The organism is Paenibacillus sp. 05T425, assembly GCF_056396205.1.
This window is the reverse complement of the sequence record NZ_JBFTLA010000004.1, coordinates 460,608-518,278: the sequence shown is the minus strand read 5'-3', so window position 1 is coordinate 518,278 and position 57,671 is coordinate 460,608. Positions and strand designations below refer to the sequence as shown.

Annotated in this window: 42 protein-coding genes and 3 pseudogenes (2 of these 45 cut by a window edge); 15 read left to right on the top strand and 30 right to left on the bottom strand. The window is 47.6% G+C overall.

From position 1 onward, the window contains the following. From AC1DF0_RS11365 to arfA, 3 genes are all read right to left on the bottom strand, one after another. A protein-coding gene (locus AC1DF0_RS11365; RefSeq protein ID WP_477573977.1) for an ABC transporter ATP-binding protein crosses the window boundary here: on the bottom strand, positions 1 to 1,640 show its 5' portion. The gene continues 91 nt to the left of window position 1, outside the view; only the first 1,640 of its 1,731 coding nucleotides appear in the window; its start codon is at positions 1,638 to 1,640; its stop codon lies off the left edge, out of view. Positions 1,641 to 1,780: 140 nt separating this feature from the next. Next, on the bottom strand, positions 1,781 to 2,701 hold the full coding sequence (locus tag AC1DF0_RS11360; protein ID WP_442050371.1) for an ArsR/SmtB family transcription factor: 921 nt from the start codon (positions 2,699 to 2,701) through the stop codon (positions 1,781 to 1,783). Between the two features lie 174 nt (positions 2,702 to 2,875). Beyond that, positions 2,876 to 4,387 carry an arabinosylfuranosidase ArfA gene (arfA, locus tag AC1DF0_RS11355; protein WP_477573976.1) on the bottom strand — a complete coding sequence of 504 codons (1,512 nt, stop codon included), beginning with the start codon at positions 4,385 to 4,387 and terminating at the stop codon, positions 2,876 to 2,878. Positions 4,388 to 4,713: 326 nt separating this feature from the next. Here arfA and AC1DF0_RS11350 point away from each other — a divergent pair, with 326 nt between their 5' ends. Continuing rightward, positions 4,714 to 5,622: a sensor domain-containing diguanylate cyclase gene (locus tag AC1DF0_RS11350; RefSeq protein ID WP_477573975.1), complete on the top strand. Its 909-nt coding sequence runs from the start codon at positions 4,714 to 4,716 to the stop codon at positions 5,620 to 5,622. Positions 5,623 to 5,699: 77 nt separating this feature from the next. Here AC1DF0_RS11350 and AC1DF0_RS11345 read toward each other — a convergent pair whose 3' ends face one another. After that, complete coding sequence (locus tag AC1DF0_RS11345; RefSeq protein WP_337104131.1) at positions 5,700 to 5,966, bottom strand: metal-sensitive transcriptional regulator; 267 nt, start codon at positions 5,964 to 5,966, stop codon at positions 5,700 to 5,702. A 112-nt stretch (positions 5,967 to 6,078) separates the two neighbouring features. Then, complete coding sequence (locus tag AC1DF0_RS11340) at positions 6,079 to 6,486, bottom strand: cupin domain-containing protein (protein WP_477573987.1); 408 nt, start codon at positions 6,484 to 6,486, stop codon at positions 6,079 to 6,081. A 227-nt stretch (positions 6,487 to 6,713) separates the two neighbouring features. Between AC1DF0_RS11340 and AC1DF0_RS11335 the strand changes: the two genes are divergently transcribed. The 3 genes from AC1DF0_RS11335 to AC1DF0_RS11325 all read left to right on the top strand — a co-directional run bounded on the left by AC1DF0_RS11335 (position 6,714) and on the right by AC1DF0_RS11325 (position 13,914). Beyond that, complete coding sequence (locus tag AC1DF0_RS11335; protein ID WP_477573974.1) at positions 6,714 to 6,941, top strand: SpoVR family protein; 228 nt, start codon at positions 6,714 to 6,716, stop codon at positions 6,939 to 6,941. Positions 6,942 to 7,000: 59 nt separating this feature from the next. Then, positions 7,001 to 8,446 (top strand): SpoVR family protein, encoded by a 1,446-nt coding sequence (locus AC1DF0_RS11330; RefSeq protein WP_477573973.1) that lies wholly within the window; start codon positions 7,001 to 7,003, stop codon positions 8,444 to 8,446. Between the two features lie 335 nt (positions 8,447 to 8,781). After that, positions 8,782 to 13,914, top strand: coding sequence for a DUF7948 domain-containing protein (locus AC1DF0_RS11325; protein WP_477573972.1), 5,133 nt, complete (start codon positions 8,782 to 8,784; stop codon positions 13,912 to 13,914). Positions 13,915 to 14,066: 152 nt separating this feature from the next. Here AC1DF0_RS11325 and AC1DF0_RS11320 read toward each other — a convergent pair whose 3' ends face one another. From AC1DF0_RS11320 to AC1DF0_RS11305, 4 genes and pseudogenes are all read right to left on the bottom strand, one after another. Further along, on the bottom strand, positions 14,067 to 14,483 hold the full coding sequence (locus AC1DF0_RS11320) for a hypothetical protein (RefSeq protein WP_477573971.1): 417 nt from the start codon (positions 14,481 to 14,483) through the stop codon (positions 14,067 to 14,069). 142 nt (positions 14,484 to 14,625) lie between these two features. After that, a complete protein-coding gene (locus AC1DF0_RS11315) occupies positions 14,626 to 14,775 on the bottom strand; it encodes a hypothetical protein (RefSeq protein ID WP_477573970.1) in 150 nt (49 codons plus the stop codon). A 186-nt stretch (positions 14,776 to 14,961) separates the two neighbouring features. After that, positions 14,962 to 15,087 (bottom strand): annotated as a pseudogene (locus AC1DF0_RS11310) (hypothetical protein); the annotation flags it as partial. Positions 15,088 to 15,212: 125 nt separating this feature from the next. Next, complete coding sequence (locus AC1DF0_RS11305) at positions 15,213 to 15,488, bottom strand: DUF7507 domain-containing protein (RefSeq protein ID WP_477573969.1); 276 nt, start codon at positions 15,486 to 15,488, stop codon at positions 15,213 to 15,215. 58 nt (positions 15,489 to 15,546) lie between these two features. Here AC1DF0_RS11305 and AC1DF0_RS11300 point away from each other — a divergent pair, with 58 nt between their 5' ends. Next, complete coding sequence (locus AC1DF0_RS11300) at positions 15,547 to 15,672, top strand: hypothetical protein (protein WP_477573968.1); 126 nt, start codon at positions 15,547 to 15,549, stop codon at positions 15,670 to 15,672. Positions 15,673 to 15,866: 194 nt separating this feature from the next. Here AC1DF0_RS11300 and AC1DF0_RS11295 read toward each other — a convergent pair whose 3' ends face one another. Continuing rightward, positions 15,867 to 16,319 carry a hypothetical protein gene (locus AC1DF0_RS11295; protein ID WP_477573967.1) on the bottom strand — a complete coding sequence of 151 codons (453 nt, stop codon included), beginning with the start codon at positions 16,317 to 16,319 and terminating at the stop codon, positions 15,867 to 15,869. A gap of 452 nt (positions 16,320 to 16,771) precedes the next feature. Between AC1DF0_RS11295 and AC1DF0_RS11290 the strand changes: the two are divergent. After that, positions 16,772 to 17,149: pseudogene (locus AC1DF0_RS11290) on the top strand (transposase); the annotation flags it as partial. A gap of 503 nt (positions 17,150 to 17,652) precedes the next feature. Here the strand turns inward: AC1DF0_RS11290 and AC1DF0_RS11285 are convergent. From AC1DF0_RS11285 to AC1DF0_RS11240, 10 genes are all read right to left on the bottom strand, one after another. Next, positions 17,653 to 18,777, bottom strand: coding sequence for a glycoside hydrolase family 88 protein (locus AC1DF0_RS11285; protein ID WP_477573966.1), 1,125 nt, complete (start codon positions 18,775 to 18,777; stop codon positions 17,653 to 17,655). 15 nt (positions 18,778 to 18,792) lie between these two features. Continuing rightward, on the bottom strand, positions 18,793 to 19,824 hold the full coding sequence (locus tag AC1DF0_RS11280; RefSeq protein WP_477573965.1) for a glycoside hydrolase family protein: 1,032 nt from the start codon (positions 19,822 to 19,824) through the stop codon (positions 18,793 to 18,795). A 218-nt stretch (positions 19,825 to 20,042) separates the two neighbouring features. Continuing rightward, complete coding sequence (locus tag AC1DF0_RS11275; protein ID WP_477573964.1) at positions 20,043 to 22,142, bottom strand: DUF4962 domain-containing protein; 2,100 nt, start codon at positions 22,140 to 22,142, stop codon at positions 20,043 to 20,045. A 1-nt stretch (position 22,143) separates the two neighbouring features. Beyond that, complete coding sequence (locus AC1DF0_RS11270; protein ID WP_477573963.1) at positions 22,144 to 24,345, bottom strand: AraC family transcriptional regulator; 2,202 nt, start codon at positions 24,343 to 24,345, stop codon at positions 22,144 to 22,146. A gap of 110 nt (positions 24,346 to 24,455) precedes the next feature. After that, entirely contained in the window at positions 24,456 to 26,063 is a 1,608-nt protein-coding gene (locus tag AC1DF0_RS11265; protein ID WP_477573962.1) for a type 2 periplasmic-binding domain-containing protein, read from the bottom strand. A 64-nt stretch (positions 26,064 to 26,127) separates the two neighbouring features. Further along, complete coding sequence (locus tag AC1DF0_RS11260; protein WP_477573961.1) at positions 26,128 to 27,006, bottom strand: carbohydrate ABC transporter permease; 879 nt, start codon at positions 27,004 to 27,006, stop codon at positions 26,128 to 26,130. Positions 27,007 to 27,027: 21 nt separating this feature from the next. Beyond that, a complete protein-coding gene (locus AC1DF0_RS11255) occupies positions 27,028 to 27,798 on the bottom strand; it encodes an ABC transporter permease (protein WP_477573960.1) in 771 nt (256 codons plus the stop codon). 444 nt (positions 27,799 to 28,242) lie between these two features. Further along, a complete protein-coding gene (locus AC1DF0_RS11250) occupies positions 28,243 to 29,160 on the bottom strand; it encodes a peptidylprolyl isomerase (protein WP_477573959.1) in 918 nt (305 codons plus the stop codon). Positions 29,161 to 29,183: 23 nt separating this feature from the next. Next, positions 29,184 to 31,238, bottom strand: coding sequence for a CBM96 family carbohydrate-binding protein (locus tag AC1DF0_RS11245; protein WP_477573958.1), 2,055 nt, complete (start codon positions 31,236 to 31,238; stop codon positions 29,184 to 29,186). Between the two features lie 35 nt (positions 31,239 to 31,273). Beyond that, entirely contained in the window at positions 31,274 to 35,011 is a 3,738-nt protein-coding gene (locus AC1DF0_RS11240; protein WP_477573957.1) for a CBM96 family carbohydrate-binding protein, read from the bottom strand. A gap of 509 nt (positions 35,012 to 35,520) precedes the next feature. On the opposite strand from AC1DF0_RS11240, the pseudogene AC1DF0_RS11235 reads away from it, so the two are divergent. After that, positions 35,521 to 36,327: pseudogene (locus tag AC1DF0_RS11235) on the top strand (SpoVR family protein); the annotation flags it as partial. 45 nt (positions 36,328 to 36,372) lie between these two features. On the opposite strand, the gene AC1DF0_RS11230 reads toward AC1DF0_RS11235, so the two are convergent. Both AC1DF0_RS11230 and AC1DF0_RS11225 read right to left on the bottom strand, forming a co-directional pair. Next, positions 36,373 to 37,014 carry a hypothetical protein gene (locus AC1DF0_RS11230; RefSeq protein ID WP_477573956.1) on the bottom strand — a complete coding sequence of 214 codons (642 nt, stop codon included), beginning with the start codon at positions 37,012 to 37,014 and terminating at the stop codon, positions 36,373 to 36,375. A gap of 134 nt (positions 37,015 to 37,148) precedes the next feature. Continuing rightward, the gene (locus AC1DF0_RS11225) at positions 37,149 to 39,422 is read right to left on the bottom strand and encodes a beta-glucosidase (protein ID WP_477573955.1); all 2,274 of its coding nucleotides are present in this window, start codon (positions 39,420 to 39,422) and stop codon (positions 37,149 to 37,151) included. Between the two features lie 122 nt (positions 39,423 to 39,544). Here AC1DF0_RS11225 and AC1DF0_RS11220 point away from each other — a divergent pair, with 122 nt between their 5' ends. Further along, a complete protein-coding gene (locus AC1DF0_RS11220; RefSeq protein WP_477573954.1) occupies positions 39,545 to 40,789 on the top strand; it encodes a helix-turn-helix domain-containing protein in 1,245 nt (414 codons plus the stop codon). A 116-nt stretch (positions 40,790 to 40,905) separates the two neighbouring features. Then, positions 40,906 to 42,054, top strand: a complete 1,149-nt coding sequence (locus AC1DF0_RS11215; RefSeq protein WP_477573986.1) for a chromate transporter — start codon at positions 40,906 to 40,908, stop codon at positions 42,052 to 42,054. Here the strand turns inward: AC1DF0_RS11215 and AC1DF0_RS11210 are convergent. Continuing rightward, the gene (locus AC1DF0_RS11210; protein ID WP_477573953.1) at positions 42,044 to 42,976 is read right to left on the bottom strand and encodes a glycoside hydrolase family 43 protein; all 933 of its coding nucleotides are present in this window, start codon (positions 42,974 to 42,976) and stop codon (positions 42,044 to 42,046) included. The genes AC1DF0_RS11215 and AC1DF0_RS11210 overlap by 11 nt on opposite strands. A 232-nt stretch (positions 42,977 to 43,208) precedes the next feature. Between AC1DF0_RS11210 and AC1DF0_RS11205 the strand changes: the two genes are divergently transcribed. Then, entirely contained in the window at positions 43,209 to 44,684 is a 1,476-nt protein-coding gene (locus tag AC1DF0_RS11205) for an alpha-L-fucosidase (RefSeq protein ID WP_442050363.1), read from the top strand. A 94-nt stretch (positions 44,685 to 44,778) separates the two neighbouring features. Beyond that, positions 44,779 to 45,963, top strand: coding sequence for an MFS transporter (locus AC1DF0_RS11200; protein WP_442050362.1), 1,185 nt, complete (start codon positions 44,779 to 44,781; stop codon positions 45,961 to 45,963). Between the two features lie 88 nt (positions 45,964 to 46,051). Here AC1DF0_RS11200 and AC1DF0_RS11195 read toward each other — a convergent pair whose 3' ends face one another. After that, complete coding sequence (locus AC1DF0_RS11195) at positions 46,052 to 46,378, bottom strand: WGxxGxxG family protein (RefSeq protein WP_442050361.1); 327 nt, start codon at positions 46,376 to 46,378, stop codon at positions 46,052 to 46,054. Positions 46,379 to 46,596: 218 nt separating this feature from the next. On the opposite strand from AC1DF0_RS11195, the gene AC1DF0_RS11190 reads away from it, so the two are divergent. Together AC1DF0_RS11190 and AC1DF0_RS11185 are read left to right on the top strand one after the other, a co-directional pair. After that, a complete protein-coding gene (locus AC1DF0_RS11190) occupies positions 46,597 to 47,823 on the top strand; it encodes an MFS transporter (protein ID WP_442050360.1) in 1,227 nt (408 codons plus the stop codon). 107 nt (positions 47,824 to 47,930) lie between these two features. Further along, positions 47,931 to 48,314: an AMP-dependent synthetase and ligase gene (locus AC1DF0_RS11185; protein WP_477573952.1), complete on the top strand. Its 384-nt coding sequence runs from the start codon at positions 47,931 to 47,933 to the stop codon at positions 48,312 to 48,314. A gap of 133 nt (positions 48,315 to 48,447) precedes the next feature. On the opposite strand, the gene AC1DF0_RS11180 is transcribed toward AC1DF0_RS11185, so the two are convergent. Further along, positions 48,448 to 50,151: a ribonuclease J gene (locus tag AC1DF0_RS11180; protein ID WP_477573951.1), complete on the bottom strand. Its 1,704-nt coding sequence runs from the start codon at positions 50,149 to 50,151 to the stop codon at positions 48,448 to 48,450. A 139-nt stretch (positions 50,152 to 50,290) separates the two neighbouring features. On the opposite strand from AC1DF0_RS11180, the gene AC1DF0_RS11175 reads away from it, so the two are divergent. Then, positions 50,291 to 51,145: a manganese catalase family protein gene (locus AC1DF0_RS11175; protein ID WP_442050357.1), complete on the top strand. Its 855-nt coding sequence runs from the start codon at positions 50,291 to 50,293 to the stop codon at positions 51,143 to 51,145. Positions 51,146 to 51,312: 167 nt separating this feature from the next. Beyond that, entirely contained in the window at positions 51,313 to 51,732 is a 420-nt protein-coding gene (locus tag AC1DF0_RS11170; RefSeq protein ID WP_442050356.1) for a CBO0543 family protein, read from the top strand. A 27-nt stretch (positions 51,733 to 51,759) separates the two neighbouring features. On the opposite strand, the gene AC1DF0_RS11165 is transcribed toward AC1DF0_RS11170, so the two are convergent. The 5 genes from AC1DF0_RS11165 to uca all read right to left on the bottom strand — a co-directional run. Further along, a complete protein-coding gene (locus AC1DF0_RS11165; RefSeq protein WP_477573950.1) occupies positions 51,760 to 52,818 on the bottom strand; it encodes a YfiT family bacillithiol transferase in 1,059 nt (352 codons plus the stop codon). Positions 52,819 to 52,864: 46 nt separating this feature from the next. Then, positions 52,865 to 53,530, bottom strand: coding sequence for an HAD family hydrolase (locus AC1DF0_RS11160; RefSeq protein ID WP_477573949.1), 666 nt, complete (start codon positions 53,528 to 53,530; stop codon positions 52,865 to 52,867). Between the two features lie 34 nt (positions 53,531 to 53,564). Then, positions 53,565 to 53,996, bottom strand: a complete 432-nt coding sequence (locus AC1DF0_RS11155) for a hypothetical protein (RefSeq protein WP_442050353.1) — start codon at positions 53,994 to 53,996, stop codon at positions 53,565 to 53,567. A 155-nt stretch (positions 53,997 to 54,151) separates the two neighbouring features. Then, positions 54,152 to 55,909, bottom strand: coding sequence for an allophanate hydrolase (atzF, locus tag AC1DF0_RS11150; protein ID WP_477573948.1), 1,758 nt, complete (start codon positions 55,907 to 55,909; stop codon positions 54,152 to 54,154). After that, positions 55,906 to 57,671 carry the end of an urea carboxylase gene (uca, locus tag AC1DF0_RS11145; RefSeq protein WP_477573947.1) on the bottom strand. Its footprint extends 1,849 nt past the window's final position, so 1,766 of the gene's 3,615 nt are visible here — the last part of the coding sequence; the start codon falls outside the window, past its right edge — the gene reads right to left on this strand; its stop codon occupies positions 55,906 to 55,908. The genes atzF and uca overlap by 4 nt, the downstream gene beginning before the upstream one ends.

Sequence of the window (57,671 nt, the reverse complement as noted above, 5' to 3'; positions counted from 1 at the left end):
TGAGCGAGAAGCCTACCGTCATCAAGCAGCAATACGGTATCGGCGCCTATCGTTGTGCTTATTTTTTGCGTGATAAGGAACGTTGTGCAATGCATCTGCTTAAGAGCAGCGAGAAGCCTCGCTTCCGTCTGAACATCGAGCGCACTCGTACTATCGTCAAGAAGCAGAATGACCGGCTGCCGCACAAGCGCGCGGGCAATCGTAAGCCGCTGCTTCTGCCCACCGGACAAATTAACGCCCTTCTGGCCGACGATAGTCTCATATTGCAAAGGCAGCTTCATGATGGTGTCGTGAATTTGTGCCAGCTTAGCCGCCTGTTCAATTTCTTCCTGGGTGGCATCTTCCTTACCCCAGCGAATATTGTCGGCAACAGTACCGGTAAACAGCATAATATCTTGCGGCACATATCCGATCTGACCGCGAAGCTGGGTTAGCTTCAGCTGCCGATTATCGATACCATCTAGACGAATAATACCTTCATCCAAATCGTACAGCCTCGGAATGAGCTGCATAAGCGACGTTTTGCCGGAACCGGTCGCACCCATAATCGCTACTGTGTCGCCTGCCTTCGCCTCGAACGTAATCGCTTCCAATACATGCTCGCCCGTATCCGGGTAGCGGAAGGAAACCCCTTCGAACGAAACGTCTCCCGCTCTAAGCCTTGCCTCCTTATCGCTCTCTTCCGTATCGAGCAGATCGATGTCGGTCATCAGCACCTCTTCCACGCGCTGAGCCGATGCCCTGGCGCGCGAGAAGTTCACAATAATCATCGAGAGAATCGACAACGCGCCCGTCGTCCGCATCGCATAGTTGACGATTGCGACAACCTCGCCGACGCTCGCTCCGCTTCGGTCCAGCTCGAAACGTCCGAACCACAGTACAGTCAACACGCATGTATTCATAACGAGCAATATAATCGGCATCGTTGTCTCGGTCAGCCTCATCGCAGCGACTGTCTTCTCCATTAGCCGCTCGCTCGAGGAGGCGAATCTGGTCGCTTCATGCTTCATTCGAACGAACACGCGTATGAGCCGCATGCCGCTTAAATTTTGCTGCATCACGCCGTTCACCCCGTCAAGCTGCTGCTGCACGGAGCGAAACAGCTTCTCGCCCCTTTGCAACACCCATACGAGAAATACGCCTAGAAACGGTATGCCTGCCGCGAGGAACAACGCCAGCTTCGGATGCACGATGAATGCCATCACTACACTGCCGATAACGAGCAGAGGTGCGCGAAGCATGATCCGCAGTCCCATGAACACCGTATTCTGAAGCTGCATCACATCATTCGTTAACCGCGTAATAAGCGAGGACTCCGGAAAACGATTGAAATTCGCAAAAGAAAACGATTGCACTTTCTCGTATAACCGCTCTCTCACGTCAAAGCCGAAGCTTTGGCTGACATGGGACGCATAAAACGAGCTTACAATACCGACGCCGAAAGCAATGACCGAGCATCCAACCAGTACCCCACCCCACTGAAGAACGACTGTCATATTGTCGTTGCCAATGCCTTTATCTATGATTTTGGATATAATGAACGGCTGGATTAACTCGACCATAAGCTCCGTCAACATAAGCAAGAGCGCCACAGCTGTCGCTGCCTTATACTTTTGCAAAAAAGAGAACATTGTACGCATTCCTGCACCTCCCGCTTTCATGCTGCTCTTCCTATTATATCGATTTATGCGCGAATTGGCATTTATAAAAATCACGCAACGAGGAAAACTCCTACCCGTCGATGCGAATAGGAGCTTCTATTATCCGTCACAATGCCGCCTTAGTTGCTGCGGGCGTCCTCATAGAATACACGGAACAAAATATCTTGATTGTAATTGCCGAAGCCTTTGCCGTACAAGGTTAGACCGCCGACATGAGCAGCTTCATCCTTCACTCCTATGCTGAACGTCCAAAAGTTACGGTCAAGGCCAATCTCTCCGATCGACATATCGGACATATGCTGGCCGTCTATTAACGTGCCGTCCTCCTGAATGCGAATCACCTTGAGCAGCCCGTATTGATTCACGCTGTCCAGCCACCAAGATGGCGTATATCGCCCTCTTACGTCACCGTAATCGCCGGGGCTTGTCCAGGTGCCCATGTCTTTGCCGTTCAATTCAAAGTATATGTCGGAAGGATAGTTCTCATTAATGCCAGGCGCTTCCGACCCGATCTCAAGCACAATCTCAAGCGCCAACGGCTTCTGACCCGGCAGCAAATAATTCGGCACTTTGTACTCGACGAAACCTTTGCCGAACCAAAGAATGCCTGCGTTCATGCGCTCCGGCTCGAGGAAGAAGCGCGGATCGTCATATTGACCGATCGTCTTGTCAACCGTAGCGATACCGCATGTCGGATGTACCTCGAACTGCGTATAATGTCCGACGGGCACGCTAATCTCATGCATTTTCTTCACATCGGGGATCGGATGAGGCAGCTCGATCGCAATCGTTCTTTCGGCAAGCGAGCAAATTTTGTGCGTGCCGCCATCCTTTCGGACCATTTTCGTATGGACTAGCCCCGCCTTCTCCAGCTTCTTCACATGCATCGTTACGATGGCGCTGCTTAGTCCGAGCGATTCGGCAAGCTCTTTCACGTTCATCGGTTTACTCGACAACAGATTAATGATAGATAAGCGCACTTGGCTCGCTAACGCTTCATATAATGGAAGCCATTCCGAATCGGTATTTGCATGAATCATTTGTTTGGATCGCCTCCTTCTTCCATTATACAAGCGTAAACGGCTGTCGCTACGCACGAACCGTTAGCTGCGTCTTTGCACAGCTCCCGGTTCTGACAACAGAGGGGCATCCCATAAGCCGCGATTGCAGCTTGGGACACCCCATGCAACTTTTGAAGCCAATCGTGCTTGCGATTACAACTTAATGCGGATCACGTTCCACGAAGCTTTGGCAAGCTGCGCTTCGATCTTGCCGTTGTCCGTAATCGTAGCGTTGCCCGCCGTATGCGGCTTCACGTTGTCCGGATTCGCAGCCGTATTGGATGCTTTCAGGTCATCATTTTCGAGCACGATATGCTCGATAAGCTGGAAAGCGCCGAAGCTTCGCAGATCGATCTCGAAGGAGAGCGACTCGGACAGATGACGGTTAACCGCGAATATGGTTACTTCGTTCTTCTCTTCATTATGCACGGCAACGGATTCCAAGTAAGGAACATCCGTATACTGCTTCGTATCATGCTTCGGCGACTTTACGAGCGGCACAAGTACCGTTCCGCGGCCGAAGATGCTGGCATGCATATATGGATAATAGATCGTTTGCTTCCATGCCGCGCCGCCGTTCTCCGTCATGATCGGAGCAATAACGTTAACTAATTGGGCAAGACACGCCATCTTCACGCGGTCTGCACGCTTCAGCATGCTGATCAGCATACAGCCGACAAGCAGCGCATCCTCGTGGTTGTAGATATCTTCAAGCTGCGGAGGGGCAATCGACCATGAATCGATCTTGCTGTCCTGTTCGTTGGAATGATACCATACATTCCACTCGTCGAACGAAAGATTAATTTTTTTCTTGCTGCGTTTCTTCGATTTGATGTAATCGCAAGTAGCAATTACCGTATCGATATATTCATCCATGCCCAGTGAGAGCGCAAGGAAGTTTTGCGAATCTTTATCCCTGTTGCCATAATATTGGTGAATCGAAATATAGTCAACCGTATCATACGAAAGGTCCAGAACAGTTGCTTCCCATTCAGGGTAAGTCGGCATTCCGTTGTAAGAACTGCCGCAAGCAACGAGCTCAATCGTCGGGTCTACCCAGCGCATGGCTTTGCCGGTCTCATTCGCCAGCCGTCCATATTCATAAGCCGTCTTATGGCCGATCTGCCAAGGGCCGTCCATTTCATTGCCGAGGCACCAAGTCTTCACGTTATGCGGATCCTTGTAGCCGTGCGAGATGCGAAGATCGCTCCAATACGAGCCGGATTTATGATTCGAATATTCGATTAGGTTGCGTGCTTCGTCAATGCCGCGCGTACCGAGGTTGACGGCCATCATTGCATCCGTACCAACCTTCTTGCACCAATCCATAAATTCATTAAAGCCGATCCAGTTCGGTTCAATCGTTCTCCATGCCAGCTCAAGCCTTCTTGGACGTTGATCAAGCGGGCCAACGCCATCTTCCCAGTTGTATCCGGATACAAAGTTGCCGCCAGGATAACGAACGATCGGTACATCAAGGCCTCTCACGAGTTCAATAACGTCCGAACGGAAGCCTTGCTCATCCGCCGTCGGATGATCCGCTTCATAAATGCCGCCATATACGGCGCGTCCCAAATGTTCAATGAATGAACCATAAATACGTTTATCTACTTCCCCGACAATAAAGTCCTTGTCTACGATCATCGTTGCCTTGTTGCTTGCCATCCGTTTACACCTCATTTTAGTTAATGTTAATAAAAGAATTAATTAGATTACGCGATGATAACCCTTTCATAAATTCATTTAACAATAAGATAAGAATTAATTCAAGCATTAATTTTAAAGGTAACTGAATTAATGTTTTCGTTTATCCAATGAGTATTGTACTGTGTTTTTCCAACCTCCTTGATACGCTTACTATTTATACCAAAAAACATAGTGCAAAATCCCCAATTAAATGTGAATTCAGCCTTGAGTATATATGTCTTTTCGACTACTATGGAATAAGAAGGGAATTCCCTTGTTTCAACACTACGGCAGGAGTTGAGAACATGAGCAGTTACGACCGCTCACTAGAAGATGCAGCCGAACATATCTTAGACACATTAAAGCATTTCCTTCAAGTGAACATGATCCTGATCGCAACATCCGATATAGCTTCCAATCGCATCCTGAAAGCGTTCAATCGCAGCGATGATTCGGATCCGATACCGCAATCTTTACTGACACCGCTCTGCAAGCTCATCATTGATCATAGCCATAACGCCCCCCATCTTATGATTAACGACTTGTCTGACGATTCAAGACTGGCTGGACTCCCCGCAGCGGCACAGCTTGCTCAGCGCTCTATGGTTGGCGTTGCCGTCAAGACAAGCAGCAATGACGCGGTTGGTGCGATCTGCTTGCTAGGGAGCGAGCCGATTGAGCTGAATGAGCAGCAGCTCTCCCTCGTGAAGTCTTTGGCCGCTATCCTTGGCTATGTCATTGAGTTAGAGAATGCTAGCGTTACCGACAGTCTGACAGGACTGTATAACCGGCGCTACCTAAGCCATCTCTATCAGAACGGGGCAGACAAGCAGTTCAGCGTAATGTTCATCGACATTGATGACTTCAAGGACGTGAACGATACCTACGGTCATGACGTCGGCGACCTGCTGCTGCTCGAGATTGCTGCCCGGCTAAAGCAGGGTGTGCGCAAGAGCGATGTTCTCGTCCGTTACGGAGGCGACGAATTCCTCATCTGCTTCCAGCATCTTGTGGACAACAATGACATCGAATTCGTAGCCGGCAAAATCAGAGACTCGATCAAGGAGCCGTTCCTTATTCGCGACCATACCATTCAAGTATCCGCGAGCATTGGCATCAGCGCGAACTACGGTCTTGGTTCCAGCTTAAAGGAGCTTATCAGCGACGCTGACCAAGCGATGTACGGCATCAAACAAAACGAGAAGAACCTGTAAGATGGAAGCGACGGCTGCGATGATCGCAGCGGAAGGTCGTTCCTCTTGCAGGTTCTTTATTTTGATTCTAACTTTTTTTAACGGCTCTTCACTAGCAGCTCGATCGCTTCCTTCACTACTTTGTTCGTGTCTCCGCCGGATTGCTGCTCCTCCAGGATGCACTGCTGCAGGTTCTCAGCTACGATCTGCGCGATCGCTTTGTCTGCCGCGTTACGGACTGCCGACAGCTGAGTGATGACATCCTTGCAGTTCTTCTCTTCTTCCATCAGTCTTAGCACGCCTCGAACTTGTCCTTCTAGACGGCGAAGCCGTTTCTTCATCTCATCATTATAGTGATAAGCCACTTGCATCAGCTCCTCTGATCTGTCCTATACCTGTATACGTATAAGATAACGCAAATCGGGAGGCCAATCCAGTATTATGTGAGCGAGTAGGATGAAAAATCGAACCGGATCGCTATTCAGCAGACAATGCATCTGCCTTTGTTTGTTGTACCGTGCCGAATGGATGGTGTGGAGGCGCATAGATAACGTATACTTTAAGCGGCGTGTTCCCTGTATTGGTTACGTTGTGCCATATGCCAGCCGGCACCATAATTGCATAGCCGTCACGAGCCATAACTTGAAAATCCAATATTTCTTTACGATCACCCATTTGGACAAGTCCCTGGCCTTCCTCTATCCGAATGAATTGATCCGTCGTTGGATGAACTTCAAGTCCGATATCATCTCCAACGTTAATGCTCATTAGGGTAACTTGAAAGTACTTCCCTGTCCATAGCGCCGTTCGGTAAGTATCGTTTTGCTCCGCAGCCTGTTCGATATCCACTACTAATGGCCTTTGTCCATAATCCGTTATTCTCATGTATTCATTGTAAGGATTCCAGTTGGTATTATTTATAGGATACACGATCATTCTCCTCATCGTAATTTCATTCCTTTATCCTATGCAGCCGCCTACCAGTACGGTTGTAAAATAGGTAAGAGCCTATCCCTTAATAAAACAGCCCTTAGCTAAGAGATCCGCATATTAAAAATCCCAATGACATACATATGGTATGAATCGTATTTTCGAATGCGGAGGGATGACGGATGAACCAGGATGAGATACGCGCATTGGAGCGTTCCATCGATGAGATAACCGAGATCGCGCAAGGCTTTGGACTCGATTTTTACCCGATGCGTTACGAAATATGTCCGGCGGACATTATTTATACGTTCGGCGCTTACGGCATGCCGACAAGGTTCTCGCATTGGAGCTTCGGCAAGACGAATAATAATAAAAATGAAAACCATACCAGAACCAGCCGTACTGTATAATCTACCCTTTCTATCCATAATATTCTTATGAAACGTATTTTACTTGCGGAGGGATTCCCATGAATCAGGATGAGATACGTGCCTTGGAGCGATCGATCGAAGAAATTACTGAGATTGCGCAAGGTTTTGGATTAGATTTCTACCCCATGCGTTATGAAATTTGTCCAGCCGACATTATTTATACTTTCGGAGCATACGGAATGCCCACTCGCTTTTCTCATTGGAGCTTCGGAAAAAATTTCAATCGAATGAAAATGCAATACGACTTCGGTCTCAGCAAAATCTATGAACTAGTCATTAATTCCAACCCCTGCTACGCCTTTCTACTCGAAGGCAATTCCTTAATCCAGAACAAACTAATCGTCGCCCACGTACTCGCACACTGCGATTTCTTTAAAAACAATGCCCGATTCGGCGTGTCTAACCGAAACATGGTCGAGAGCATGTCTGCTACCGCTGAACGCATTAGCCAATATGAAATGGATCACGGTACGGAGGCGGTTGAGAAGTTCATCGATGCGATTCTCGCTATTCAGGAGCATGTCGATCCGACGCTTATTAAGCCGTATCAGCTGGATAAGAAACGGTACATTGAGATGATTCAGAAGGAGAAGGAGCGCTCCTCCGGATATGAGGCACCTTCCGCCTATGGCGATTTATGGGATCTTGACCCGGAGCTGATCGCAGAGCGCGAAGCAGCTGCGAAAGCGTCCGAGATCAAGCGCTTCCCACCGGAGCCCGAGAAAGACATCGTATGGTTTATTGAAGAATACTCGCCGATTCTGGAGGATTGGCAGCGGGACATCATGTCGATGTTGCGTGACGAGATGCTTTATTTCTGGCCGCAAATCGAAACGAAAATCATGAACGAAGGCTGGGCTTCCTATTGGCATCAGCGCATTATACGCGAGCTCGATCTGACAAGCGACGAGACCATTGAATTTGCCAAGCTCAACTCTTCCGTTGTTGTCCCCTCAAGGAACAGCCTCAATCCATACTATTTGGGGCTTAAAATTTTCGAAGATATCGAGCGCCGCTGGGATAAACCGACGAAAGAGGAAATAATTCGTTTTGGTCGCCAACCAGGCCAAGGCCGGGAAAAAATTTTCGAGGTGCGAGAGTTCGATTCCGATATCTCCTTCCTCCGCAACTATTTAACGAAGGAGCTCGTTGATGATCTAGATTTGTACATTTTCGAGAAAAAGGGACCGGAGTGGAAAATAACTGACAAGTCTTGGGAAAACATACGCGAACAGCTTGTATATTCTAAAGTAAACGGCGGCTTTCCTAGCCTATACGTCAAGGATGGTGACTTCAACCGTGTTGGGGAACTATATCTGAGCCATAACTACGAAGGCACGGAGCTCGACCTCAAATACGTGGAACGCACACTCCCTTATGTCGTGCAGTTATGGGGTAAAAACGTCCATTTGGAGACATTTGTCGAGGATAAGAAGATCGTATTCAGTTGCGATGGGAAGAAGACTAGTCGGAAGTTTCTATAGTATATAAAAGGTGACCAATCACGATTGGTCACCTTTATCACTTCATCTCTCAAAAATCTTTTCTACTTAATGCCGCCCCTAGCGTATAACCTTTCACCTCGCGTTCATTTTCATTCGATCTCATAGATCCTTTATTCATATCGACAACAAACCTCAATAAGTGCCTAAAGACAAGCAGCGCCAGACTTAGGCGAAACTTCCTCATACCGATGTCTGCAATCAGCGTAAGAGAAAGCAAATTTATAAGCTTGGATATGTATTATGCAAACGCCCAGCGCATAAATGAATATATCGACTGTTTACTGGTGAGCCATGAAATTACGGGAGGGGACGTCATGATACCAAACGAGACGAAGCGTCAGACGCCTATCGGGGGCTATTCGAATGTTCCGCTAACTTTCACGGAAAATGTAGGTCAAACGCGCGGGGATATCCGCTATTTATCGCATAAGCCCGGAGTTAATATCGGGTTCTCCACCGCGGAGATTCGGTTTATTCTCACGAAGAATACGCCCGATCGGCGGGAGGGGATAGCGCTCTTCTTGCGATTTCTAGGCGCGAACGCCGCCGTGCAAATCGAGGGGCGTCGCCAAGACGCGGAGAAAGTCAATTATTTTATTGGCAACGATCCGGAGAAATGGCATACCGGTGTGCCAACCTATCGGGAAATTGTCTATCGGGAACTATGGCCGGGAATCGACTTGGTCCTCTATGGGGACAACGGAATATTCAAATACGATGTCGTGGTTCAGCCCGGAGCCAGACTTGACGATATCCGGTTCGTCTACCGCGGTGCAGATGAGTTGTCTTTGAGCGAAGATGGTAATCTTCAAATTCATACCTCGCATGGCATTCTAACGGAGGAGAGGCCCGTCAGCTATCAGGAAATTGACGGTCGCAGGGTTCCGGTGGACAGCCGATTCGTATTGCTGGGGGACCAAGAGGCTTGCGTCTTTGGCTTCGAGGTCGGCGATGGGTATCATCCGGACCATCCGCTCGTCATTGATCCATTTGTATTGTTTTATTCCACCTATATTGGCGGAAGCGACACGGATATCGGCTTTGGCATCGCGGTAGACAATCAGGACAATGCCTATGTGACGGGGCAAACCTTATCCCTTGATTTCCCAATCAGCCCTGGCGCATTCCAACCTGGCAAAGACGGATCTTCCAGTGCGTTTGTCTCGAAAATGAATTCCAGCGGCACCTTTCTCGAGTATTCCACATTTATCGGCGGCAACAGCTTTGATCTAGGACGCGGCATTGCGGTCGATGATTCCGGCCAAGCGTATGTGACGGGACAGACCCTTTCCCCCGATTTCCCTACGACGCCGGGAGCTTTTCAGACAGACATCGGCGGAGCCCAAGATGCGTTCGTAACCAAGCTAAGTCCGGACGGCAGCTTCCTCGTATATTCAACGTTTCTTGGCGGTGAGGGTGTCGATACCGGATTCGGCATTACTGTCGATAACACGGGTAGCGCTTATGTTACGGGAGGTACATCCTCCGTCAACTTCCCCCTCATCAACGCATTTCAAGGGTTTATCGCGAATGAGCATGCTTTTGTTACAAAATTTAATCCTGACGGCAGTGCGCTTGAGTATTCCACGCTCCTGGGAGGCCATGGCATCGATGAGGGGCGCGGCATTGCGGTAGACGGCGCAGGCCAGGCTTACGTGACGGGTCTAACGACCTCCGTGGACTTTCCTACCACGCCGGGAGCGTTCCAAATCAATCTTACGGGCGTCATCGGGGCGTTCGTATCGAAAGTGGAGCCCCTCGGGTTCGCGCTTGGGTATTCGACCTTCCTTACCGGCAACGGCGACGACGAGGGGCATGGCATCGCCGTCGACGAGCTAGGCCAGGCTTACGTGACGGGGAGTACCACTTCTTTTGATTTTCCGGCTACGCCGGGAGCATTTCAGCCCTTCTATGGCGGCGGGTCCTCCGACGCCTTTGTAACAAAATTAAGTACCGACGGCAATTATCAGGTCTATTCCACCTTTCTTGGCGGGGGCGAGTCGGATGCAGGTAACGGCATCGCGGTGCGCACAGGCCTCGCTTATGTGACGGGAAGCACCACATCGTTTAATTTCCCCGTCACTCCTGACGCATTTCAGCCGTTCCTTCATGGCGCCGGGGATGGTTTCATTACGCAACTCAACATCATGGGCAACGAGCTTGTGTTCTCCACATACTTCGGCGGCAGCTCAAGCGACACCGGGAATGCCATTGCCGTTGACAATACAGGCTGCGTTTTCGTGACCGGCCAAACCTTCTCTTTCGATTTCCCGGTCACTGGCGGCTTTCAGCCGTTTTTGCGTGGAGACAGTGATGCCTTCGTCATCAGACTCTGTTTGAGCTTGGGGACGGAGATCAAAAAGTTTACGGACCGCTTCGAGGTGCGTCGCGGCGAGCAGGTAAGATACTTTATCGAAATCCACAACCCAAGCGCCACAACGCTTACGAACGTAGTCGTTGAAGATCAGACGCTCGGAATCATTCAGATTATTCCTGAAATCCCTCCCTTCTCGGTTCACATTTTGGAATTTGATTTCATTGTTCCTATTGACGCGGAATTCGGGCTGCTCAGAAATACGGTCTCAGTCACCTCCGATCAATTCGGCGAGCCGCTTACCGGGGAGACGGAAATTCTTGTAACGGCATCACCTGCATTGGCAGCTACCAAGACGGTAAATCCGTCCGCCGCCGCACCGGGGGATACGGTTATCTTTACGATTACGCTCGTGAATCAAGGCGATGTCGAATTATTCAATGTTCACATCGTCGATCCGCTTATCGGACTTGATGAGTTTATTAACGTTCTTTACATCGGGGAGATTTTCAGCATCGATTGGCCGTTCGTCATTCCCGAGAATGCACAGGCTGGATTGACGATTTCCAACATCGTGACGGTTACCGCAGACAATCTGCCCAATCCAGAGGAGTTTGGCACGGTGGTCGAGGTGCTGCCGGTTCCTAGACTGGATATCGCGAAGACGGCAGATCGGAACGTCGTTTTTCCGGGAGAAACGGTGCATTATACGATCGAAGTCTTCAATACCGGAAATACGGACCTCGCCAACGTTCATGTGACGGACGATCTTACCGGATTCGACGTCATTATTCCTTTTCTTCCGTCCGGAAAAAGCGAGACTTTCGTGATACCGTTCTTCGTCGAGCTGGAAATGCAACCACAGACGTTTACGAATTCTGCGGTTGTCACTAGTGATCAAACGGATCCCGTATTCGGCAGCACGGATGTGACGGTGCTTAACGATCCGCGCCTTGGGATCAGCAAGGTTACGGAGACGGCCACCGCGGTGGTCGGGCAGACGATCCAGTATACGATCACGCTGGAGAATATCGGCAACGTACCGCTGACAGGCATTCGGATCCTCGATCCGCTGCTTGGTATCGATCATTTCGAAGCCGATCTGGCAGTAGGGGAAATACGCCAGCTTGTGTTTGCCTTCACCATCCCGCAGGATACCCCAATCGGATCGGCAATCTTCAATATCGTTAGCGTAACTTCGAATGAGGGCGGAACCCAGGAAGCGGAATCGTCGGTTACGGTAACGGGTTTCGGGCTGACGCTGACGAAGGTGCCGGACCTTCCGGCCGTTGCACCGGGCCAGACGGTCACCTACACGCTGACCGTAACGAACTTGCTGGATGTGGAGCAGACGAATGTCGTGTTGACCGATGCGCTGCTAGGGCTGAACGAGGTGATAGACGTCCTCGCTGCGAATGCAACGGTTATCCGAACGGTGATATTCACCATTCCCGTGGACACACAGATTGGCAGCGTCATCCAAAATACGTTTACGGTCATCTCTGATCAAACATCGGAGCAGGAAACGATCGCCGAGGTTGTCGTGATCCCGCCACCAGGCCCGGCGCTTCTGATCCAAAAGCTTCCTGATCGCAATACGGCTTCGCCTGGCGAGACGATCACTTATACACTAACTATAACGAATTTGTTGAACATTCCGCTGACGAACGTCTTCCTGACCGACACGCTGCTCGGACTGAGCGAGACGATTCCCTTCCTGCAGGCGAACGAAACGATTACCCGAACGGTGACGTTCATCGTCCCCGCAGACGCCCAGCTAGGCAGCAGCATTCGAAATACGTTCACCGTCTCCTCGGATCAATCGCCGGACCTCGAGTCATCTGCCGAGGTACTCGTGCAAGCTCCCCCAGGCCCGTCGCTTCTGATCCAGAAGGTGCCTGATCGCAATACGGTCGCGCCGGGTGAAATAATTACGTATACGCTGACTGTTACGAACTTGCTGGATACTCCGCAGACGAATGTCGTGCTGACCGACGAACTTCTAGGGTTTAACGAGACGATCGCAGAATTGCCTGCGAATGGAACGATTACCCGAACGTTGACGTTCACCGTTCCCACGGGTGCACCGAATGACAGCGTCATTCGGAATACATTCATAGCCGTCTCGGATCAATCGCCGCAAGTGGAGACGATTGCCGAAGTGATCGTCGAGACCGGTCCCGCCGTAGAGACGACTCTCGCAGTTCGCAAAATCCCGGATCGGACTACCGCGGAACCGGGCGAGACGATTCTTTATACCGTCGAAGTTACGAATACGGGCACAATTCCGGCGACCAACGTTGTCGTACGCGATTCGCTCACCGGCGAACAGCTCACGATTTCGGTCATCGCGCCAAGCGCGACCGAAAGGGTGCAGTTCTCGTTTACGGTTCCGGCAGGTACTCCGCAAGGGCAAGTGATCGCTAACCGAGTCACAGTGACTTGGACCGAGCAGCCTCCAGGTACGCCGCCCGTAGAGGACGAGGTGAGGGTAGACGTTGCCATTCCCGCTGAGCTGCCGGAACTGAATGTCGAAGCTACGCCGGATTCACCGAATCCGGGCGAGACCGTAATTAAGACGATCACCGTAAAGAACACTACGGGCATAACACTGACGAACGTAAACGTCTTTGATCAGTTGGTCGGCTTCCGCACGATTATTCCTTCGCTTGTATCCGGGGAGAGTCGAGTGTTCAGGCTGCAGCTCCTGGTACCTCCCGGCACGGTAGGCGGAACGGAGTTCCGGAACATCGTAACGATTTCCCCTGACCAGACGCCACCTCAGCAGCAAGAGGTCACCGTAGAGGTGCAGTCGCACCCGGAATCGTCGTTGACCAAAACGGTCGACCGTCCGGCCGGAAAACCAGGGGATACCGTAATTTTTACCATTCGGGCCTGCAACACGGGGAATGTTCCTCTATTGAACGCGCGGCTGACCGACCCGTTGCTCGGCATACAAGTTCTAATTGTGCGATTCGAAGTCGGAGCCTGCGAGACGCTGAGAGTACCGTTCGTCCTTCCGGATGTCGAGGAAGACACCATCGTCGTTAATTCAGTAATGCTTGTATCGGATAACGGACCGACTCGCGAGGCAAGTGCGTCGGTAACGGTTATCCCGGAGGAAGAGGAGTAATAAAATCGCCCGCTCACCGATGGTGAACGGGCGATTATCTATGAGCTTTTCGGTCCAGTCCATCGCTTGAGGGGACCTCTGTTCCCGTTAATTCTTCCTTTACCTTTCAATTTCCAGCCTGCATTCGCCTCGAGGTGCGCTAACTTTTTAATCTATCTTTCCAATACGTACAACCTTGCGCATTCAGTATTCAAGTGCTCCAGCTCAAGTACAAGATTATCTATGCGCTGCTCTTTTGCTTCGTTTTTCCGCTCCAGCGACAGTACAGTATCCGTTCCGCCGGGCACGCTAACAGGCTCGATATTTTTCCCAAACCCGCCATAGATCTTATATATACTTATAAAGTTAATATCGTAGTTGTTGAGCGGATGATTGGCAATGCTGGCACTGGCGAAAAGGATAGTGGGATGCAAAACTGCTGCGTTGGCCAATGGGACAAATGCAGTTGATGCCGTATTGTTACTAAACGCAGCACCGCTTCCGGTGGTTAGATTGCTATATGTCGTGCTCCCTGTATGGATACCGCCGCCGTTTTGTGCCGTGTTGCCGGTAATCGATCCGTTTTCCATGATCAAGGTGCTTATATTACCTGAGGTGCCCAAGAACGGCATCTGGCAGAGACTCTGCTCGGATCAAGACCATCTCCTGCTGTAGCAGCGTCTGGTTGGAGAAAACGGTGACGGTGTTCTGGAACACCGCCCCACCGTGCGTTCACGCCGGGATCGCGAACGGCAGCGTGAGTACACGCCTTTCCCCTGGAGCAAGTGACGGAACCTGCGTGTCAAAGCCGAGCAGCGAATCTATGACACGAATGTTTGTCAATGTTTGGTTCGAGACATTCGCGATCGTGATCGTTTTCAAGACGGTTCCTCCTGGCGGTACTATTCCCTGATCAACCACCAAAGAAATTTCAGGTGGTACAACTGACATGGCAACAATGACGCGCGCCTCGCTTTGTACCGGCAAAGAGTCTGGGGGCTGCTCCGGCCATGTCACCGTTACACGGTTCGCGAATACAGTCCCTTGCACCGCTGCGACCGGGATCGTGAAATTGAACGTAACTACAGCCGACTCCCCCGGCGCAATGACCGGGATCGTCCCCAGCGTGCCGGTTAGCGAATCCCTTACAATGACGTTCGTGGCCGGATTGCTTCCCGTGTTCGTTACTTCAATTGTATAGCTTACCGTCTCTCCCGGCTCCGCCTCATTGTGGTCCGGCAGCTTAAGGGCAACAAGCTCGTCTCCGCCCCTGGAATAGACCTTACGACAACCTCGTCCTTAGTCTGCTGCAGCGGCGTTTAATCGGAAACGGCGGTGAACGTGTTTATTATGACGCTGCCATTTGCCGCATCCGCCGGTACCGTAAATGATGCCGTCAGAGTAATCGTTCCGTTCGCAGGAAGGCTTGCGTCCGTTTCGCTTATGCTGAGCAGCGGATCGCTCAGCACGACATTGGTCTGACGAATCGCAAGCAGATTTACCACTGTCAGAGTATAGTTGATCGTTTCTCCCGGTGCAGCTAACGCCCGATCAGCCTCCTTCAGCACGGATAGTCCGGTGCCCGCTATCGTCACCGTCGATACCACCTGCTGCGTTCCTGCCTCCACCGAAGTGACAGTGAGCTCGTTAACGATGTCCGACCCGATCGATGCGTCCTACGGCACCGTGAACGGGATAGAGACCTCGAAGCTCTGCCCGACTGCGAGATTCGGGATGGTCTGGTCGAATCCGAGCAGCGGATCACTCAGCAGACTTTAATGAACCGATTATCTGAATAATTTCCAAGAGCCTTCGGCTATCTACTGCGTTATAATGGCCCAGTCATCTAAAATTGCCCAAGTTATTGCGGGGTTATCACCATTGGATTTCATGGTTCCTACATAAACTTTCACTATTTAAAAAATAGTTTTATAAACAACCTAGTAATTAGAATATTGAACTTACTTACTCTATTACATTAAAATAATCTTGCTAAATTTCGTCAGCTGCAGCAGAGCTAAATGATTGATATTTATTTGAAAACCTGATGATTTGAACTCGACTCGGATAGCCATGTTTGTTATAAAATATCTGCTTGCGTTTATTTTTATATGTAGTTTTATCTGTGCTGACTGGATTTGCTTAGGTGTCAAATTAGCGAGTTTATTCTCATCAATTGCAGCCCTAATTTCTTGTAATAAGACTATTGCCTGGAGATATCTGTTTCCTAGAACATAACCACCTACTCTAATAAATGCATTCTTAAGAGTACCGTATTCTTTATGTATTAAATGAATAAATTCATGAGCCAGCATGTAATGGACAACATGTTGGTGGGTTGAATATAGGTTAACCAGTGAATCAGACAGTGTTATCTTTTTACTATTAATTGCTGCACCATTTAGTGATTGATCCTGAACAATCAAAGCTCAACGTCAGGACGATTTGCAACTTTCTTTAAATTCATCAATAAATTATTTAATCCTGGATGATTAGCAGCCGTAACTTTCAATAGATTCAGCTCAACAACATTAGTATTAAGGAATATGCTTATTATACCAAAGCAGTTTTCCCGTCTATCATTCTACAAAACGGACATTTTGTTGAAAGTTTAATAGATTTCTTGGTTCGCCTTCTCTCGCTGCCGAAAGCTGATGATTATCAGACGACGATAACTTCTATACAAAAATGACAAGAACTTCTATACATACATGAATCAATTCTTTCTCCTCGCTCTTCGAACCGGCTTAGCGGCCGAACAAAAATCAAGCTATGTACTGATCCACGTATTTTTTTGTTGTTTGTTTCATTGGGTGAATTCTGCCCAGTGGTTGAGAAACGTCAGCAGCCGGTCAAAATTGACCGGCTGTTGAACTGTATGGGCATCCTGTCAGTCGCCGGCATTCTGGGTGAAGCTGGCGACCTCAGCGGCTATGCACATGGTAATGCATTGCTGCGGCATGCCGGCCTCAATCTAGCTGAAGCGAGCTCAGGCAAATGGAAGGGCCAGATGTCCATCAGCAAACGTGGCCGACCAAGGCTTCGGCATGCCCTGTTCATGGCAACCATAGCCCTCATCATGAACGATGTATCGTTTAAACGACAGCACGAAGTGAATGAGAAGACGAAAAACATGAAGCCGATGCGCTCAGTGATGAAGCTTTGCTGCAAGCTGGCTCGCCTATTGGTTGCCATGGCACAAAGTGGTGAAGCTTACGAACCGGATCGAGCTCATCCTATGAAACAAGCTGCTTAGCCGCTTCTCAGTTAGCACGAAAATTGGCTTATTCGAAAGATCTCAAGACTGCACGGAGTACCGGATTTCGTTAAGTAAAAGAGCACAGACCCGTACCGTTAGGAAAACCAGCCTCCACCAACCGGATAGGCTTAGGAATGAAAGGGCATTGACCCGGGAGTGAAAGCCTCCGGAGGTACGTAGAGCAAGTGCAACAGGACAGTAAAAAAAGGAGCGAAAACTCGCCCCTTCTGTTCCCGCATGCGCTTTGGTTGCCAAGTTTTGACAGTTCATAGCCTCTTCTATCCGGATAGCGATTTATCCATTGGAGAGATTCCTACGAATAAGCGAGCATTTGTGAGAAAACTACATTTTACCGAGGGAGCTTACCATCGACGTTGAATAGCATCATATTAAATTTCGATTTGCGGAAGATGGCTTGGGTATCGCACGGCATTTCAACTCCTACTACTAACCCTATATATTAGGAATATACTGTTGGCTGCCTACGGCTCTTTCTTGCCTCATCGCTTATACCAGTAGCCTGGAATCCCTTTCTCCATTCTCATCAATGCCTCAAGGTAGTAATAATCTCCCCAAATCATATAATCATCCGCTGCGATTCCGCCTCTGACATGATAGGAACCATGCTTCAATAAACCTTCTGCATCGTTCTCCCCGATCGTTGAGTAGTCTTTGATTAACGACTGCATGGATTTATACAACGCTTCGCGAAAAAACGCCCGATCGGGATCCTCCACGCTTAAATGCTCTATTAATTCTTGCAAGCCGGCAGCGACGATAGCCGATGCCGAGCTGTCCCTAGGAGTTTGCTCCGTAACAGGTACGTCGAAGTCCCAGTAGGCAACGGCATCTTCCGGTAGATGGCGCAGAAAATAATAAGCAAGCCTTTTTGCAGTCTCCAGATATGACTTATTCTTAGTATAGCGGTATGACAGTGAGAAGCCGTATATGCCCCATGCTTGTCCGCGCGTCCACGTCGATCCATTCTGGTAACCTTGATGCGTGGAACCGCCGATTGGAGTCCCTGTTTTCGGATCGAAGAAGAAGGTATGATAGGAGCTATCATCTCCCCGAACGAGGTATCTTCTGCTCTTCTCCGCATGGAGCTCGGCAACTCTCCGATATTTCGTGTCTCCCGTTTGTTCGAATGCCCAATAGAGAAGGGGCAAATTCAGCAGACAGTCGATTATGACGCGTCCGCCTTCGATGGGGTCGCCTTCCGCTCCCCAGGCCTGAATGTACTGTCCTTGCTCACGCCAACGCGTCATCAATAGGTTCGCAGCCCTGATCGTAAGCAGCCTTGCTTCTTCCTCTCCTTCGATTATCCATTGGGCTTTCGAAGATAACGAGTATAGAAAACCGATATCATGGTGGTTCAGGGCGACCTGCTCATTCAGTCGCTTGCGGAAACTATCTACCGTCTTGCACGCGGCATCCCGAAATACCGCATCCCCCGTATATTCGTAGCAAAGCCATAATAGCCCGGACCAAAAACCGTCGGTCCATTCGTCGTTCTCATTCAAGGCGTACACACCCTTGTCGCTGACATGGGGGAACCGATCGCCGAAGCGCTCAATATTAGCCCTCGTTTTATTCACCGCGTCATCAATCGCTTGTTTCCACATACGTACGCCTCACTCCTATTTCTCTATTCCAAGAGGAATTACCATGTTCCATGTGTTCTTGCCACCGAATTCCCCATTACCATCAGCTGTAGCTGCAAACAAATGAGTTGCAATCCCATTCTGAAACAACAGGAACGGCCTTTCGAAATTCCCCATATGTTGTGTCGTTCCGTCATCCCATTTAATAATTCGTGAATAGGCTTTGGGGTTGTCCGCAATACTCCAACTCAAGCCATCTTGAGAATAGGCATGAATGCCCCCGTGTTTTTCACCGCCTATATTCCCGTTCATATCTTTTGCAATCATCTCATAGCCGTTATTGGTCTTCCAAATAAATGGATCTTCTAGATGGACTTCCGATGGCGGGAAAATAGGCTCTTCACTCATTACACGGTAAGGGCCTCGATAATGATCAGCCCATGCCGCTCCAAGTGACATATCACTGAAGGTATGACCTATATATGCTCGTGACTTATAGATTAAGAGGACGGAACCATCCTCATGGATACAAGGAGCCGGATTAGAAGTCAGATAACTGTCAAACTTTCCGGGGCGGACATCTACAATTGGTGCGTCCAACCTCTCCCAAGGGCCATCGACTTTATCAGCAACGGCCAATCCAATCCGTTTATTCGATCTGGCTACGATGCAGCGGGGATCGTCTAGACCGTACGCCTCTCCGGGCTGTACATCTGGAAAAGGGTGAGTCGTCCCCATATAGTACAAGAGATATTTCCCATTATGCTTTACAATGTGGGGGTTGTGCGTACTACGGCCATCCCAATACTCAGCCCCTCTTGCAGGCAGGACAATCTCTTCAAATTCGTAGGGTCCTTCCGGAGTGACGGAAACCGCCCGAACCACTTCTGAATGAACTAACCATCCGGGATGCATCGGCAGATACTTGGGCCATCGGGAGGCGAACATATGAAATCGCCCATCCTCGCCTGGGACTACCGAGGCACACCAAACCCAATATCCTGCCATTTCAAACCCACCACCTTTTGGAGCAGGAAGCATTCGTTCATATAAGCTTTTTGCTGTCATCCTATTCACTCCATTTGCCTCAGTCTTGTCGTTTCATTCTGATTAATAGCCCGCGTTTCGAATTTAACCGAAGATTGCATAGCGACTCTAGAGTTTGAGCTTCCTGGTAGTTTGGTATTGCAGGTACCGTTCTCGACTTTCAGTATAAAACCTTTGTAAAAAACATTTGAACATTCAGATAATTAACCTTGTTTCAGGTCTCCTCACGTAGGCATGCCTTATTCACTGGTGAGCGGTACCATTAAGACGGATAAGCGAACAATCTTTTTCCCATGCAGTTGAATAGCCAGCTTCTTTTCCGGGAAGTTATTCTCTATAAATGTAGAGCGTTCTGTCCATTGAGGTTCCTTCCACTGAATATCAGGATTAGGAGATGTCGGAAGCGGCTTAGCATCCATTAACTTGAACTTCGCTTCAGCCTCTGAACATTCGAGGTGAATGAGCAGCCTTTTACTCCCAATGGTTAGAATTGTGGTATGCCCATCCGCCAAGATCTCTGCCTTAGCTTTACTATTAACGTGCATAAACCACCAAATTTCCCCTTCTTCTTTCAATTCAATTAAATCGGTCACATTTACATGCTGGCGATTATTACGCAGTGAGATTTCGCGCTCAACCCGGTAGGTATCTTTCTTGTATGCACTCGTGATATCAAGGATTGCTCTGCATTCTCTTGATGTCGATTGAAACTGTATGATGTTACCTGATGCCATAGGATCCTGATCAGGGTTAGAGTCCATCTCTGTCAAAGCAGGCTGCGGATTTATGACTAGCGTATTATGTCCTTCCGCTCGTTTTTTGTAATAGCTCCATCGGGTTCCACTCGGAGTTTTATTCCAGAAATCAGGCCACCTGCGGTTCCCCTCACCATTGTCCTGTATCCATCGCTCACCTAGCGCATCCAATACAAATGTCCCCATATCCAGCTCGGCATGAGGAGCTTGATTATCACCGGCTTTGACACCAACGAACAAAGCATTCGTATCGTTCCATGCGCTTCGCATCGTAGCTGCTTCGACACCCCGGTAATACTTATCTAATGGTAGATCGTCCGATTTCAGGGACATATGCCGAGGCTGATACCACAACAGCTCCATCGGATTCTTAAATTGGGGCACGGCTTCTGAGATTCTGGAGTTCCTCCATTTTGTTAATTCTGGCAGGTTAAATTTATTCGCTAACCAGTATATTCCTTCATTGTCGCGTATATCCAGTTCCGTAAAGCAATCGGCGAAGTTAAAATATTGGCCTGTTGGACCCAGCATGTAGATTGGGAAATAACCGCTGTCTTTAATTCCTTCATAGCTAGCAAACTCATGATAATCGCTTCCTAGTGCCGTATCGAGAGACGCCAAAGCACGGGAGAGCATAACCCAGGTATACATCCAATAAGCAACGCCTTCGTTCCATCCTCCATCCTTGGCAAAACTGTCAAACGCTCTAGGCATAGAACGAAATGCGCCTTCAAGTACTTCATTCGCAATAGCAGGCTCATATTCTCCGACAGTCAGGGCTCCCATAATGACCCCTCCGTTACTTACCAAGTTCCAGTTATTCGTACGTAATGGCCAGTCATTCTGATCATATGGAGCATGAGGTGTATAACGATAAATCGTACGGGCAGGAATTAATCCTTTCGTGACGATCGCATCACGGATTAAATGACGTTGATCTTCTGTCAAGAAATCGTAGAACCAGTCATAGCCAATAGAGCAGGTCATTAAGTAAGATGAGGTATCCAGAAAGAAATCTGGAGTCCAGCTCTTTAGCTGCACCAACTGGCAAAGCTCCTGGCAGCCGCGCTCCGCATAGACCGAATCGCCATCTATTTTGTACATGAGGGCTAGCATGGTCATCCGTTGAATTAGGGAATCGACCACGCTTATGTCTATTTTCTCGACAAGCAATTGCAAGGTCTGTCCTTTCATGGATTCATACCATTGCTTAGCTTGGGGATCACTATTGATTTTTTGCTTTAATACGATAAAATCCTCGGATGTCGCCATTAATCGCGGATGTGCAGTGCTTAATCTCTTTAACCATTCCGGCTTCTGGACCGCTGGCTTAACCATAATCCTAGTCACAGACTTATGGCCTTCATATTCGGCTTCTAATAAGGCTTCCCCTGGCTGCAAACCTTTCATTTCACCGCTTGATCCATGGATGAATGCGATATGGGGATGGCTGCTCTTAAACGAAATATCCGATGAAATTCGAGCAACATTTTTCAACTGATCAATTACATAGGCTTTTAGCTGAATGCTGTCACCCACCGCCAACTCTTTCACATCGTCTATTTCCAGCATTCGTATCTGCATATCATTCCGTGTCTCCTCTTCTTTCTTGCATTTTTTGATATTGTTTTGGCGTTTGACCATACTTGTCCTTGAACAATCGAATGAAATGATGGGTCGAGTTGTAGCCAAGCTGAGAAGAGATATCTTGAACCGACAACCGATCTTCCATAAGGAGTACCATAGCCCGCTTTAATTTCATGTCCGTTACATACTCGGTGAATGTCGAACCGATCACCGTCTTAAATAATTTGCTGACGTAGTTGGGTGAAATGTTAAGATGCTCGGCAACTAAATCGAGCGAAAGCTGGTTGCTCATATTGTCTTGAATTAATTGATTAATTCTATCTTGCAGAACTGGATCCGTCTTTAATTTTCCACTTTGGGTTTTATCAATGACCAATTGCACGATAGGGCCGATCCACTCAGGGAAAGATTCCATGTTGCGTAATTGATTAAAACTTTCATGTAACTCAAAACCTAATACTTGTTCAGAGGTTTTGCCCGTCGCATGGATTCTTTTGCGGATTAACACAATAATATCGCCCAGAATGGATTTACAATAATTTACGGTGTAATGATTGCCGATTAGATGCTCTACTACCATGGTTATGGTCTGTTGTACTTCCTCTCGATCCCCTTCACGAAGACCATCCTCCATTTTCTGAAGGTAAGAAAGTATAGGCCCCGATTCTTTCCGCTCTGAAATAGACAGCATTCCATAACGGATAACTGCTTCAGATGTAAGGAACTCATAAGGTAAAGCTGCCTTAGCTTCCTTGTACCCTTCTGCAACGCTTGTTTCATGAACAAGGTGAGGATTGCTTACGCTTATCGTATATCCCATGCTTAACTTAGAATCCAGAATCGTTGTCATATGTAAAATTAAGCGATCCATTTCAACAACTTCTTCGAAATTCACAATACCCGATATATGCTCGTCCTCGTCCTGAATGGCATATATACGGCAAAGGGAATTATCGGCTTCTAACTCTTGAACGAGGCTGTACACATGCATCATAACCTGCTCATATGAATTCCCCTTGGTATGGAGATGAATGATAAAACAGAATATCCATGGCTTATTGATTTGAACACCAGTCAAATTAATATTAGGTATCAAGGGGTCGTTGATGGTCGTATTTCCCGTCAAAAGTTTGGTTATATGAGTATGTCGAATAACCGGCTTATTTCTTTCTAAATTCAGCTTTAATTCATCGATTTCCGTCCTGATTGGCTTAAAAGCTTTTCTCGTCATCCAAGCAGCAACGGCCAAGTTGAGTAGAAAGAGCATGCTGCCTATTAATAGCATCCAGTTGCGAATGGCAATAGATTTTCCGAAAAAGGCATCGACCGGAGTAATTGAAACGTATTTCCATTGATTAATCTCGGATATCGAGTAGGTAATTATGCTGGGTTGTCCATCTACGTCTGCCCTTATCATTCCTTCCTTTTCCACAGCGCCAAGAAGTTTCTGACGGATACCAGAATCCAAGTGACTCCATGTCAAGTCGTCCTGCGTCCCCATCATATACTGCCCTTCCTCGGTAACTGCAAATAAAGGACTCCCCCCCATAAAATTATATTCGCTCATCATTTTCCTGATATCATCTATATCCAAGTTGATTGCGATGACACCTAGACGGCTGTTTAGAGGTGCGAAATAAGGTATGCTGCGAACATAGGTAAGTATTTCTTTGGCACTCCCTGATTCAGAGGTTTCATTCGTCAGCCATGCTATCATTTTATTCGTATTATTAAATTCACGAAGCCAATCTTCCCGGAAACCAAGTAAACATCCGGTTGATGGGAGTAAACATACGTTCGTATTTTGGAACAAAACTTGATTTTTACGATAATAAATATCTATGGAGTCTACATATTTTATTCGATTCACAATCTCATAGATTTGCTCCGAGGTATTCAAGATTCTCATAGAATCCTTAGTAATATCATGTTTGAGCGGATATACTAACGGTTCATTACTATCCAGATCTGTAAAATACAAATTTGGAACATCGAAGACATCCTTTAATACCTTCTGGTCCATAAAATTGCGGAATTGGGAAACCGATTGCAAGTTCAGTTTCGTTAATTCCTTATCATAGTTTGAAATAAAATATTGGTATAAAACAAAAGTCGGCAGAATCGTGATGATGACGACAAGCAGGATGTTAAAAGCCATGAGACGAGCGAGCGACTCGTTGTTTCGAATATAGCGCTTCATGTAATTATCACTCCTCAGTTGTCACGGATTATACACCATAGCCCTGCCGGTCATCAATGCTGCATCCATGGGAGGAATCAGATCCCCCCATGGATGCATCTCACTATTCACTATTTGCCGATCATAGTAGCATAAGCTTCATTCCAATCTTTCTCGATCTGATCGCCACCGCTGCTTTTGAACTTTTGGACGAAATCGTCAAAAGAATCTATAGAGCTTTCTCCAGTAATTATTTTCAAATACGTTTCGACTTCCAGCTTGCCTAGCGTATTAGCATACTCTGAGAATGACTCAACGGCAGGCATTGGTATTGCTTCATAGCCAGTCGATTTTGTTTTATCCGCAAACTGGTAGAGGAATGGATCTTTCTTCTTCATCCATTCGTCAGGCGCTTGTCCGACGGTAAAAATAAAGCGACCCTTCACTTCAGCCGGCGTCTTTGTATCCCCATCGAGTGTCACGAATGTCCCATTCTCCATTTTCCAATCCTGGTCCTTAATTCCTTGCGTAAGTGTCAGCCAGTACTCATTATCGGTATAGTTTGCTTCAATCATTTTAAGAATGGTCTCGACTTTACGGGGATCTTTTACCCCCTTTGTCGTAAAGAGAATTGAATTGCCAAATGACTGCCATTGAGGCGTACCCGATGCGCCATTTGGACCCACAGGTGCCTTTCCGAATGTATATGTCCCATTCGGCTGGGATTTCTTGAACTCGATATATTGACCGCCGCCTTGATCTTGCGGGCTGGCCGGATCAAGCTCATTTCGCCAATGCGTGAACATTCCTTTACCCGTCAGCCCGATACGGTTATTGAAAAAGGCTTGTGAATTTGCCCAATAACCCGTTGTATTTTCACTCGTCAGAAACTCCGGATCTATCAGCCCTTCTTTATACCATTTTTGCAATAGAGCAAGCGCATCTTTCATTTCCGGTTGAATACCTGCCACCACAATTTTCCCGTCTTTAAGTACTGGCATAATCGCTTTAATAGGTTCTTTAATTCCAGCTTTGATATCATCCCAGGCAGGACGACCGAAAGCGCCCATTATAGCTGGAATGGCAAAATCGGACATTCCGTACGTATCCTTCTCGCCGTTTCCGTCGGGATCATCATTCGTAAATTTAATTAGCGCTTGCTCGACTTCTTCTATTGTCTCCGGTGTCTTCGTGATGCCAACTTTCTTGAGCCAATCGTCCCGCCAAATAATAGCCGTTGAGTAGCTGGAGTTGATATTCGTCGTAGGAAGCGCATACAACTGGCCATTATATTTGCCGAAGTCCCACGCCTCTTTGTAATTATCATCAATGAACTTGGCATAAGTCGGCGCAAATTTCCGAACCAATGCCTCATCAATAGGAGCGGCTACATTCTGATCAACCAGTTTAGGCAATGTGCCTACCACTGTCATAACATCAGGCATTTCACCGGAGGCCAGCTTCACGTTCAAGCTTTCCTCACGATTTTGGGCATCCAGATACCAGATATTAAATTTGGCGTTAAACTTCTGTTCAACTAGCTTCTGAATAGGATTATTCGCTCCGTCCGCTATTTGTGCATAAGAATTGTGAGCCAAATAATCAATCGTAACAGGTCCTTCGGTTGCCTCAGCGGCCGGACTCCCAGACGGTTGATCGTCCTTAGCATTGTTGGCACACCCAGCGATCATACTTGCTGCCAACACGGATGTTACTAGCACCTTCGTCAGTTTTTTCATTGATAAACATTCCCCCAATAAATGAATTTTCTGTTGCTATGTTAACCCGGCTTATCACCGAGGATTAACCCTTAACCGAGCCAATCAATGATCCTTGAATAAAATATTTTTGAAGAAATGGATACACGCAGAGAATAGGAAGTATAGATACAACGAGCACTGCCATTTTGAGGGTCTCGGTATTAATCACTTGCTTGTTCCCCCCGGTCATTTGCTCGATCAGTGGGTCGCTGCCCGTAATTAGAATATTTCTCAGGACAAGCTGCAGCACTTGCTTACTCGCATCCTGAATATACAGCATGCTGTCGAACCAGGCGTTCCAATGGAATACCGCAGAATACAACCCCACGGTTGCAATTATTGGCATAGACAGCGGCAACACAACTTTGAACAGAATAAACAATTCGTTGGCCCCGTCAATTTTTGCAGCTTCCTCCAAACTTTCGGGCAAGGCGGATAAAAAGCTTCGTGCTACAAGGAGCATATACGTACTGATGACTCCTGGAAGAATTAGCGACCATATCGTGTCCATCATCCCTAAATTTTTGATTAACAAATAGGAAGGAATAAGACCTCCTGAGAAGAACATCGTCAGCATAATAAAGAATGTCCAAAACTTACGATGTGGAAGACTCTTTTTGGCAAGCGGATACGCACCCATAAAAGTCAGCATAATAGTGAGCGCCGTTCCGGAGATTGTTCGAAAGATCGTATTTTTATATGCCACCCATATAGAGTCGTTTTGAAAGACACCAGCATAACCGCTGAAGTCAAACTTCGTTGGAATAAAATGAAAACCGTACTTATTGACCACTTCAGGTGGACTTACAGAAATCGTGACCACTTGCATAAGGGGCAGCAAAAACGCGACGGTAATTAAAGCTAATATCACATAAATAAATAGAACAAAGAGCCGGTCAAACCGCGATAAACGGATTTTCATGCTATCTCTCCTTTCTTCTAATTAAAGAATGCTCTCGTCAGTAAATTTTTTGGCCGCTTGGTTAGCTGTCAGTACTAAGATGAGCGCTACTACGTTTTTGAATAAGCCGACCGCTGCCGCATAACTGAAATTCATTTGGGTCAAGCCTTCTTTGTATGTGTAAGTAGACAGTACTTCGCCAACATCAAGAACCTTTGCATTCAGCAAGTTAAACACTTGCTCAAAGTCATCGTTAATAATGGAACCAGTAGCTAGAATAAGCATAATTACGATAACGGGAGCCATGGATGGAAGGGTAATGAACCAAATTCGCTGAACGCGATTGATGCCGTCCACTTCCGCTGCTTCATACATTTCAGGATTTATTCCGGCTATCGCAGCCAGGAATATAATCGTCGAGAAGCCGACATTTCTCCAAATATCCGATGAGACTAGAATACTTCTGAACCATTGCGGCTCCGTTATGAAAAATATCGGCTCTAGCCCGAAATGGGCCAAAATAATATTGATCGGTCCGCGGCTTGGCGATAGAAACTCGATAATCAATCCTGAAATAACGATCCAGGATAGGAAGTGCGGCATGTAGCTTATCGTTTGAACGACTTTTTTAAACCAGCCATGCATAACTTCATTTAACATAAGTGCTAATATAATTGGAGCGCTAAAACCAATCAGTAGTTTATAGAAATTAAGGATGAGCGTATTGGCAAGCACGCTGAAAAAATAGTCACTTGAGAACAATTCTTTGAAATTCGCTAGCCCGACCCAAGGACTTCCTGATACCCCCTGCAACAATTTGTAATCCTGAAATGCAATCAGCACGCCATACATGGGTGCATAATGAAAGATTACATAGTAAGCAATTACAGGGATGAACATTATAAATAGATACTTATTAGTCCAATATTGTTTCAACCCCGATCTTAGTTTTGAATGCTGTTTGAGCTTTGTTTCACTTTCTGTTGTCATATTCAAGCTCAATGCTGTTCACCTCAATCCATTCGAATTATGATAGCGATTACATGTCTCGATGTAATACTAGGCTCCACAGCTATATACAGCAATATCAAAATACCGCAAAAAATATCATGATTATTGCATTCAGACTTATCTGAACAAAAATATCATGATTCATGCATATAACACGATTAGAAACTTTAAAGGCTGAATATTTTAAAGCAAAAAATACAGTCCTCTCAAATTTGTTGAGGGACTGTACCTTTTGACATCCATTTCCTATTGAATGACAAGGTCTGCTTGTTTAATTAGCTGGGCCAGCTTTTCGTTGTATTTTTGGTCAATCCATAGACTCATCAAATTCTGCTTCACTTCAGAGAACGATTGATAACCTTCATCTCTTCTTTCCAGACACACAATAAGAAATAAGTTTTGATTTTCTTCAATCACCTCGCTGATCTGCCCTGCATGAAGACGATTCGCAGCCGCATAAAGCTTCGGGTTCACCTCTTCATCAACTCTCGCAGAATTTACATTGAAAATTTGCTCGGATAGGATTCCATTTCCGCTAAGCCGACTAACTGATTTCTCCCATCCGTAGTCTGCGTCCAAATCCGCTTTTACTTGCTTCATTTCCTCCAATGAATCATCGTCAATATGATCGAGCATCACCTTTTGGACTTTGATATAATCCGATTTTTTGTAATACTGATCTTTTATTTCCTCATACAAAGAAAGAAGCTGATCTTCCGACGCTTGAAATTCTTCTTTTCCTAACGTTTCTTTTAATTGATGAACCATGTTCGTATGAATGTAATCAAAATATCCACGTTCATCATATTGTACAGGGCCATAGATGACTTCTTTGTCTGCTACCGCTTTCTTTCTTCGCTTGTTTTCTTCCTTCCACTCTTGAACAAAATCATGATAAGCGATTTCCTTAACCATTCCTTTTTGTTTGGCCCATATTTGTTCTAACTTCCTACGAATCAAAGTATCTAATACGTCCTCTTTTAGGTCACTCTGCTTCGTTAGATCGTACTGGCCAGTCTCCCGCACATATTCTCCATACTCGATCGGTTCTCCATTTACTTGAGCAATAACCGTATTCATATGAACGGAGGTTTGTTGAGAACAGCCTGTAGCTGCCATACAAACCCATGATAGAAATAGAAGCAATATGATCTTTAACTTCAAGCACCTCACACCCATTTTTGTATTTATTGAATGACTAATTGCGGCCTATTGACGGTAGCTTCCTTACTATTAAATTGAATATATTTGCCGTCAAGAACATTGCATAGTACGACCAGTGAAACCGTACCGTTCGCCAACTGTGCCTGGACAAAGCTTGTCACATCAAATTCGTAATAAGCTGGCGTACTATTGATTGGAATCGATGATAGATAAGAGGTCGTAATAGCAGGAGCGTTGTTCCAATTAATTCCTGTTTCCGTCCAACTGTTGGTCGTTGTTCCGTAAGTCTTTACGTAAACCGTATTTGCATCAGTTGTATTATTTCCGTATAACCTTAATTTTGCTGAACTTACAGTAGAGATACCTGAAAGATTGAACTTCAAGTAAGATCTACGTTTGTAGCCCGCTGCATCGTCTTTGACAAGCAGATAAGATGCCGATCCATAGTTCGTAACGGAGCTTCCATCATAGATGAAGGCATCTGCAGCGGGTGTCAGAGTCGTACTATTTACAACAATGCCGGCTCCATTATAAGCCCCACGGTTCGGATTCGCCGTGTTGGACACTGAATTTCCCCAATAATCCAAACCACCATTGTTCGCCATTAGCACACCCGATCCCAATGCCGGAGAGCCGGTTCGAAGTTTATAGCCGTCCACGGTAAGGCGACCTGTCCCTCCAGAGCCTGCGTTCACGAGCAATGGATCTGTTGTTAGCTTATGCGCATCGCTAGGCTCGCCGGATGCATGCACGCCATAGAATGTATTGTAATCAAATTCCAACGTCGTAAATAAATGAAGCCCCGTCCAAGCGCCACTTCCTAACAAATAGAAGATATTGTTATAAAAATAGGAACTCACCGGATTCCCGCCATTCCATGCTTGAGCAACGATCGGACTTGTCGTCGAACCTGGAGGCAGGTAAAACGTATTATTATAGATATTCATATTCGTGCTTGGTCCTGCAATCTGAATCAATCTTGTTTTATCATTTTGACTAATATTGTATCTGACAACGCCGTTTGTAGTGGTCGGCCCTTTCGAACCATCCGTAGCAAAGGTAATAAAACCTCCCTCATTGTCATGACTATAATTGTACTGGAATATCGTACCGTCCTGAGCCCAGTCTATGTCATAACCTTGCCCATCCTTGGTCGTTCTGGTCAAATACGCCTCATTAAATTGGAAGATGGTATTGTCTGCATCAAACGCCCAGATCGCTACGTTCGCGACACCGGAACGAACACTGGCATCATGAACAACGTTGTACTGAACTAAGGCTCCATCTGTTACCCTTGGGACGATCCCGTCACCGCCAAGGTCAGATACGTTATTGTTCTGGATAACAATATTCGTTGAAGCATACCAATCACCTAAACAAGTCGTAATATTATGCCGATTGCACCAACTTGAATTGGTCACAATGCCGCTGCGATCCACAGAGGCAATTGTGTTCCCGTCAATTAATACGTCATTCCACTTCGTTTGAACGGTTCCCCCCAAGACTTGAATAGCAATACCGCCCGTTATTTTATTGCCATTGTCGCCTTTTACATGATGAATATACAAATTTTTGAGATACACGTGATTGGCTGTACCGTAGTCCTGAGCAACGACCTGAACCCCCAATCGGTTCCCTGCCGTTGTGCTGTTATTCGTAATTTCCAAGTTGTTGATTTCCCAATACTCCTGATTGAACAGGTATACCGTTCCGGCAAATAAACCGTTAGCATCGCCAGTTACATTACCATTGATGATTGGTTTGGTTGCCCCTCCGTAGATGTCGATCACAATAGGATTCCCGCTTGTTCCTGATCCTTTGGGAGCCAACTGCCCGCTCCAGGTTGAACCTGATTTCATTAATATCCGATCTCCTGGCGAGAAAGTCGTTGCGTTAACTTTGGCTAAGCTTTGCCAAGGCTGAGAAGAACTTAACCCATCGTTAGTATCGCTTCCAGCAACCGAATCTACGTAGTAAGTGGATCCCAATGCGTATGCTTTCTCATTCAAAGCGGGAATAAACGTGGCGACTATGAAGAACAACAATGTGATACTAGACAGAAATGACCTTCTTTTCATTACATCCCAACTCCTCGCACTCATTTTTATTAAAACTAACGGTTCATTGATTTGATGAATGCGATATCGTCAAGGAGCAGCTGTGTAAAGCTTTCCTCAATATGTTTGCCTGACTGCGCACGAAGATGGTTCTCTAATGCTTTGAATTCATTCGATGCATTTTCTGAGTTTTCTTGAATTTGTTCCACCTTCGCTAACAGACTTTGCAGAATGCCTGCATTGGTAATCCACCCTTTGTTATAGCCGATCATCAACACATCATCCAGACGATCCGCATCAATCATAATGTTAAGAGTGAATTCACGAACCGTCTCGCTCCCCGCCTCATCTCCTGCAATAACTTGAATGATATGCTCTCCCAACGTTAGCGCAAGTGGTTCAAGAGTAGTCTGATTGCTTATGACCTCTCCATCCAATATTACAGTGACCTCTACTACGCCGCTCCATTGATCCGTGGTCTGAAAACTGATTGCAACTGTGTCCGACTGATAGACATTTAGTGGTGCTGTTGGTATGATTTCCGGACCAGTCCGGTCGATCTTTATAATGCTGGACTTCACTTCTTCCTGATTTCCCGCCGCGTCAATGCTGTAGTAATGAATTTCATGCTCGCCTTCCTGCTCGATTACAATCGTGTTTCCTTCGATGAATGGAGCACCGTCGATGCTGTAAAATGTTTGTACTGCGCCAGCAATATTATCTTTCGCGTCCAGATATACCGTTTGAACATTCTGCTGCCACCCCGAAGCAGCATTATCCGTTGTAACAGGAGGAAGCCCGTCCACAATATCAACCGTCACGGTAATCGGTTCAGAGTCTGCGATGCCGTCGTTGACTTTAACCGTGAATACATCTGTTCCAATGACTCCAAGATCTGGCGTGTACGTAAAGCTGCCTGTGGATGCATTGATCACTACTGAACCTTTTTCTCCGGCAGTTAGGAGTGTATAAGTCAATGTTTCACCGTCTGCATGAGTAACGTTTAAGTTCCCGACATAAGCCTGATTTTGCTTTGTTGTGAAGGTCACATTCTCGGCAGCCGGCTTCTCATATTGTTCTAGCGTTATATCATCTACATAGGCCAATTTCCCCGTGTTGGATCCTTTATAGGAATAGATCGTCGCTTTCGTGTTTGTTGCCCCAGTCTTAAATATGAGTTTGGCTTCGGAATATTCCAGGCTTCCTACACTTTTACTAACCTGGACGCCTCCGTAATTTTTTACACCTAAGCTCTGGGTATTGCTTACATCTGTACTTTTCATCCAGCCTTTTAATACGTAGTTCGTATTTGGAGTCAATCCTTGAACGACCTGTTCCAGACCAGAGATCGCATTGCTGAATTTCAATGCATTATTGCCTGTTCGAACGTTCTGGTCGCTCATGATTTGAACTCCATTGTAATACGTCCAAGGTGCAGGGCTTAGTGAACTGAATTCAAAGCCGCCGTTTATTAATAAATTCGCTCCGGGTAACGTTTCATCTTCATATTCAATAAAGAGTTGTGGCCGATTATCATTTTCTCTAGAACCAAATTGGATATTGGCAATTCCGCTTGTAGGGCTATAGGCTGCTTCATTCTTAAGCAATAAAGAAACTAGTCCTTCGTTCTTTGAAGCATGAATGAAATCTGTAACATCTACTGTAATCCAATTTTTTAGTGACTCATTCGCAACGGGGAAGGTCCCGAGCAATCCTTCGGCCTGAGGAGCATTGTTCCAAGTAATCGCCGATTCAGACCAGCTATTGCTTGTTTTATATAGGCTTATGGTCCGGTTGGGATTACCATCTGCTACATCAACATAAAGTCGCAGCTTCGCCGATTTAATCTCCTTGGGGGACAATGAGCCAAGATCGAATTTCATATAAGCTTTTCTTGCATAACCTGCAGCGTCATTCTTAATATACAATAATGCTTCCTTGCCAAAATTGCTGTTCGCCGAAGATCCGTCTCTCACAAAGGCATCTTCAGTAGCGAATAATAATCCTTCTGGTGTATCTGTAACGGTAATCTCACATTGTGTAGAGATCGCTTCATCTTGGTTACTAGTAGCCGTAATAACGGCATGACCTGGTGCCAAAGCTTTGACTTGTCCGGATTGAGAGACTTGTATGATACTTGGATCACTTGATTTCCAAGTTACCTCTTTATCGTAAACCGTAGTAGGCAGCACGCTTGCATTTAGCGTATGGGAATCACCTTTGATTAAGGTCAGCTCGGTTTTATTCAATATGACGGATGTAACAGGAATCGGTTCAGGTTTAGGACCAGGATCGTTTGTATATTCATGTGCACCGATATCCGGAAGCCCATCAGTAAGTACATTACCGAAATAATCTTTGCCGCCGTTGTTGCTTATAACCTTTCCAGCATTGATCAATGGAGAATCCGAACTTAACTTATACACATTGGTGTTCTCGATTCCCAATACCTCGACCCATGGGTTCGAAATCTTCGGATTTGCAGTAACCAGACCGGGGTGAGTAGTTGGACCATTCGTATCCAGAATATGCGACGGATACACGCTATTATTAGCAAAACTTCCTTTTGCAGCAAAGTTGGAGAACTTGACGTTTTTCCCGCCATAGATGATGTTGTTATAGAACTTCATCGTTGCATTGGCATTCCAGGCATTAAAAATTTTCGTATTACTAGATTGACCCGTAATAATCGTATTATTATAAATTTCAGGCGCCTCAGCGGCAGTACTAGGACCATAATAGAAAATTTCAGCATCACTGCCGTCATTTACGCTGACATTGTAGCGGAATACGCTGTTCGTAGAACCATTCATAAATAGGGAAAAGCCGCCACGGTTATTATGGCTATAGTTATATTGGAAGAGTGTATTATTGCAATATAGGTCTATATCGTAGGCTTCACCGTCATTATATCCGTACTTACCACCGAACACCTCGTTATACTGAAAGATTGTATTATCTGCGGCAAATACCCAAATACCGGCATAATTGCGGTTTCCGACATTCGTATTGGCGAAATTTTTTACAACGTTATGTTCAACAACGCCACCCGATTTCATCGAAGTGAGTACAATTCCGTCACCCAATACTTCTTCTATATAGTTGTTTCTAAAGACTATGTCTGTGTTAATTTTGTTCAAGCCGTTTGCATTTCGAATTCCTTCGATGGCAACGTTTTTGACGTGATTGTTCTCCACCAGTACATCATGAAAACCGCCGGCACCGATAATAATAATGCCTCCTGTAACCTTGCTCCCATCCTTGTCACTATTTACATCATGTACGTACGTATCTCTAATATAAATATGACTTTTTATACTATTGTTGCTGATGATCAGAATGCCTGCCCGGCTTGATTTGACCGTTTCGCTATAGTTTGTTACCTCTAAGTTATTGATTTCCCAATACTCTTGATCAACTAACATAACTGCTCCCGATTCAGCAGAAGCAATCGTCCCGTTACCATTAATGATTGGCTTATCACCCTCGCCATACCTATCTATAATAATCGGTTGCCCTTCCACACCTGAACCCAATGGCCGCAATTGGCCATTCCATACGCCGCCTGCTTTGAATAATAGGTGGTCCCCAGGCCGAAAGACGGTCGTATTCGGTTTGTCTAACGATTTCCAAGCCTGATCTTCGCTTGTACCACTATTGTCGTCACTTCCTAAGATGGGGTCGACGTAGTACACATTCCCGGATATAGCTTCAGCATGTGCGGTTGCACCAGGAAATACGTTTACTCCAAATGCAAATGACAAACACAAAAAAATTAGCATTACCTTTTTCATTAAAAATACCCCCTTCATAATTAAGATGCAGATAATACGACACCAACTGTTTGAAACTTGACGTTGATAGCGTTTACATCTGATTGCTTTATAATATGACGCTGACTCTCTTACTCTCAATAACATCATTAGGTTAAAAATATCAAAAAGCGTGAAAGGATAGATTTTATCAGCTTAGTTGACACGGTTATCGAATGAGCAGCGCTATCTTCAATCCAATAGCATCCTGATGCTACAAGCCGTATATTTTCAGAATGATCCCCGTACGAAGTGAAGTGCCCCCTTATTATAGACATTGGAATAAGTCCCTGGGTTATCCGATGAAATTTGGTCAAGCCCCTATATTGTAGACAATGAAAAAAGCCCTATGAACTGAACTATTACAAAGCGGCAGACCAAATTCTGGTCTGCCGCTTCAATGATTGAACTATTGTCTCCCGTTAGAATTCCTGTAAAACGAATAATTTGGCGTTTGAACAAAAAGGAGCGCCTCCGCCGAACGCGAAGCGGCGGCGAAAGCCTCCGATGTCAAGCGCTTCCCTCCGGAGCCGGAGAAGGATATCGTCTGGTTCATCGAAGAATACTCGCCGATTCTGGAGGACTGGCAGCGCGACATCATGACAATGCTGCGTGACGAGATGCTGTACTTCTGGCCGCAGATCGAGACTAAAATTATGAACGAAGGCTGGGCTTCCTATTGGCATCAGCGCATTATCCGCGAGCTCGACTTGACGAGCGACGAGACGATCGAATTTGCCAAGCTTAATTCGTCAGTCGTCGTTCCTTCACGTCATAGCCTCAATCCTTATTACTTAGGCTTGAAAATATTCGAGGATATCGAGCGCCGCTGGGATAAGCCGACGAAGGAAGAAATGGCGCGCTTCGGCCGCGTGCCGGGCAAAGGACGGGACAAAATTTTCGAGGTACGAGAGTTCGATTCCGACATCTCATTCTTGCGTAATTACTTGACCAAGGAGCTTGTCGACGACCTCGATCTGTACATTTTCGAGAAAAAAGGACCGGAGTGGAAAATTACCGATAAATCGTGGGAAAATATCCGCGAGCAACTCGTATATTCGAAGGTAAATGGCGGTTTCCCAAGCCTCTACGTCAAGGACGGCGACTTCAACCGCGTCGGCGAGCTGTATCTGAGCCACAACTATGAAGGCACGGAGCTGGACCTTAAGTATGTGGAGCGTACGCTGCCTTATGTCGTGCAGCTGTGGGGCAAAAACGTGCATTTGGAAACGTTCGTGGAGGATAAGAAGATCGTGTTCAGCTGCGATGGGAAGAAGACGAGCCGAAAGTTTCTATAAGTCATAAAAGGTGCCTAATCGCTATTAAGGCGATTAGGCACCTTCCTATTCAATGGTCACGCCTAACTTAATCAGTTGTCCGAGAACATCCTCGATATTCCGCTCCGGGTTAAGTTTCGCTATGTTTGCCGCCGAGGCCCTTCCATCCTCGATAAGTTGCCTCACCGCTGGCAAGTCCACCTCAACCTCAAAATAACTCTTCGCCCACTCGGCATAGCTATCCGCTGTATCGTTCAAGTAGCCAAGCAAAAAATCCGAGCCGTCGTCCAATCCCTCGGGTCGCTCATATTCGCCGCTATACCAGTGCTCGTCGCCTTGAATGCGCCAATAACAAAACGTTACGTCCTCCGTGCTTAGCGCTTCGTCCTGCACGTATGGAAGCAAAGCTTCAGGAACCTGCTCATACATGCCTGGCCATACTCCATATTCATCCTGCGCATGTGGACTATAGGGAGATTCATGATCAAAGCCCTTTACAATGACACCTCCCTGTGCAAATACAACAAACAAATCGTCGCCGGCCCCATTGTCGATTTTCCCAACCTCTACGTCCTCTGCCCAATCAGGCATGTATTGATGAACGCACAGCCAATCTTCCTCGCATAATATCAGATCAAGCGCTGCTAGCCGGCGCATACGTTCCTTTAATAACTTCGGCTCCGGCAAATCCACTTCGCATTTCCTCATATTTCTTCCTCCTGATTTGAGTAATTCTAGTCTATGCATCTCTGACGATAGAATAATAGGTTCAGGAAGCAATTACAAGTTCACTCAAAATAAAACCGACTCCCGCAGGAATCGGTTTTATGAACATAGGCGAACTATGATTGATTCAATTGATCAAGCAGGTCAGAGAGCATCGCGTCCGTAAACGCGCCTTGACTGAACGACACCAAATTACGAAGGGGCAAATAGTTCATCATCGCCTTCATCATCTCGGCACCATGCTCTTCGGCATCTTCGCCTAGCGGCATCATGCTCTGCATCTGCTGAAGCATCGGCCCGATCATCGGCGCTGTTCTCGGGTTGTTCAGCAAGTCGCCAAGCAGCGAGTTCCGGTGGTATGTCGCTTGTAATTCTACGGTCGATGTGACAGTCAGCGTACCGCCGAGCACGATATCTTCCGACGAACGGCCAATCAATACCGCGAACTGTCCGCTTTCCACATGCCAATCCTTCAACTCCACGTTGTAATACGCGAAGGAGCGTTTATCGAGCTCGAACACAACCGTCTTCTGTTCCCCTGGCTGAAGCTCTAGCTTGGCGAAGCCCTTCAGTTCCTTATCAGGCCGATCTATCGTGCTCGCTACATCCCTGACATAGAGCTGTACGATTTCTTTGCCTGCGCGAAGTCCCGTATTCGTAACCGTAACTTGAACGTTTACCGTTTCCGTATCGTTGATCTCCTTGCGGTCAATCGTCAGATTCGAATAATCGAATGTCGTGTAGCTCAGTCCATGTCCGAACGGGAACAATGGCTTCGTCTGCTTCGCATCATAGTACCGATAACCGACGTACAGACCCTCCCGATACTCCACACGATCACCCGATCCCGGGAAAAATAAATACGAAGGATTGTCGCTTACCTTCATCGGAAATGTTTCTGCCAGCTTGCCGCTTGGATTGGCGATGCCGTACAGGATGTCTGCTATTGCTCCGCCAACCGCTTGCCCTCCTAAATACGCTTCAAGAATACTAGTAACATCGTTTTCCCATGGCATTTCGACGGGAGATCCGTTCATCAGAACAATGACGATGCGGCTTTGCACGCTCGCAACCGCTTCGATGATACGATTCTGATTGTCGGGCAGTCGCATATGGCTTCTGTCATAACCCTCAGACTCGTACCGATCCGGAAGCCCGGCGAAAATAATGGCCACTTCCGCTTCGCTTGCCGCCCTCTTCGCTTCCTCCGTCAGCACATCATCCTCTAGATCGCCCTCAAGAGTGAACCCTTTCGCGTACAGGATCGATGAGGAATCGCCGGCGAGCTGCTTGATCTCCTGAAGCGGCACATCCATCCTTGTAGGTACGATGTGCGAGCTTCCTCCGCCTTGATATCTCGCTTTCTCGGCAAACGGGCCAATGACAGCGATCTTCATCCCTTTGCTTAGCGGAAGCAGCGAGCTCTCATTCTTAAGCAGCACCATACTTTCACGCGCCACTTGACGAGCCAGCTGGTGATGCTCGTCTTGGTCATAGGAGGCATTCTCTTTCTTATGGTCAACGCTCATGAAAATAATCCGAAGCAGCCTTTCGACCGCATGATCAAGCGTCTCCACCGAAAGCTTTCCGCTGTTGACCGCTTCGACGACTTCCTTATCGCTATAGCCATTGTTTGCCGGCATCTCAAGCTCAAGGCCTGCAGCCAGCGCATTCACGCGTTTGTCGACGGCGCCCCAATCGGATACGACGAACCCTTCATGACCCCATTCTTCCTTTAATATATGAGTAAGCAAACGTTCATTCTCCGATGCGTACGTGCCATTCACTTTGTTGTAAGAGCTCATCACGGTCCATGGCTGACCTTTCTTGACAGCACCCTCAAAGCTTGCCAAATAAATTTCTCGCAGCGTACGCTCATCTACGACCGCATCTACCGACATCCGGCGATGCTCCTGGTTGTTGACGGCAAAATGCTTCAGAGAGGTGCCGACGCCTTGGCTTTGCACGCCACCGATATGAGCGGCCGCCATTTCAGACGAAAGATACGGGTCCTCCGAAAAATATTCGAAGTTGCGTCCATTAAGCGGAGAACGTTTTATGTTGGCACCAGGTCCGAGCAGCACGGCAACATCCTCTGCCTGGCATTCTTCGCCTAGAGCAACGCCAACTTGCTTGATCAGCTCCCGATCCCACGAGCCGGCAAGTCCTGCCGCAGAAGGGAAACAAGTGGCGGGAACGCTATTAAAAACACCCAAGTGATCGGAGTCGCCTTTTTGCTTGCGCAACCCATGCGGACCGTCTGTTACCATAATAGAAGGAATACCGAGCCGTTCAACACCTTTCAGATGCCAAAAATCGAGTCCGGAGCACATCCCCGCCTTTTCCTCCAACGTCATTTGAGCTATTAGTTTTTGAAGATCGCGTTTCATTTTGTATTTCCTCCTTCTTCCTATGATTTCGCTTATCTTGCAAGAAGATTATAAATGAAGACGCTTACTCATTATGGTATATTTATTAGAAAAATAAGATGATTGTAAGGCGGTGATTTCGAATGCATGCTACAAACTCCCATATTGAACTTTCTTACTTGTGCAAGCTTATCCATGAAAGCATCCAACTGCCGGTTCATTGCAAAAGCGGCGATTTGGAATATGTCGAGACCTCCAACTGCAATGACCAGATCCGTCCGCTTTACCGTGAGCAGCTTGCGCTTATTTACTCACTCCAACCGAACGCTCAGGATTTCACTCTCCCCATTGTGCATACGACACCGTATTGGGACCAGTATATATTGCTCCCCGTTCATCGGAACCAGGAATGCATCGGTACAATGATCATTGGTCCCGTTACTACTCAGGCATTGTCCGAAATGGTTGTCAGCAATATCCTAAACGACAATGATGTTCCCTATAAGCAGCAAGCGATGTGGCTTCAATATTTGCGTAGTCTGCCTGTCGTGAACCGTTCGCGATTGTTCCACATTAGTGTGCTGTCTTATTTACTTGTGAACGGCGAGGCATTAGACATCACCGATGTGCTGGAGTACAACTTCCGCCATGAGCAGCGATTTCTATATGAAGACAGTGCCGAGCTAACGCTCTCCAATCGCAGGGAGCTGTCCCTATTCCATTCGGATCGGGATCATGAGACAAGGATGCTAAGAACGATCAGCAACGGAGACAAAGCTGCTCTTCTTAACATGATGATTACCCTTCCCTTTGAAGGAGCAGGCGTGCTCTCCAAGCGAAGCCAGTTGCGGAATATCAAAAACTTGGCCATAAGCGGCATTACCCTTGCTACTCGCGCGGCGATGGATGGAGGATTGCAAGCTGAACTCGCATATACGTTGAGTGATCTGCATATCCAGCATATCGAGGAGCTAAGGGATGCGCGAGCGGTTGATATAGCTCTAATGGATGCATTTCTCGACTTTACCGAGCGAGTAAGCATCAGTAAGATGAACAGCTCTTCTCGGCCGATTGCGGCCTGCAAGGCATATATTTTCAACCACATGTACGAGGATATCCCGCTTCAAAAGCTTTCGGAGCTGACTCACTTGAACAGAAATTATTTGTCGCATTTGTTCCGCAAAGAAACAAATATGACCATTAGCCAATACATTCAGAAGGAAAGAGTGGAGGAGGCGAAGAGGCTGCTGGAACTGACCGACGAGCCTCTGTCAACGATTGCTTCGAAGCTCAATTATTACGATCAAACCCATTTCAGTAAACTATTTAGAAAACACGCTAATATGACCCCCAAGCAATATCGGGATCGAGGATCGGCAGATAAGTGAGAGAACAAATAACATCATATCTTAAAACAAAGCCATGCGATTGAATGCTAATATAGTTAGAATGCTATAAATGGAAGGAGTCGTAACTGTTGTTAAGGGCGCTGCTAGAAGTTCTGATGGTCTCTACTAAGCTTGGATTAACGTCTTTCGGTGGTCCGATTGCTCATTTGGGCTATTTTCATGAAGAGTACGTAAAACGCAGAAACTGGCTGGACGAGCGGAGCTTTGCGGACTTGGTTGCTTTAAGCCAATTCCTGCCGGGACCGGCAAGCAGCCAAGTCGGAATCGGTATTGGGATCCTAAGAGCTGGAATCCTAGGCGGAATTGTCGCTTTCGTTGGATTCACGCTGCCCTCTGCACTAGCATTAACTTTGTTTGCCATGCTGCTACAGCATGTCGATATTGGATCTGCCGGTTGGGTTCACGGATTGAAGATCGTGGCGGTCGCAATCGTTGCTCAAGCGATTCTAGGAATGGGCCAGAAGCTTACACAAGGCAAGACTAGAATTACGATTGCTGTGCTGGCTTCGGCAGTCAGCCTGATGTGGCAGTCCGCTTACAGTCAATTAATCCTGATCATCATGGCGGGTATAATCGGCTTATTCCTGTTCAAGACTGACCGATTGCCTGAGCTGCCTATAACGATCATGCCTGTCAGCCGAAAATGCGGAGCTTTTCTACTAATCGCATTTGCTGCGCTATTAGTAGGGTTGCCTATCCTAAGAATACTAGTACCGATGAATGAGATAGCCCTCTTTGACAGCTTCTATCGCGCGGGCTCTCTTGTGTTTGGCGGCGGTCATGTCGTATTGCCGCTGCTGGAGACAGAACTTGTAGGCGCTCTCGGGGTTGGAAAAGAACAGTTCCTTGCCGGATACGGCGCAGCGCAAGCTGTTCCGGGACCTTTGTTCACGTTCGCATCCTATCTAGGCGCTATGCTGAACGGCTGGCTCGGCGCAATAATCGCGACGATTGCCATTTTTCTGCCTGCTTTCCTGCTTATAGCAGGCGCTCTTCCCTTCTGGGACTCGCTTAGGAGAATAGCGAAGGTGCAGAGCGCCCTAACGGGAATAAATGCATGTGTTGTCGGCTTGATACTGGCAGCGTTCTATCATCCGATATGGACAAGCTCGATCATGAAGCCTGTCGACTTTGCTCTGGCGGCAGTTTTATTCGTGTTATTGGTTTATTGGAAACTGCCGCCTTGGCTCGTAGTCCTTCTAGGCGCTTTCGCCGGTATCTGCATGGATGCGGTTAAGCTTTGATTCTGAGAATGCGATCGTATTCTTCCGACGTGATGGATAGAACAGTACCGTGTTTGAAGCGGTACGGGAAGTTGAAGCTTGCATCGGAACGAATGAATACTCCGCTATCGATGTCATCGGCAATGAATGGAACATATCCTTGACCTTCACCCTGTACGCCGTAGAAATCAAGCAATAAACACCATCTGCCATCGGCAAGCTTGAACGCCGTCGGCGCTTCATACGCTGTGCTCTCAAGCTTCGCCATCTCCGCCTCGAACGCTTCAATTCGCGTATATTCGCCAGTGAGCGTTTTTCCTTTTTGCAAAATAATGCTGGCAGGATCCGCTTCGCTCTTAAGAAAACGATAGAATAAGCCGTTCTCCTCGTAGATGGCGGAATCAATAATGCCGCTGCCGTCCTTCCGGCATAACATCTGCGGAGAAGTGAAACTTTCAAAGTCTTTCGTTCGGGAATAATAGATCGCTTTGTGCCCGTAGTTGTTGGAGGCGTGGGCAGAGGACCAATGAATGACATAATCCTCATTCCGATGATCATAGATAACATCCGGCGCCCACAAACAACCGAAGTCTTCATCGCCTAAAGGAATCATCCGCTGCTCAGACCAGTTCACGAGATCGTCCGATTCCCACATCGCAAGACATTTGCTCCCCTCTCTCCCTATGTTCCCCCAGCTGCCTCTGTATTTGGTATCGAAGCCATTAGCAAGGCCAAGATCCGTTGCTAAAATATAAAACTTGCCTGACCTAGTCCGTACAATCGTATGGTCCCTGACTCCTTCGTCCCCTAGCTTGCTCCATAGGACCGGCAACCCGTCATTCACCTGCTCCCAGTTGAATCCGTCCTTGCTCAGCGCAAAATAAACCTGCTCGCCGTCCGGCGTCTTCTTCTCCTTAAAATGTACAAATAAATAAGCATCCATTAATTCGCTCTCCTGACGTGTATCGTATTGTTCGGGAATAGTTAAAGCTATCCTTTAAAATATACAAAATCGAAGAGCTAACTAAAATGATATATGATAGGATCGTACTGATCTATTATCCAATCGGAAGTTAGTTTTGTACAAGAGAATGTTAATGTTCTACCTAGGGCGCAGCTCGCCTTAATACTACAATGAAAAGGAATGAAATTGTTGTTAAGGAGGAGCATGACAAATGGGTGTAAACAACACGATAGACAAAAGCGAATATTTGCAAACGATTGACCTTACGATCTCCAAGGGGAAATTCAAAGATAATTGGGATTCGCTATCGGCGTTCGAGGTACCTGACTGGTACAGCCGCGCAAAGTTCGGCATCTTCATTCATTGGGGGCTTTATTCCATTCAAGCGCATTACAGCGAATGGTATTCAAGAAATATGTATATTCAAGGCTCCGACGAGTATAAGCATCATCTCGCCACTTACGGCGAACATAAGGATTTCGGCTACAAAGACTTCATTCCTATGTTCACGGCGGCTAATTTCAATGCCGAAGAGTGGGCGCAGCTGTTCAAGCAATCGGGAGCAAGGTACGTCATGCCGGTTGCCGAGCATCATGACGGCTTCCAGATGTACCGAAGCGCCGTTTCTCCATATAACGCATACGACATGGGTCCGAAGCGGGATCTGCTAGGAGAGATGAAAACGTCCTTCGAGCGTAACGCTCTCGTATTCTGCGCCTCTTCCCATCGTGCGGAGCATTGGTTCTTCATGTCGCACGGCAAAACATTCGATTCCGATATTAAGGAGCCGCTTGCCATCGGTGACTTCTACTGGCCGGCCATGCCCGAGCCCGACCATCATGATCTATTAGGTTCGCCGCCTAGCGAGCAGTACTTGGAGGAATGGCTCATTCGCTGCTGCGAGCTTGTCGACAATTACCAGCCCCGCGTCTTTTATTTCGACTGGTGGATCCAAACCGCAGCTTTCAAGCCGTATTTAAAGAAGTTCGCCGCGTATTACTACAACAAAGCGGCAGAACTCGGTTATCCGGCAGCTATTAATTACAAGCATGATGCCTTCATGCTTGGCACAGCAGTTCCTGACGTTGAGCGCGGACAGTTCGCAGAGCTGAAGCCGTACTTTTGGCAGACGGATACAGCCATCGCAAGAAACTCTTGGTCACATTCCGTTAATAATGAATATAAGCCGGCTGTCGAGATCATTCGCGACTTGGTCGATATTGTAAGCAAAAACGGTAATCTTCTGCTCAACGTCGGACCGAAAGCCGATGGATCAATCTCGGAAGAAGACCGCCAAGTGCTGCTTGATATCGGCGGCTGGCTTCAAGTGAATGGTGAGGCAATCTACGACTCCACCTATTGGCGAGTTTTTGGAGAAGGCCCGACCGAAGTAGAGGAAGGCCAATTCACCGACGGTAAAGGGAAAGCATTCACTAGCGAGGATATCCGCTTCACCGTCAAGGGGAGCATTCTCTATGCGACCGTTCTGGTCTATCCGGAGAACGGAGTCGTGAACATTCGCTCGCTCAAGAACCATTCGCATCATTTCCAGGCGCTGATTAAGGATATTACGGTACTCGGCTTCGAGGAAAAGCCAGTATGGGAACGGACAGATGAAGCACTCACGATCAAGACAACGACAGTCCGAAGCACTCATCCCGTCGTGTTCCGCATCGTAGTCGATTAATTCGCAGCGGAATAGTCCAGTGAAAGCAACAAATGGTATAGATCCAAGGTAATTAAAGCAAATTATAGTATCAATACTCGGAGGTTCTTACATCATGTCATTACTGCTTAGAAATAGAGCCACCATCCTTTTGCTCATGCTTAACATCTTCTTGGTATTCACCGGTATTGGACTTATCATTCCAATCATGCCGACGTACATGAACGAACTGCATATTAGCGGCAGCATCGTTGGTTTGCTTGTTGCCGCTTTTTCTTTAACGCAACTGTTGTTCTCGCCGCTGGCAGGAAGACTGTCGGATTCACTCGGTCGCAAAAAACTAATTATTGCCGGCATGATTGTATTCGCTGTTTCCGAGTGGCTGTTCGGCATCTCGAACGGGCCGCTGTTTCTTTTTGTATCCAGAATGCTCGGAGGCGTTGGCGCAGCGCTTATTATGCCTGCCGTTATGGCTTATACGGCGGATGTTACATCCAATGAGGAAAGAGCTGCCGGCATGGGCTATATTAATGCAGCCATTACAACCGGGTTCATTATCGGACCGGGTATTGGCGGCTATCTGGCCGAATTCGGGCTGCGAGTCCCGTTCTATGCTGCTGCCGTTGCCGGGCTTGTCGCCGCCCTCATTACAGCGCTTGTCTTGCCGGAGTCTGCTCATTCGAAGCAGAACCGTACAGAAGCTGCTCAGCAGGCCAATCCCGCCAAACAACGGCTGCTGAGTCAGCTTTTCCGCTCGTACAAAGAGCCCTACTTTATGAGCTTGATCCTCGTATTCGTCACCTCGTTCGGACTCGCTAATTATGAAACGGTATTCAGCTTGTTCGTGGACCATAAGTTCCAGTTCACTGCCAAGGACATTGCCTTTATTATTACCTTCGGCTCAATTTCCGGCGCAGTCGTGCAATTAACGATTTTTGGATGGATATTGGACCATTTTGGCGAGAAAAAAGTGATCTCGATTTGTTTGATCATCGCGGCTGTATTCGTATTGCTGACCCTATTCGTACATAAATATTGGCTCGTTGTCGTTGTGACCTTCATCGTATTTTTGGCCACGGATATCCTTCGCCCGGCAATCAGCACGCAGATGTCCAAGATGGCACTCGGTCAGCAAGGCTATGTAGCAGGCCTTAACTCCGCTTTTACGAGCTTAGGCAACATTTCCGGTCCGATCGTCGCAGGAGTTTTATTCGATCTAAACATCAATTTCCCCTATTTTGCAGCCTCCGTCATTTTAGCGTTATGTTTCGTGTTATCGCTTCGAACCAAATCTTATTGATTGGTGAACGTACAAAAAACCAAAGAACTCCCTCATCAGAGTGGAGTTCTTTGGTTATGACGACTAAACATGAACGAATAACTGTACTTTAAGCGTGATCGCGTTCGCGGCCGCGGTTTCTCATACCCGCAAGACCTATCAAACCGAGAAGACCAAGCCAGCCCCAATCAAATCCATCGTCGTTATCAACGGCATTCGTTCTGTAGTTATTCGTGCGCACCGTATTCCCGTTATCAATACGATTGATGTCCGTGCCAAGCGCGCGGTTTGTTGCGTTAATTCCTTGGTTGACGCCATGACGAACGTCGTCAGCCGGCGTATCATACATCCGTGTCGCGTTGTTGGCAAAGGCTGGAACCGCGGAGAAAATCATCAAGCATGCTGCTAGGCTAAAGACTGTTAACCACTTCTTCATCTTCTTACCCCTCTTCAAGTTAGAGTACAAGCTTGATTATTTTCCGTCAGAAACGCGCTGAATATTCACAAACTACGTAGATGTAAAATATTCGTTTTATTCATACTTCTCGCACATAAATAGTCGGATTAAAGCCAATGATTAAGATCGTAATCCTTTAGAAATGATAAGTCGATATTTGCTGGCCATCCCTACTCAGAAAGCGATTGGTGACTCTTATGCCGGACGGCAAAAAAAGGGACTTAGCTGCACTAGCATCGATTCCATTAATAATGACGCTTGCCAATTCCATGTTGATTCCCGTTCTTCCCTTGATGCAGAAGAAACTTCAAATCTCATCCGTTCAATCCAGTCTAATCATTACGCTCTATGCCGTCGTGTCGATTCCTTGTATTCCCATAGCCGGCTATCTCTCCGATCGTTTCGGGCGAAAAAGGATTATTCTTATTGGATTATTACTCGCTTGTATCGGGGGGGTAGTTTCAGGCTTAGCCGCTTGGCTAATGGGTGTTCATGCATATGGAATGATTCTGATTGGTCGAATTATACAAGGAATCGGGGCTGCCGGCGCTTTCCCCATTGTGCTTCCGTTAGTCGGTGACATGTTCAAGAACGAAGAGGAAGTCAGCAAGGGATTAGGCATGATCGAAACCTCTAATACCTTCGGTAAAGTGCTCAGCCCTATTCTGGGGTCAGCGCTAGCTTTGGTTGTTTGGTATTTGCCACTTGCGATTATCCCGATTATTTCGTTGATATCCGTCATATTAATCCTAATCTTTGTTAAAGCTCCGAAGTCCAGTAAGTCCAATTCATTAACACTTAAGAAACTATTTCAAATCATTAAGCCGATTATCGCCCGAGAAGGGCGCTGGCTGTATGCCGTATTTACGATCGGCGGCATGGCTATGTTCGTGATGTTCGGTTTCCTTTATTTCCTGTCGACCCACCTTGAAGAACGCTATCATCTGAATGGGATATGGAAAGGCATGCTGCTATCCATTCCATTAATAGCTATTTGCTTGGCTTCGTATTTGACAGGGAAGTGGGTAAGCGATAATAAATCAACAATGAGATGGTGTACCGTAGCAGGAACAACGATACTATCAGCAGCAATGATCGTCTGCGGCTTCGCTCCTTTAGCAGGGAAGATATTTCTTCTATCCCTCCTATTTATCGGAGGAATCGGAATCGGGATCACGCTGCCAAGCTTGGATGCATTGATAACGGAAGGAATCGAAAAGGAACAGAGAGGGACATTAAGCTCCTTATATAGCAGCGCAAGATTTATCGGTGTAGCTTCCGGTCCTCTTGTCGCCTCGTTGTTGTTAAAGCATCAATCCTCCATGTTCTATATGTACGGCGGTGTGGGGTTAGCTTGCGCATTACTGGCATTATGGGCGATTAAGCCTGATCAAAAAGACAAAGCTCGCAAGGGAACTGCTTAGAGCATCATGAGATGGGAATAAGAAGAAAATTATCATTGCATATTTAACCGTGGCATTTCTCAAATTAGACAAGTCACAAAAATTAATTCTACTGGAGGAATAATAACATGAACCCATTTCAACCTAACCAAGTTGTTTCCCAACAACAACAACAACTAGCCCATGCCGAACAGCTAATCCAACAACTTGTACATCAAACACAACAAGCTTCCATGCAGTACCAGCAATTGTTGAATCAAGAGAAAAACAATGCGATGCAGCTTGAGCAAATCGCACAACGAGAGCATCAAGCAGCCTCAATCATTCAAACTGCTCTTCAAGGGCATCAAACGGCGATTCAACAGCTTCAACAAATCAATGCCATTTGCCAACAAATTTCACATTCCGCTTCTACAACGGCATCGTACAGCGCAAGCAACATTCCGGCCTACTCCCAAACCAATGCTCAATCGCATATGCACAGCAATAGCTTCCCAAGCTACTCCAACTAAAGCAATACCGCAATCTGCTATACTCGATTAACGAATTAACGAAAAACGACTTTGTGCAGGAGCTTCCCGGTAACATTTATTGTTCCGTAAGCAGCATACAAAGTCGTTTTTTTCTTGCTTGAAATTTTATTACCTATACTTCGATTACGATAGGCAAAATCATAGGCCTTCTTTTTGTCTGAGCATACAGAAACTTGCCGACGGCTTCCTTGACTTTCTGTTTCATCATGGTCCACTTCACAGGCTTGCCATCCTCGTGCAGGCTCTCGATTGCCTTTAACGCGAGCTTGCTGGCTGCATCAATCAAGCCTTCCGACTCCCGCATATAGACGAAGCCGCGCGAAATGACGTCCGGACCTGACAAGATCGACCCATCTGATTTACTAAGCGTCACGACGATGACTATAATGCCGTCCTCGGAAAGATGCTTGCGGTCGCGAAGGACGATATTCCCGACATCTCCAATGCCAAACCCGTCAACCAACATATTGCCCACCGGAATTTTACGGGTTTGTACAACAACCCCCTGCTCGATATCGACTACATCTCCATTGTTTACGATAAAGATGTTATCTGATTGAACGCCTACCGACTCGGCAAGATACTTATGCTGCAACAGCATCCGATATTCGCCGTGAATCGGGATGAAATAGGTCGGCTTCATAAGCGTCAGCATCAGCTTGAGTTCCTCTTGGCTGGCATGACCGGATACATGAAGTCCAGTTGTAGACCCTGATCCGTAAATAACATGCGCCCCCAACTGAAACAGGTTGTCGACAACGGTGGCAACAGCCCGCTCATTTCCTGGTATCGGAGATGATGCAAGGATAACGGTATCCCCCGGCAAGACTTCGGCTCCGCGGTAGCTGGCGCTTGCCAGGCGGGCAAGCGCCGCCATAGACTCGCCTTGGCTTCCTGTACAAAGTACGACTATCCGGCTTCTCTCCACTTCAGAGATGGCCGTAGCATCGATGAGCATCCCTTCCGGAATGGTCAAATGTCCTAATTCGGTAGCTACAGCAACCACATTGACCATGCTTCTACCGAGTAAAGCAACCTTACGTTCGGTTATTACGGCGGCATCGATAATTTGTTGAAGCCGATGAACATTCGAGGCGAAGGTGGATATGAACACGCGGTTCTTCGCAGACAGGATCGCTTCCTCGATATGCTTGCCGACAACACGTTCAGAGGGCGTGAAGCCCGGCCGTTCGGCATTTGTACTCTCCGAGAGCAGCGCAAGCACGCCTTTCTCACCTAACGCAGCCATCTTATGAATATCGGGATATTGTCCCCCTACAGGTGTCAGGTCGAACTTAAAGTCGCCCGTATGGACGACGACGCCTTCAGGCGTCTCGAAAGCGATGCCTATGCAGTCGGGAATGCTATGATTGGTGCGGAAAAAGGTAGCGCTCATCGAGCCCAGTTCAATTTTGGAATCTCCGTCAATAGGGATTAACTCGCTTTGGTCCAGCAATCCGTTCTCCTTCAACTTGCCTTTGATTAATCCAAGCGTAAGCGCGGTGCCGTATATACGCATATTCAATTGCTTCAAAAGGTAAGGAATTCCTCCGATATGATCCTCGTGACCATGCGTAACGATCATCCCGACGACCTTGTCCTTGTTTTGCAGCAAATACGTAATATCCGGAATAATGAGGTCGATGCCAGGAAGGCTTTCATCTGGAAACTTAGAGCCCCCATCAATAACAACAATATCGTCTCCATACTGAACGATGTACATGTTTTTACCGATTTCATGGACGCCTCCGAGGGCGCATATCGACAATTTGGCATCATTGATAATTTCATTGCGGTCGTCCATCGTTGTTCGCATGTGCACAATTTCTCCTTAATTTGGTTGAAGTCCGCTTTATTATATCCCCCGGGGGGACACATAATTCTAAATCTTGCGGATAAAACCAGTGCTCGATGCAGAAATTAGAGTATCTCGAAAATAAGGAGAATACAAGAATATGTACTACTACAAAGAAGAACTAATCAACATCATCGAACCTGATCAGCCTGATCCGGCTGCGGCTAAAGTGCTTCAAGAAACGCTAGGCGGGCAATTTGGCGAGATGCGCACAATGATGCAATATTTCTTCCAATCTTCGAATTTTCGAGGCAAGGAAAAGCAGTTCAGGGATTTGCTTAGAGGGGTATTTCTTGAGGAAATCGCACATGTGGAATTGGTACAAAATACGATCAATCAACTGCTAAACGGCGCCGGTCTTTCGACACCAGGAAACGCAGGAACCGATGATGCCCCGATCGACGAAGCGGTCAAGCATGCCAATCCGCATCATTTTATAATGGGCGCCAAAAGCTCACTGCCAGTCGATGCGGGCGGCAATCCTTGGAACGGTTCTTGGGTGTACAGCCATGGCAATTTAATTAGCGATATGTTGAACAATGTTGTCCTCGAATCAACAGGCGTATTGCAAAAAACGAGAATATATGAAATGAGCTCAAACAAAACGTTCCGTGAAACGCTCGGCTTCCTTATTGTCAGAGACAATGCCCATCAGAACGTTTTTGCCAAAGCGCTTGAAACGCTCGGTGTTAACTGGGGCTCGCTGTTCCCTGTCCCGAATTACGATATTAACAAATACCCGGAGTGTCGCAAATATGTTGATATGGGCTATCACAACATGCAATTTAATTTCCGATTGGATCCGACGCGAATTGGCGAAATCTTCCAAGGCGAGAGTCCAAGTCGTAATAGCGGACAATTATCAGTCGTTGATCCGCCAGCAGGGTTTCCGGTTCCACAGATGCCCGATATGCCAAATGAGCATAGTCCTGGACTAAGCGATTTGACGAGATAACGGTCGTACACCAATAACAAAAATCGCCTCTGTACCGGTAAGAGCACAGGGGCGATTTGAATCGAATGTTAGATCCAAGGAAATACTTCCTTAAAACGAACAAATAAGGGGTAGCCATGTGGATTAATATTGTTGTCGGATTCGTAATTCCCTGGATATTCGGAATAATGTTACATAGAAAAGCGCCCATAGTCATTTATTTGATAGTTCCAGTTGCCGCAACCGTATCCGCTTTAATCAACGACGTCGGTTATCATCTCGGCTTTTGGGATTTCACGCCGAAAATCGATAATGACGAGACGCTTTCCGCGCTTCCATTGGACCTTGGACTTTATCCGGTCATGGCATCCTTCATGATCTATTGGATAGTCAGAAATAAACGCCGGCCTTGGCTCAAGATTGCTTGCATCAGTCTGTTCAATACGGTGCTCGAATTCATCGCTTTAATGTTTGGCAAAGCGGAGTACGGCAACGGCTGGAATATAGGCTGGACATTCGTCTCCTATGCGGTGGCGCTAATACTCGTGTACCTCTATTACAAGCTGCTCGATAAATACGGGTTTTTCAATAAGGTGAAGCCGCGTTGACTTGCCATGACCTAGGTCAGCTAGTCGTTACAACCTTGCTCCTTGCTTCGTCGCAAGCTCGATCTGAGCCGTATGATGGCGGTTATGCCATACGAATCTTTGCAGCGCAATGTCGAGGGTAATGCTCCCTAACACTTGTGTCCTAAGCTTCCTTTGGAAATGTTCCTCATTCAAACCTTGAAGCAGGATGTGAAACCGGGCATGAAGAGCCTCCAGTAAGGAGAGCGAGCTCTCTATAGGCACATCCTTATAGTCGCTGAGTTCGGCAAATAAATCTTCGCGATATGCGCTTCCTGTCGGCTCATCCTCGGTTAGCGCCCGCTTGAACCTCAAATATGCATTCATATCGTTATCCGCCATATGATGCACGACCTGCTTAATGCTCCAGCCTCCCGCTCGATAGGACATATCGAGCTGCTCAGGAGTAAGCGAATCCGTTAATCGTCTTAGGGCGGGGACAATATCGGGGATTTGCGCTATGAAGTCAGCCCTTGCTTCGGCAGACACATCTATTGACTCAAACCTCCCAATCGGGTATCGCAGACCATCCAGCGGTAACTGCTCGATTACGATTTCCCCTTCGCCGGAAGGGGTCTCGAAGCCGTTCAAGAACGAAGTTAAGATTTGCTCGGTAATGGTGAAAGCCGCGTTGGCATCGAACCGCTCGCTTCTGATACGCAGCCGATCACGCAATTCATCAGGTGAAACCTTCAAATAGACAAGCTCCCACTCGCCGCCAGCAGCCTCAATCGATCGCTTATACTCGTTCCTCCGCTGTCTCTGCCAGAAGCTGAAGTCTACGACGACGCACTGCTTTCCTTCTATTAAAGAGACCATATAATTGCGTAGCTTTTGCTCCGATTCCGCCTTAAGCTGCTCATAGCTGTCAATCGGATAATCGATTCCGTATCGTCCCTTCGTAGCCCAAATATCTTCATCGATCGATAGACGAACGAACCCTTCCGACTCAAGCTTCTGAGCAAAGGTCGTTTTGCCCGAACCCGCCACCCCGCACATCATGACGACAATAGGCGTTCCCGATCTTTTGCGCGTCATCAACTCATGCAGCACCGCGCTTTCTTCCATTCCTGTTTCCTCCTCTCCAAAATGGAATACCAGTACGCTCGTAAAATCACAGCCTCGTTAACAAATCTTTTGGCATATGCAGCTTCTCATACTCGCTCTTAATATAGGTGTTGAACCAATAAGCATGAAGCGGCTGCATGCCCGCCTTGCTCGCGCCCTCCAGTTCGCTCGACCCGCCATCGCCGACGAAAATCGTATATTCCGCCTTTACCTCCAGCCGTTCGCTGCTTAACCGATAGATTCTCTCATCCGGCTTCGCCAGACCAACCTCGTAGGAGAAAATAACGTCGTCGAAGTATGCGGCCAATCTGCTCGAACGCCAGTAGTGGATCTCCTCTTCCGTACAGTTGCTGATCAGTCCAAGCTTGATGCCGTTAGCCCGCAGCTGCTCCAATACCTCCACAAGATCAGGACGAATATATTCAAAAGGGATCTTCTTCTCCTTGACCCGTTCCTCATACAAATCATCAACGACTTTTTTGTCGTATTCCAGCTCGTATTGCTTCATCATATCTTCTATTACCGAATGGTAATGAGGGAGCTCGCCCGTCATTCTTCGAAGCTGCCTGCTGCCCCACTCTTTCTTAAACTGCTCGTTAGAGATCCCTAGAAGCTCCGTATAATTATAATTGCGTTTTGATGTCCGCTTGCCGTTATCAAACTCGGTAACCAACGTTTCGAATAAGTCAAACACAACCGCTTGAGTGCGCAAGCGCTTCATCTCCAGTTCGCTTAAGGCTTCAGCTTTAAAGCTTAATGACCTCATAATCAGATACTTGTTGATCCAAAAAGGTTACTTCGATATCATCCGGCAATTGCTCAAGAGCAAGCTTCACAAATAAGCCTTCTTTACTCGTATGCTCGTCGGGATTGCCGTGAGAAGTAATCGTAACGATGAGCTTCTCGCCTGATAGCTTAATATCGGCTAGCGGATACGTATACATGCCGGACTTGCTTAAGTTGGAGAACAATATAATAGAAGAATCTTTTTCAATGAAATAGACATTTGGTTCTGCTAGCTGCTTGATCGCGCTTTGAAATTGCGGGTCCAGCTGCTCGATAGCTACTTGCTCATGCGCTAACGATTCCTGTTCTGGTGTCGTAATGAATTGGATACCGAATAAAAAGGCAACGACCAAAAAGATTACTGCTGTAACAATAGCGACTCTTGTTTTCACAAGTTCCGTTACGCCCCCTTCTTCAAATAAAAGTGGATAACCTTAATCTGCTTCCTATTATATCATTTTCCTATTTATTGAAACAGAAAGAAGAGCCTTCGGAGTCGTTGTCCACTCTGTTGGCTCTCCTTGCATGAAGCTACGTTTTTATGCAATTACATTTGATACACCTTATCCGACATTGCCGCCCGCCAGCCGCCTGCTGCCGTGACGTTCACTGCTCCTGCCGCTTGTGCTGCATATGCTTCGCATAGGAAACCCGATACGACTGAGCCGTCGCTCAGTTCAACTTTGCCGATGCCAAGCGGGGATGGGATCGCGGCAGTGAATAGGCCGAACGAAGCCAGTGACATCGACCATAGCTCAACCGCTATCGACGCGCCGCTGCTGCCTTCCTCCACGCGTACGAGTCCCGGTTTAACCGGTATAGTCGGCAGCTTGTAGAGCTCATACTTCGCGGCGGTTGCCGCCTCCTTCATGAATATGGCGCCGAGCCCGGTCATTTGCGGTTCAAGCGCGAACCCGCGCATATGAAGTCCGCATACGGCTACCGTGATCCGCTCTTGATGATGCATGAATCGCGCTGCTGCCGCCGCCAGGTTGGCTTCTTCCTCCGGCAAGCTGAACAAGGTGATGCCAAAAGGCAACTGCTGCGCAGCATCGCCGGCTGGTATAGCAATCGCGCTAAGATCAAGCAGATTGCAATGATTCGTGTACAAGCCCATTTGGCTATTCGTGCTTATTGGATCGGCGTTCACCTGTTCACGCGTCCATGTGCCGCCGCAAGTCGGCAGAACAAGCACATCCTCCCGAAGCTGCTGACGCGTCAGCGCCTTGATTTCTTGCAATCGGTGCTGAGCGCGGAATAACGAAGCTGCATCGAAGCCTTGCTTCGCGCCGGAACGAAGGATCTTCTCGGTCACCGGCAACGTCTCGCCCGGATGACCTTCTACGAATTCGCTCAGGTCGGACCATCGCTCTGCAACGAGAGGCCCTTCATAGAGCAGCGCGGCTGCCTCTTGCAACAGCGATACGTCGACTTGCTGCACGGCGACGCCCGATTGCATGATCGCTTGCTTGGCACGCTGCCACGCTTGCTCGTACTCAGCAGCGTATGGCCCGTAGAAAGCAAGCGGCTCTTGCGGCAGCAGCCATGTCTTCGGCTGCGACGAGCGCGTAAGCGGGCGATCCGCGGAATACGGATCGCTCGCAAGCTTGCCGCGGACGGCGGCGTCTACCGCCTCCGCGTCAGCGAGATTGCGTGTGAACACGGTCACGCAATCGATGCTTCGGCATGCCGGCACGACACCGTGTGTCGGCCATGCCCCTACTGCAGGCTTGTAGCCGACAAGCCTGTTAAGTGCGGCCGGCACACGTCCCGAGCCGGCCGTGTCCGTGCCGAGCGCGAAGGCGGCCTGCCCGCGCGCTACCGATACGGCCGAGCCGGAGCTCGAGCCGCCGCTGATCAGCTCCGGCCGCAGCGCATTATGCGTGTCACCGTATGGACTGCGCGTCCCGACGAGCCCTGTCGCGAACTGGTCGAGGTTCGCTTTCCCTACCGGGATCGCTCCCGCGGCGATCAGCCGCTCCACCACAGCTGCATGCTCCGACGGCGTATAGGCATACGCCTTGCAACCTGCCGTTGTCGGCCATCCCGCTGCGTCGATGTTGTCCTTCACCGCGAACGGCACTCCCCATAGCGGACTTGTTGCCGGATCAAGCTGCTTAAGCTTCTCGATATATGGCGCAATAAGCTCCATCGATGGCGGCGTAATCCAAATATTCATCGCTTTGTCTCGTTCGCAGCGCCGGATAATCGCTTCGATTACTTCCTCCGGCGTAAAGTAGTTCCGTCTGTATCCTTGCTGCAGCGCGTCTATCGTTAGCTCAAATGGGACCGCTTCTATCGTCATACGAGAACAGCCTCCTCTTGCGGATAGATTGCGGCAATGCAATCGCCTGCGCGTACTTGGTCACCCGATTTCACGAAGATCGATGCGATAACGCCGTCCGAAGGAGCACATTGCGGGAACTCCATTTTCATACTTTCTTCTATTAAAATAACGTCGCCTTTGCGTACCGTCTGACCCGGCTCTACAATCACTTTCCATACGCTGCCGGACATTAAGCAATTAATGCCCTTGCTGCCCTCAGGCAAAGCTTCTCGCTCGCTCGAAGCGGCGGTATCCGGTTCGGATACATGCTCGGCGATTCCGAGTTCCTTCCAATAAGCACGCTCCTGCTGGAAAGCGGATTGCTGCTTATGACGGAACTCCGTCGAGCCTTCTTGAATCGTATCCAGCCAAGCGAGATAATCGCCAAGCTTGAACGTCGACTCCTCCACCTGGACGACGAACTCCCCGCGCGGGAAATCTTCCCTCATCTGCAGCAGCTCCTCCTTCGATACCGGATAGAACTGAATTTGATCGAAGAAACGAAGCAGCCACGGCTTGCCTTGCTCGAAGTTGGCGGTCGAGCGATGCTTATTCCACATTTGCACCGTACGTCCGACGAACTGATAGCCGCCAGGACCTTCCATGCCGTAGACGCACAAGTATGCGCCTCCGATGCCGACCGCATTTTCAGGCGTCCATGTACGGGCAGGATTATACTTCGTCGTTACGAGTCGATGACGCGGATCGAGCGGAACGGCAACCGGCGCACCCAAGTAAACATCGCCGAGGCCCATTACAAGATACGAGGCGTTGAATACAACCTCAGCCACTTCCTCAAGCGAGCCAAGACCGTTCATCCGGCGGATGAATTCGAGGTTGCTCGGGCACCAAGGCGCGTCGGGGCGGACATTTTGCTGATAACGCTCAATCGCAAGCTGCGTCGCCGGATCATCCCAAGATAACGGCAGCTTCACGATGCGTGAAGGCACTTCGATCGAATCCAGTGCCGGCAGGCTAAGATCAAGCTGCAGTACGATAGCTGCCGCTTCCTTCACCGTCATGCGGGATGGATCGAGGTGAATTTGCAACGAACGGATACCTGGCGTCAGCTCAACGAACGGAATAGCTCCGCTGTCCTTTATCGCTTGCATCAGAACATACACTTGGAAACGATACAACAGATCCAATTCACGGTCGCCATATTCGATAAGCAAATTCTCGTCGCCGGAGCAGCGAACAGCTACCGGGAAACGGCGTCCTTCCTCTTCATAGGCGATAAGCGGCATATAGTCGCCGCTCGATTGCGCCGGTAAAGCCGGCAATGCGGGGCTGCTGGCAAGCTCATTCAAATATTGTTCTTGCTCGAAGCGAAGCTGCTCGGCTTCCTCGACCGTAATAAGCACGAATCGAACCGTATCGCCTGGGTGCAGCTGGCCGATCTTCCATAGCTCTGCGGATGCAGTCGTTACCGGACAGACGAAGCCGCCAAGACTAGGACCGTCTGGTCCTAGCAGTATCGGCATATCGCCAGTTAAGTCGAGTGCTCCTACCGCGTAGGCATTATCATGAATGTTCGACGGATGAAGCCCAGCGTCGCCGCCGTCTTCGCGAGCCCATAGCGGCGCAGGTCCGATTAAGCGGACGCCCGTTCTTGAGCTGTTGAAATGGACCTCCCATGCCGTCTCCGTTAATTGCTCCAAGTAAGCAGGAAGCAAATATTCTTCGGTGCAATGCGGACCCGGTATCACGCCGATCATCCATTCCTTGCCAAACGCTGGGC

Excerpts from the sequence above, each read along its gene's own strand:
- AC1DF0_RS11170 (WP_442050356.1), top strand. The coding sequence starts at position 51,313 with ATGTTACATAGAAAAGCGCCCATAGTCATTTATTTGATAGTTCCAGTT.
- AC1DF0_RS11165 (WP_477573950.1), bottom strand. The coding sequence starts at position 52,818 with ATGGAAGAAAGCGCGGTGCTGCATGAGTTGATGACGCGCAAAAGATCG.
- AC1DF0_RS11190 (WP_442050360.1), top strand. The coding sequence starts at position 46,597 with ATGCCGGACGGCAAAAAAAGGGACTTAGCTGCACTAGCATCGATTCCA.
- AC1DF0_RS11280 (WP_477573965.1), bottom strand. The coding sequence starts at position 19,824 with ATGACAGCAAAAAGCTTATATGAACGAATGCTTCCTGCTCCAAAAGGT.
- AC1DF0_RS11325 (WP_477573972.1), top strand. The coding sequence starts at position 8,782 with ATGATACCAAACGAGACGAAGCGTCAGACGCCTATCGGGGGCTATTCG.
- AC1DF0_RS11300 (WP_477573968.1), top strand. The coding sequence starts at position 15,547 with ATGTCCGACCCGATCGATGCGTCCTACGGCACCGTGAACGGGATAGAG.
- AC1DF0_RS11285 (WP_477573966.1), bottom strand. The coding sequence starts at position 18,777 with ATGTGGAAACAAGCGATTGATGACGCGGTGAATAAAACGAGGGCTAAT.
- AC1DF0_RS11275 (WP_477573964.1), bottom strand. The coding sequence starts at position 22,142 with ATGCAGATACGAATGCTGGAAATAGACGATGTGAAAGAGTTGGCGGTG.
- AC1DF0_RS11200 (WP_442050362.1), top strand. The coding sequence starts at position 44,779 with ATGTCATTACTGCTTAGAAATAGAGCCACCATCCTTTTGCTCATGCTT.
- AC1DF0_RS11225 (WP_477573955.1), bottom strand. The coding sequence starts at position 39,422 with ATGAAACGCGATCTTCAAAAACTAATAGCTCAAATGACGTTGGAGGAA.
- AC1DF0_RS11270 (WP_477573963.1), bottom strand. The coding sequence starts at position 24,345 with ATGAAGCGCTATATTCGAAACAACGAGTCGCTCGCTCGTCTCATGGCT.
- AC1DF0_RS11350 (WP_477573975.1), top strand. The coding sequence starts at position 4,714 with ATGAGCAGTTACGACCGCTCACTAGAAGATGCAGCCGAACATATCTTA.
- atzF (WP_477573948.1), bottom strand. The coding sequence starts at position 55,909 with ATGACGATAGAAGCGGTCCCATTTGAGCTAACGATAGACGCGCTGCAG.
- AC1DF0_RS11215 (WP_477573986.1), top strand. The coding sequence starts at position 40,906 with ATGGTCTCTACTAAGCTTGGATTAACGTCTTTCGGTGGTCCGATTGCT.
- AC1DF0_RS11330 (WP_477573973.1), top strand. The coding sequence starts at position 7,001 with ATGAATCAGGATGAGATACGTGCCTTGGAGCGATCGATCGAAGAAATT.
- AC1DF0_RS11220 (WP_477573954.1), top strand. The coding sequence starts at position 39,545 with ATGCATGCTACAAACTCCCATATTGAACTTTCTTACTTGTGCAAGCTT.
- AC1DF0_RS11360 (WP_442050371.1), bottom strand. The coding sequence starts at position 2,701 with ATGATTCATGCAAATACCGATTCGGAATGGCTTCCATTATATGAAGCG.
- AC1DF0_RS11335 (WP_477573974.1), top strand. The coding sequence starts at position 6,714 with ATGAACCAGGATGAGATACGCGCATTGGAGCGTTCCATCGATGAGATA.
- AC1DF0_RS11185 (WP_477573952.1), top strand. The coding sequence starts at position 47,931 with ATGAACCCATTTCAACCTAACCAAGTTGTTTCCCAACAACAACAACAA.
- AC1DF0_RS11265 (WP_477573962.1), bottom strand. The coding sequence starts at position 26,063 with ATGAAAAAACTGACGAAGGTGCTAGTAACATCCGTGTTGGCAGCAAGT.
- AC1DF0_RS11240 (WP_477573957.1), bottom strand. The coding sequence starts at position 35,011 with ATGAAAAAGGTAATGCTAATTTTTTTGTGTTTGTCATTTGCATTTGGA.
- arfA (WP_477573976.1), bottom strand. The coding sequence starts at position 4,387 with ATGGCAAGCAACAAGGCAACGATGATCGTAGACAAGGACTTTATTGTC.
- AC1DF0_RS11210 (WP_477573953.1), bottom strand. The coding sequence starts at position 42,976 with ATGGATGCTTATTTATTTGTACATTTTAAGGAGAAGAAGACGCCGGAC.
- AC1DF0_RS11320 (WP_477573971.1), bottom strand. The coding sequence starts at position 14,483 with ATGGAAAACGGATCGATTACCGGCAACACGGCACAAAACGGCGGCGGT.
- AC1DF0_RS11175 (WP_442050357.1), top strand. The coding sequence starts at position 50,291 with ATGTACTACTACAAAGAAGAACTAATCAACATCATCGAACCTGATCAG.
- AC1DF0_RS11180 (WP_477573951.1), bottom strand. The coding sequence starts at position 50,151 with ATGCGAACAACGATGGACGACCGCAATGAAATTATCAATGATGCCAAA.
- AC1DF0_RS11340 (WP_477573987.1), bottom strand. The coding sequence starts at position 6,486 with ATGAGAATAACGGATTATGGACAAAGGCCATTAGTAGTGGATATCGAA.
- AC1DF0_RS11205 (WP_442050363.1), top strand. The coding sequence starts at position 43,209 with ATGGGTGTAAACAACACGATAGACAAAAGCGAATATTTGCAAACGATT.
- AC1DF0_RS11245 (WP_477573958.1), bottom strand. The coding sequence starts at position 31,238 with ATGAAAAGAAGGTCATTTCTGTCTAGTATCACATTGTTGTTCTTCATA.
- AC1DF0_RS11195 (WP_442050361.1), bottom strand. The coding sequence starts at position 46,378 with ATGAAGAAGTGGTTAACAGTCTTTAGCCTAGCAGCATGCTTGATGATT.
- AC1DF0_RS11260 (WP_477573961.1), bottom strand. The coding sequence starts at position 27,006 with ATGAAAATCCGTTTATCGCGGTTTGACCGGCTCTTTGTTCTATTTATT.
- AC1DF0_RS11230 (WP_477573956.1), bottom strand. The coding sequence starts at position 37,014 with ATGAGGAAATGCGAAGTGGATTTGCCGGAGCCGAAGTTATTAAAGGAA.